The organism is Marinobacter sp., assembly GCF_041687235.1.
Lineage (GTDB): Bacteria > Pseudomonadota > Gammaproteobacteria > Pseudomonadales > Oleiphilaceae > Marinobacter.
In genome coordinates, this window is record NZ_JAWLCH010000013.1 from 1 (window position 1) to 57,671 (window position 57,671).

The window sequence follows — 57,671 nt, forward strand, 5'->3', positions numbered from 1 at the left end:
TGAAGTAGTGTCGGCCGCCACAAGGCTCTCATAATTTTTAACCAACACTCTTTTTTCGACCTTTTTATAGACCTTTTTTTAGATCTAATTTAGGGATACACTTAGTCTAGTGCCCCAAAGACGGTGAAGGTTGCCCTGAGTGACAGTCTGAGTGGAGGCTATCGATAAGAGGGCCAAGACGACAAATGAACGATGGCACTAGTGGAGAGAAGAGAGATGAAAAGCCTTTTTGCGAGGCTTGCAGCCACTATTTCAGAGCTGAAAGCCAATCCGAACGAAGTGCTCAACCAGGCCAACGGCGAACCCGTCGTAATTTTGAGCCATAACAAGCCCAGAGCTTATATGGTGCCAGTTGAGACCTTCGAAGCAATGCAAGAGCAGCTAGAGGATTACCGGCTTCTACAAGAGGCACGGAAACGCATGGACGACGAATCAGTACCGGTGAGCATCGATGAGCTACGAGCTGCAATTCAAGAAAAAAGCGCTCAAGGAGTGGAACAAGCTTAACCCTACAGTTCAGGCGGAGTTCCTGAATATCCTGGAGCGACGCCTGGAGAATCCCAGGATTCCCAAACACCAGCTAAAGGGATCTTCGGACTTCTACAAGATCAAACTCAGATCGCAAGGCTTTCGCCTGGTGTATCAGGTAGACGATGGAAAAGTGGTTGTCACAGTCGTAACTGTCGGCCGCCGGGACACAGTCTATAAGGGCTTTTAGTTGTCCGGAGAGTAGGCCTGGGATCAATCCGCTCTTCCACCAGCCGTCGTTCACATAGGGCTCTTTTCAGTTCCGAGTAATTCGTGGGGCTCGGATCCTCTTCATAGCGTTCCTGAGCCAGTCTCGCCAGGTCACATTTATCGAGCCACTTCTCGATCAGCTCTGTCGTCTTCATAGCCACCTCGTTTAGTTGAATTCACTCGGTCAGCATAAAAGCCTGGGCCCAGAGCTATCTCGGTTGTTTTTCGTATGAATTGTGGCGAATCATGGAGGGGCTTCGAGAGCCAGCAATGAAAAAGCCCGCGTGATGCGGGCTTTGGAGTGTATACCGAGCTTTGCGGTTTACTCACTTACCACCGTCACTGGACGGTGGGCGTGCCTGATGACCTTCTCACTGACACTACCAAGAGTAAGGCTTCTCAGCATTGAGTCGCCTCGCCGGCCCAGGAACATGTGGGAGCCGGGATTTTCATCGAGATACTCGACGATTTCCTTGGCTGGGTCCCCTTTAAGCAGAACTTCGTCCGCCGGCTCAACAATCCCGCTTACCGCCTGTTTCGCGGCATCGAATGCCTTGCGTCCGTATTCGTTGGCTTCTTCGTCAATGTCACTCTGCGGTATACCACTGACAATCAGTCTCTCAAGCTTGGTACCGGGGAAGACGGCAAGCAGTTTGAGTGGCTGGCTGGTCGCTTTGGCAAGCTCCGCTGCCATTTTGGCGGCATGCAACGAATGCTCTGAACCGTCGCACGCGACTACAATACTTTGAGTACCGTTAGCCATGATCATCTCTCCCTTCCTGTTGGATGTATTTTCAACATAACACTGATGCGCAAGCCGGATGATTGACCCAAGTCATACACCCGGGTGACTCCTTTAGGGCTTAAATTTCCGATGAACACCATTCATTTCCTGGAATGCTATGACTCAGTGTAGATGACAAGGCATCAAAATCTATCCAGAAGATCCCGGTGGTGGTTAATGGCCGGAATTTATACTTATTGCAGGAACCTGTGGCACCATCGATTCTTGCGCTGCCGAGACGGCAATAGACGATAAGGAGTGATTGAAATGCTGATGGCCATCGGGGCGATCATTGCAGGTCTGATTCTGTTGGTGTGGAGTGCGGATAAATTCGTGGAAGGTTCGGCCACCACGGCCAACCATTTTGGAATGCCACCACTGCTCATCGGAATGGTAGTGGTGGGTTTTGGTACGTCGGCGCCGGAGATGGCGGTCTCCGCTCTGGCAGCGTCCCAGGGCAATCCGGGGCTGGCGCTGGGTAACGCCTACGGATCAAACATCACCAACATTGCCCTGATCCTGGGTATCACAGCGCTGATGGCGCCCATCGCGGTGCACTCCCAGGTCATGCGCAAGGAGCTCCCCATCCTGATTCTGGTAACCGCCTTTGCTGGCTGGCAGCTTTGGGATGGCGACCTGAGCCGTATGGACGCGGTTGGTCTGATGCTCGTTTTCGTGGTTCTGATCGGCTGGAGCATTTATCAGGGAACCCGACAGCCCGGTGATGCCCTGGCGAAAGAGATGACGGAAGAAATCCATGCCATGCCGCTGCGCAAGGCCCTCTTGTGGCTGGTGGTTGGCCTTCTTCTTCTGATTGTCAGTTCCCGCATTCTGGTGTGGGGCGCCGTTGATCTGGCAACAGCATTCGGCATCAGCGATCTGGTTATCGGCCTGACCATTGTCGCGATCGGCACATCGCTTCCGGAACTGGCCTCATCCATCATCGCGGCCCGTAAGGGCGAGCACGATCTGGCCCTGGGCAATATTCTGGGCTCCAACCTGTTCAACACCCTGGCCGTTGTAGGTATTGCCGGGCTTATTGCGCCGATGTCCGTGGCGCCGGAAGTGCTTACCCGCGATTTCCCGGTTATGGCTGCCCTCACCCTGGTTCTGTTCGCAATGTGTTACGGCTTCCGCGGACCGGGGCGCATCAACCGGTTCGAGGGCGGCGCCCTGCTGCTTGCCTTCGTGGCCTATACGTTGTATCTCTTGGCTTTTTCAGGAGCGTAATCTATGTCACTGGCAGCCTGGCTCACATTCCTTGTTGCGGCCGTACTGATCAGCGTTTCCCCGGGCGCCGGGGCGATCAATACCATGAGCAATGGCATGCGTTACGGTGTTCGCCGTTCGCTGCCGGCCATCATGGGGCTGCAGCTTGGTTTCGGGATCCAGATTCTGCTGGTGGGTGCCGGGCTGGGCGCCATCATTGCGTCCTCCAACATCGCCCTGTCGATCATCAAGTGGCTGGGTGTTGCCTACCTGATCTGGCTGGGCATCTCCAAATGGCGCGAGCCAGTCATGGAATCCATGGACGATGACCGCCAGCCCGTTAGCGGCCACAAAAGGTTCTGGAATGCCGTGTTCGTGAACCTGACCAACCCCAAGGCCACGGTCTTTTTGGTGGCCCTGTTCCCGCAGTTTCTGGTGGCCGGGGCACCCCATGGCCCGCAGCTGATGACCATGGGCGTTACCCTGATCCTGGTCGATTGTCTGGTGATGCTGGGCTATGCCCTGCTCGCCAGCCAACTGTTCCGGTTCATAACCACCGCCCGCCGCCAGCGACAGATGAACCGGGTGTTTGGCGGGCTTTTCGTGACCGCCGCCGTCGCCCTGGCCAGCTTCAAGCGGGCCTGATATCAGGCGGAATCACCGCAGGATACATTCCCGGCTCAGCTTCTGGCTGAGCGTCCTGCGCTGCTGCCTGAGGGCATTCCCCCTATCGTTGCTGTAGCCCGCCCGTAGTTTGGACTGGATCCGCTCCAGTTTGCTTCTGTAGGTTGCACAGGTTTTCTCAAGCCTGGCGTCTTCCTTTTCCTTTGCGGACATCCCGGAGCCTCCCGGACGACCAGACGCAAGCATGCCTTCAACATCTTTACGGATGCCGGACACACGCTTCCCTTGCCTGAGGTTCTCAGACATCGGCACTGTCACAGGCGCCTGCAACTGAAGCTGTTTATGGGGAATCTCTCCCGGCGGGTAATCGGAGAAGTGTGCCACGCCCCGGCTGTCTATCCAGGTATAAACCTCGGCGTTGGCTACTGAAGCGATAAAAAAAGACAAAACGAGACCAGCCATCATCCTTGGCATACGGTTCCACTCCCTGTGGTTCGGTAATTTGGTAGAGCAGTATAACGAAAAAAGCCGCGAACTTGGGGTCAGATGAACTTTTCATCTGACCCCATTTTCTTCTGACCCCGTTTTCAGTTTTACTGGTCGAGAAGCTCAATCCAGTGCTGGACCGGCACCGGCGACCTGGTCTCCAGATGCATCTGGCACCCGATATTGGCGGTTACAATGCGGTCCGGATTATCGACGGTCAACGCCTTCAGCTTATTGCCCAGCAGCTTCTGACTCATCTCCGGCTGGGTCACTGAATAGGTGCCCGCAGAGCCACAGCAAAGATGCTTGTCTTTAGTGGCAGCGAGATTGACACCGGCGCGGCTCAGTACCTGCTCAACCACGCCGTTCTGTTTCATGGCGTGCTGCAGGGTGCAGGGGCAATGGAACGCCACCTTGCCCGGGTCCTGCCGCACTTTGAGTTTCTCCAGGTCCTGTGTCAGCAGGAAGGCGCCAAGGTCGGTACACAGCTCGCTGACCTTCTGCGCCTTGGCGGCGTAGACCGGGTCGTCTTTCAGCAGATGACCGTAATCCTGCACCATGGCGCCACAGCCGGACGCCGTCATGACGATGGCTTCCGCACCCGCTTCGATAGCGGGCCACCAGGCATCGATGTTCTGGCGCATTCTCTCCAGGCCTTTCTCATGCTCGGAAAGGTGATAGTTCACGGCGCCGCAGCAGCCGGCCTCTGGCGCTTCCACCATGGTAATGCCCAACCGGTCCAGTACCCGTGCGGCTGCCGCGTTGGTGTTGGGCGTCGCGGAGGGCTGAACACAGCCAGCCAGTGCCAACGCGATCCGGCGGTGACTGGCTGCCGGCCAGGGATTCGCCTGCTTTCTGGGCGGCACCTTGGTGCGTAGTTTCTCTGGCAGCACGGGGCGGAATATTTGCCCAAGACGCAGCAGCACGCCGAACAACTGGCGGTTCGGAATCACCCGGGCCAGGGCCCAGCGCAGCCACTTGTCTTTTGGCTCCCTTGGCATTTCCTTTTCCATCAGGCCGCGGCTGATGTCTACCAAACGGCCATACTGAACCCCGGAAGGGCAAGTAGTCTCGCAACTGCGGCAGGTCAGGCAGCGGTCCAGGTGCTCCCGGGTTTTCTCGGTGACTTCCGCCCCTTCCAGGAACATCTTCATCAGGTAGATCCGGCCCCGTGGGCCGTCTCGCTCGTCATTCAGCTCCTGATACGTCGGGCAGGTAGCGGTGCAAAAGCCACAATGCACACAGGCCCGAAGGATGGACTCGGCTTCCTGGCCTTCCTTGGTGTTGGCAAATTGTTGAACCAGATTCGTTTGCATAATTACAACCAGCTGTATAAACGTCCGGGATTGAAGATGTTGTCCGGATCAAAGGCATTCTTGATACGGCGCTGAATGCCCTTCAGGGCCTCCGGCTGATGATGCATCACCTCTCCGGTGCGATCGCCACCACGGAACAGGCTGACCTGGCCACCAGCCGCACGGGCAGCAGGTTCCAGATCCTTCAGCTCACCGGCGCCACGGAACCAGCGCTGGGAACCGGCCCAGTCAATGAACCAGTTACCTTCCAGTTCCGGCGTGGCCGCCGTCGAACCGACCGAGAAGCGCCAGAGCGGTACGTCGTTACCGGCAAAAAACTCGTGCTGCATGTCCTGCACCTGTTGCCAGAATTCGTCGCCCTGCTCCATCACTTCGCCGGACCACTTTTCAGCCGTGGCTTCCACGCCGGATTTCGCACCGGCCAGGCGCAGATAAACCTTGCCGTCCACCCAGCAGGCGGCCGTGATCGGCTTGGGCTCAGCGGCGCGGCTGTTCATGTAGTGAACCACCTCGTCCATGCCCATTTCCTGAACCAGAGTCAGCGAGGCCGCCGGTTTTGGCATCACTTTCATGCTGATTTCGGTGATTACCCCCAGGGTTCCCAGGGCACCGGCCTGAAGACGTGAAACATCATAGCCGGCCACGTTTTTCATTACCTGGCCGCCAAAGCGAAGATGTTCGCCCTTGCCATTGAGCAGCCGGATACCCAGCACCTGGTCCCGCACAGAACCGGCCCATGGGCGTCCAGGGCCGGAAAGGTTGCAGGCCAGGGTGCCGCCGATGGTGGAGGCGGCGCCAAAATGCGGTGGCTCGAAATGCAGACACTGGCCTTCTTCAGCCAGTATGGCCTCGATCTCGCTGAGCGGCGTACCCGCGCGGACAGTCAGCACCAGTTCCACCGGGTGGTAATCCACAATGCCGGCATGCTCGCCCACGTTGAGGGTTCCGGCATCGGCGTCGGCTTCCCGGCCCATGAAGGCCTTGGTGCCACCGCCGACAATATTGAGTTTGTGCCCGCTGTCCCGGGCCTGGAGCACCTGCTCCTTCAGTTGTTGGGAAATATCAGCCATGGGCGGCTTCCGTATGTTCGTGCGTGTGTTGTTTGTGCTCAAGGGAGCGGTATTCCTGGCAGAACCGCAGCGCGGGTACCCCCTTGCCCGGGTTCAGGATTCCGGCGGGATCAAACGCGGCCTTCACATCGTGGAACTGCTGGAGTTCTTCATCGTTGAACTGAACGGCCATCTGGCGAATTTTTTCAACGCCAACGCCGTGTTCTCCGGTGATGCATCCACCCACTTCCACGCACATTTCCAGAATGCGTGAGCCAAAGGCCTCGGTGCGCTCGAACTCACCGGGCACGTTGGCATCAAACAGGATCAGGGGGTGCAGGTTACCGTCGCCGGCATGGAACACGTTGGCAACACGCAACCCAAACTCCTCGGACATTTTCTCCATTTCCGTGAGAACGTAGGCGATATGACGGCGGGGAATTGTGCCGTCCATGCAGTAGTAATCCGGGGAAATCCGGCCCACGGCCGGGAAGGCAGATTTACGGCCTTTCCATAACAGCGCGCGCTCTTCTTCACTCTGGGAAGTCCGGACAGAGGTCGCCCCGAGCTTGCGGAACACTTCCTCGGCCTCGGCGATATGCTCGTGGACTTCCTCTTCGGTACCGTCCACCTCACACAACAACAGGGCCTTGGCGTCCCGCGGGTATCCGGCCTGCGCAAAATCATCCGCTGCGATGATGGCGTGGCCGTCCATCATTTCCAGGCCACCAGGGATAATGCCGTGGGAGATAATGCCGCCCACGGCGTCACCACCTTTCTGCACGTCATCAAACCCGGCCATGACAACCTGGGCCACTTCCGGTTTCGGCAGCAGTTTCACTTTGACTTCCGTTACCACACCCAGCAGGCCTTCCGAGCCGGTCATCAGCGCCAGCAGGTCCATACCGCAGCTGTCCAGGCCATCGCTGCCCACGGTCACCACATCACCCTCTGCAGTGACCATTTCCACGCTCAGGATGTTGTGAACGGTCAGGCCGTATTTCAGACAGTGGACGCCTCCGGAGTTCTCCGCCACATTGCCACCGATGGTACAGGCAATCTGGGAAGACGGATCCGGGCCGTAATACAGGCCGAACTGGGCCGCCTCTTCACTGATGGCCAGGTTGCGAACGCCGGGCTGAAGCCGTGCCGTTCGCGCCAGCGGATCAATCTCGATGATGCGATTGAACTTGGCCAGCGACAGCACCACGCCCTCCTTGTTGGGCATGGCACCGGCACTGAGCCCGGTTCCGGCGCCACGGGCCACCACCGGCACTGCGTTCTCGTTGCAAATGCGCATCACCCGCTGCACCTGTTCAACGGTCTCCGGCAGCACCACCAGCAACGGCATCTCGCAATACATCGACATGCCGTCGCATTCATAGGGCTTCATGGTTTCGTCATCGGTGATGACGTAGTCCGGGTCGATAAACGCCCGGAACTGCTCCGCCAGCTCGGCTTTGCTGACTTTCGGCTTGGTAGTCATAGCACTCTCTGGGTGTGAATTACGTCTGTGTGACAGTCATCAACCGCGTTTTGTTTCAAAATGGTCAAGACCGGCCTGGGCGCAGTCCATATCCTGCTGAGGGGTTCCGGAACTGATTCCGATACCACCCACTACTTCACCGTCCACGATCACCGGCAGACCGCCACCCACAGAACTGATACGCCCGCCCACTTCGGTATGGATGCCGAAAGCCAGACTGCCGGGCACATTCACTTTGTTGTAGTCGTGGGTGGCTTTCTTGGCCGCAGCTGCTGTAAAGGCCTTGTCTTGGGCTATGGTCACGCTGGTGATCTTGCCGCCGTCCATGCGCTCGAAGGCCACCAGATTGCCGGATTCGTCTACCACGGCGATGCACATGGGCACGCCGATTTCGCGGGCCTTTTCCGCGGCACCCTCAATGAGGATGCGCGCGTCGGCAAGGTCCAGTCGTTTGATCGTCAACATAAAGCATTACTCCTTGATTTGATTAACCGTAAACCAGCCCTGGCAGCCAGGTTACGATGCCGGGTATCAGGATACACATGAACAGCCCGAATGCCTGGATCGCCAGGAACACCAGGGACGACTTGAAGATGGTACCCATTGAGATTTCCGGAGGACAAACGCCACGAATATAAAACAGGGCGTAGCCAAACGGTGGACTGAGGAACGACATCTGCATATTCACCAGATACAGCACCCCGAACCAGAGCACCACGTCTTCGCCGGCCACCGGTGGGAAGCCAAACAGTCCCTGGAACTCCAGCGCCTTGACGATAGGAATGAAGATAGGAACCGCCAACAGCAAAATACCCACCCAGTCCAGGAACATTCCCAGAACCACCAGCAAGAACATCAGCAGGAACAGGATACCGTAAGCCGACATGCCGGTGCCCAGGATCGCATCCGTCACAAATTGCTGGCCACCCTGAAGAATGTAGAAGCCAACAAAGACCGACGCACCGAACATGATCCACAGCACCATGGCAGAGGCCTTGGCAGTGGTCACGGACGCCTCGCGCAAACCACCAATGGAGAATTTACCGTGCATCATGGCCACGATGATGGCACCAAAGGAGCCGATACCCGCCGCTTCCACAGGGGTGGCAATACCGCCGAACAGCAGACCGAGCACCAGAAATACCAGCGCCAGCGGTGCGATAAGACTTTTCAGAAGAATGAGCTTTTCCACAAATGAGATGCGCTCATCGACCGGTACAGGCGGCCCCAGCTTCGGATTAATCCAACTACGGATCAGCACATAGGCAATGTAGAAACCGGACAGCAGCAGACCGGGAATAATGGAACCGAGGTACAGCTCACCCACCGACTGCTGCGCCACAACGGCGTAGAGGATCGCGAGGATTGACGGAGGAATCAGGATCCCCAGAGTACCGCCAGCCATAATGGAGCCCAGTGCGATTTTCTGGTCGTATCCGCGTTTGAGCATGGCAGGCAGAGCGATGATCCCCATGGTGACCACGGCGGCGCCGATCACACCCACCATGGCGGCAAGAAGGGTAGATGCCAGGATGGTTGCCGTCGCCAGGCCCCCACTGAGCCCCCCCATCCACTTGTAGACCACGCTGAACATCTCTTCGATCAGGCCTGCTCGTTCCAGCATGGAAGCCATGAAGATAAACAGCGGTATCGCGGCCAGATCCGAGTTGGTCATCATCGGGAAAATGCGGCCGGGCACGATGTTCAGCATCATCGCATCGCCTACCAGATAGATGAACATCACCCCGAGACCACCGGTTACGAAGGCCAGTGGCAGCCCCATCATCAGGGCCACGGCCAGGGAACCGAACATCAGATAGGTCAAAGGCCCAATCTTGACGTCGGAAAGGCTACCGGAGAGCTTGAAGAGGAATTTCTCATCGCTCCACGGGTCGTAGAAAAGAATGTTGATCATTTCAACACAGATGACAAACGCCAGCGCCACGGTGGCGGCGATCATCAGCCAGGTACTCAGCTTACCCACCAGGTTGCTGCCGGGCGCTGTTGTTGTATTTGTAGTCATGCGGTGTGCTCCCGGCCAAGACGGACGAACAGAACAATATCCTTGATCAGTTTGGATATGCCTGCGAGTAAGAGAAGAGCAGAACCCAGCACCATCATGCCTTTCGCCGGCCAGTACTGGATGCCCCAGGTCTCAACCGTGGTTTCATTCATGGAATAGGAATCCTGGAAGAAGGTCCAGGAGGTAATCAGAAGAATCAGGGCAAAGATGAAGAAGAACATGGACGTGAAGATGTCCATGCCAATCCTTCCCCGTACCGGCAGCATGTTGTACATCACATCCACGCGCACGTGGGCGCCGTGGAGCATGGCAAACGCGCCGGCCAGCATGTACTGCATGCCCAGCAGCAGGAAGCTGGCTTCGTGGGCCCAGATAGTCGGCATGTTGAAGAGGTAGCGCATGACCACTTCAAAGAAATAGAACACAACGGCGTTGATGGTCCAGAACGACACGAACAAGCCGGATTTGTCACAGAGCCAGTCAACCGCCCTGGTAAACCGGTTGCCCTCGAACTGGAGATAGATGAGCGGATCATCCTCTTCCGCCTGCAGTTCCCCCGGTGTCAACTCCGGCTCGGCCTGCTCGCCTCCGCGGTCGCTACTCCACCTGTCCCAGGCCATCATGATCAGCGGCATGACCGCAAGCCAGCCCCAGTAAAACCAGTGCGGCATTACGAATCCGAAACCTTCAAGATCAGACATGTTGTTACTTCCTCAGCCACAAAACGGGGAAGGCGGGACTCCTCTTTCGGAGTCGTCCCTGACCTTCCCCCTGTTTCTTTTTTTATTGGTTCAGGAGAGTGTTACCGGCCCGGCACACCCTCAAGATCAGACTCGTCGATGTAACCCACGGTCTCGTTCATCATGTATTCAATCTGCAGGTCGAAAATGGCACGGGCATCATCGTCCTTGTTCGCCCACTTGTACCAGATCGGGATGGCCTTGCGACGCCATTCAGCCACATCCTCCTGACTCAGACGGCTCACGGTGTCTCCGGCATCCTTGAACTTCTTCATGGCCTCAACATTGCGCTGCTGGATGGTCAGGTAGTGCTTCTGGGAATAGATCCGCACTTCATCCTCAACCAGTTGCTGGAGTTTCGGATCCAGTGCCTTCCAGGCACGCAGGTTCACGGTCAGGTCCATCAGATCTACCGGTTGGTAAACAGACATAACGCCTGGAGGTCCGAACAGGATGTAATCGGTCACCTGGGAGAAGCCCAGTTCCCAGTTCACCGCCGGACCCACATAGTCCGCTGCGTCGATGGTGCCTTTCTCCAGCGCCGGGAAGATGTCTGAACCGGGCAGACTCACGGTGGAAGCACCGAATGCCTGGAACACCTCGGCCACCATGCCACCGGGTACCCGTAACTTCATGCCTTTGAGGTCTTCGAGGCTGTTAACCGGCTGCTTGGAATGGATGATGTTTGCATCGTGCTGGATCGGGCCAACGTAGAACAGACCGAATTTCTCGTAGATTTCGCGGGTCTTTTCCAGCATGCCCATGGAGTAGAACATGATGTCCCACTGGTGGGGCTGGTCAGGACCGGCCGGGTAAGAGGACAGGAACACGGACGCCGGAATCTTGCCAGACCAGTACAGGGTGAACGGGTTCATGCCCTGAAGAACACCACTGCGCACCGAATCGAACAGGGAATTGTTATCGGCGGCGACGGCTTTGGCAGGGAAACACTTGAAGATCAGTTCCCCGCCGGACTTCTCTTCCATACCATTACACCAGTCTTCGAAAAGGTCGTAACCGACCGTGCCGGCGTCCCATACCGACTGGATTTTCCAGGTTGTCGCAGCGTGTGCCTGGCCGGCACCCATCAGCATAGCGCCGGCAAAGGCTGCCCCTACAGCGGCGGTTTTGAGGAAACTTCTGCGAGGTGGTGTCTCGCCAGTGTCACAGTTATTTCGGGTGTTATTCTTGGAATTCATCGAAACGTCTCCGTTGGCTTTGTTGTTATGAACGTCATAGCAACGTCGGCGCGGGCCGACATTGAATCGATATTCGTAGCCAATCCGGTTTTAGTCCAGCATCAAGGCAACTGGTCTGACCAGTTTTTCAAGTATTAAAAATGGACGAAATACTCTGAATCGGCCATATTTAACGGGCTCGGACGCATATCGATTGGCAATGGAACGAACAACAAACAGAAGCAATCACTGGTCAGACCAGAGAGCGTACACAGGCACCCACATGGCAATCTCCCAGGAAATCTCATACCGGCTGGAGCGCCTCATACTCGATGGCGGGCTGGCTCCAGAGCAGAAAATACCTTCCGAGCGTCAACTGGCGACGCGGCTGGGCGTTTCCCGGGCGGTCATTAGGGAGGCCCTGCACGAACTCCAGGGCCGCGGCGTTATCGAAACCCGTCATGGCAAAGGCTCTTTTGTGGCAAGCATGGTTCCCGGGGCCAACGAACTCGGCGAACAAAGCCCTCTGATGCATCTTTTCGAGGGTCACCCCCGAACACTCTTTGATCTGCTGGAAGTGCGTGAACAGTTGGAGGGGCAAGCCGCCTACCTTGCCGCGCAGAGGGCGACCCGGCTGGACCGGCATCGGATCACCAAGGCGTTCCGTGCCCTGGAGGATACCGACCCGCTCAGCAACGCCAGGCTCGACCACGGCTTTCACCTGGCCATTGTGGAGGCGTCCCACAACCCGGTACTGGTCCATGTGCTCAACAGTCTCAAGAACATGATGCTGTTGACCGTTCAGGCCTCCGTTGCCAACCTGAATCCCAGAGAAGAAATGCGCATGAAGATTGTCCGGCAACACCGGCAGCTGTACGACGCGGTGATTTCTGGCAAACCCGCCAGCGCCCAGAAAGTGGCCATGGCGCATGTCCGCTTCGTCAGCGACGCCATGAGGGACATGGAAAAGGACGGCGGTAAGCTGATCAGGCTGCCAGTCCATCAGGAGCCTGCGACCGGATTTTCCCGGGCCAGCACCTGACAGTGGCAAAAAGCTTGCATTGATCACTCATTCGACCACAATGTCATGCAGCGAACGGCGGTGAAATTCGGTAAAACGCTCCTGTTAAGGGATTGATTTCCGCAGCCACAGTCCGTAAAACATGCGCCTTTGAATTACAGCCCCAGGAGTCACCCATGGCGGACCAAGCGCCTTTGATCTGCAGGGACATTCACAAGACCTTTGATCAGCTTGAAGTGCTCAAAGGTATTTCACTGGAGACCCGCAAAGGCGACGTGGTTTCCCTGATCGGCAGCTCCGGCTCCGGCAAGAGCACCTTCCTGCGTTGCATCAACCTGCTGGAGACACCCACCTCCGGCGACATTATCGTGCACGGCGACCCAATAAGGTTCACAACCAACCGCAAGGGCGAACGTATTCCGGAGGATAACAAGCAGGTAGAGCTGATCCGGGCAAAACTTTCCATGGTGTTCCAGAGCTTCAACCTCTGGTCTCACATGACCGTGCTGGAGAACATCATCGAAGCGCCGATCCACGTGCTCAAGGTTCCGAAAAAGGAAGCCATCGAGCGCGCGGAGGCCTACCTCAACAAGGTTGGGATCTACGAGCGCAAGGACTACTATCCGGCCCAGATGTCCGGCGGCCAGCAACAGCGGGCAGCCATTGCCCGGGCCCTGGCCATGGAACCGGAAGTCATGCTGTTTGACGAGCCCACGTCGGCCCTGGACCCTGAGCTCGTGGGCGAAGTATTGAGGGTTATGCAAAGCCTGGCCGAGGAAGGCCGAACCATGATCGTGGTCACCCACGAGATGGCATTCGCAAGGGATGTGTCGAGTCAGGTCCTGTTTTTGCATCAGGGCGTGATCGAGGAACAGGGTACCCCCGAAAAAGTGTTCGATCATCCGGACTCGGAACGCATGAAGCAGTTCCTGGCTCCCAACTTCTGACACTCGGTGCTATCTTGAACCGGTGAAGAAATAAAATGTTGGAACCAAAAACTTCCATCAAAAATAAAGCCCAAAAGGCAAACCACTGGAGAAGTGACACATGAAAAAACTGATTGTTGCAGCAAGCTGTGCCCTCGCCCTGATCGCAGGCGGCGCCAGCGCCCAGGAACGCAACCTCCGCATTGCATTCGACGTGCCTTACGAGCCGTTTGAGTACAAGGATGAGAATGGCGAACTGACCGGTTTCGAAGTGGAACTGGCCGAGGCCATGTGTGAAGAAATGAACGCCAACTGCGAATTCGTTATCCAGGCATGGGATGGCATGATCCCGGGCCTGCTGGCGCGCAAATTTGATCTGATCATGTCCTCCATGTCCATCACACCGGAGCGCGCCGAACGGGTTCTGTTCTCCGAGCCGTACTACAACACCCCGGGCGGCTGGTTCGGCCCCGAGAACTTCGACACCGATGTGACCGATATGGATGCGATGGAAGGCAAGACGGTGGGCGTTCAGCGCGGCACTACCATGGACACCTATGTTACTGAAAACATGGGCGGCATCGTAACCATCAAGCGCTACACCACCGCTGACGACATGGTTCTGGACCTTGAAGGCCAGCGCCTGGATGTGGTTTTCGTAGACTACCCGGTTGGCGAGCAGACCGTCCTCTCCAAGGAAGGCTTCAAGGAAGTCGGTGAGCCCGTCAAGCTGGGTGAAGGTGTGGGCGTTGCCATGCGCAAGCGCGATGCTGATCTGGCCGAGGAAGTGAATGCAGCCCTTCGCACCCTGAAGGAAGATGGTACTTACGACACCATCATGCAGAAGTACTTCGCTTACGACATCAAGATGTAATCTGTCTCGGGGCGGCCGTTAGGGCCGCCCCTGCTTACCGGACATTCCCATGCTCGATCTGAAAGGCTATGGCCCGGCCCTGCTGGAAGGGGCGATAGTCACCATTGAACTGGCTTTCCTCTCGCTAGCCCTCTCGGTGGCGCTGGGGCTGATTGGTGCGTCTGCCAAGCTGTCGCAAAGCCGGGTTGCCAGGGGTATTGCCACCACCTACACCACTCTGATTCGTGGCGTACCGGATCTGGTGATGATGCTGCTGTTCTACTATGGCGGCCAGGTTGCGGTGAACATGCTCTCGGACTATATCTGGGAAGCCTACCAGATCGACTTCTTCTTTCAGTTCGATCCGTTTATCTCCGGTGTGATCACCATCGGTCTTATTTTTGGCGCTTATATGGCGGAAACCTTCCGGGGGGCTTTCCTGGCGGTGGAAACCGGCCAGATTGAAGCTGCCCGTGCCTATGGTTTTACCCGTTTTCATACCTTTCGCAGGATCATGCTTCCGCAAATGCTGCGTCATGCCCTGCCCGGCCTGGGCAACAACTGGCAGGTCCTGCTCAAGACGACTGCCCTGGTCTCCATCATCGGGCTTACGGACATGGTCCGGGTTGCCGAAGAGGCCGCCAAGGCGGAACGCATGCCCTTCCATTTCTTCATTCCGGTGGCATTCGTTTATCTGGCCCTGACGGCAGGGTCTGAGCTGTTCATCAAGTGGCTCAATAAACGAGCCAACGTCGGCGTGATTCAGGAGAGTTGAGTGATGCCTGATTTCATTGCCGAATGGCTGAATCAGAACGACATCTTTACGGCCATGACGATCATGGAATACTGGGATGGACTGGTGACCACCGTCCACCTGGTGTTTTTGTCCCTGGTGATCGGTCTGTTGGTGGCCGTGCCGCTCGCCATTCTGAGAACGGTGCGGAATCCGTTCATTTCCGGCCCGGTCTGGATCTACACCTATCTGTTTCGCGGCACCCCCCTGCTGATCCAGCTGTACATCATTTACTACGGTCTGGCGCAGATTGAGGGCATCCAGGAAACCTTCTGGTGGGAGATCTTTCGGGAGCCGTTCTACCCGGCCCTGCTGGCCTTTACGCTGAACACGGCGGCCTACACCACGGAGATTATCCGCGGGGCCATTGTGTCGACGCCCCATGGTGAGATTGAGGCGGCCAAGGCCTATGGCATGAACTGGTTCATGCGCATGCGGCGTATTGTGTTGCCGAGCGCAGCCCGGCGGGCGGTGCAGGCCTACTCCAATGAGGTGATCTTTATGCTGCATGCCAGTGCCATTGCCAGTGTAGTCACCATCGTGGATCTGACGGGGGCGGCCCGTAACATTTACTCGCGGTTCTATGCGCCGTTTGATGCGTTTATCTTTGTGGCGCTTTGCTACATGGTGCTCACCTTTATTCTGGTGTTCGCGTTCCGCAAACTCGAAAATCATCTGCTGAAGCATCAGCGGCCGGTGAACAGCTGAATTCCGTGCTTTTTACCTTAGTGCCTGGGCAGGCAGGGTATTGCCTCCCGGGAACCGCTACGAGCACATCCATGTGCGCTTGACTGAAGCCATCCATGGCTTCAGACATTCCCGGGAGGCAATACCCTGCCCGCCCCCAGACCTGGTTCGGGGATTCTATGTCGGCAAAACATGACCTGTTTGGAACGCATTCAGACTGGCTCTCCCAGACGCTCGACAACGCCAACGCCTCGCTTCCGGAAACCAAAGCTTACCTCCCCGATGGCACCCGGATCAGCCGCAAGGCCGTGGGCGTTCTGGACATTGCTCCTCCTGCGGGCCGCCGCAATCCGAATGCCGAGGCAATCATTGTTTCAGCGGGTGTTCATGGCAATGAAACGGCGCCGATTGAGGTTCTGAACGCGCTGGTTTCCGAACTGATCGAGGGCGATTGGGAGCTTGCTTGTCCGGTGCTGCTGATTCTCGGCAATCCGCCCGCGATGGTATCCGGGGAGCGTTTTATGGAGGTGAACCTGAATCGGCTGTTCGATGGTGCTCACGGGCGCAGCGAGTATAAAGGGCTGGCCGAGGCTGCGCGGGCACAGGAGCTGGAAGAGGCTTGCCGACAGTTTGCCATGGCCAATCCCCAGGCGCTTTCTCACTATGATCTGCACACGGCCATTCGCCCGTCTCATCGCGAGCGGTTTGCGCTGTATCCGTTTGTTGAGGGTCGAACGGTTCCGGTAGAGCAGTGTGATTTTCTGCTGGAGGCGGAGGTGGAGACGCTTCTGCTGCAGCATAAAGCGGGTACGACGTTTTCCTCGTTTTCCTCGTCGCTGCTAAAGGCCGAGAGCTTTACCGTGGAGCTGGGTAAGGTGCGGCCGTTTGGGCAGAATGATCTGGAACGTTTCTCGGGCATCCGGGATGCGTTGCGGCGGCGGTTCCGGGGGCTTTCGGCGCCAGCCCGTAAACCACCGTATGATCACCTGACGGTGTTCGAGGTGGTACATGAGATTCTGAACACCGGGAAGAACTTCCGGTTTCATATTCCTGATGATGTCGCCAATTTCACCGAGTACCAGCCCGGCACGGTGATCTGGGAGGATGATGAAACCAGCTACCGGGTGGGGCATTCGCCGGAGGCGATTATTTTCCCCAACCCGGAGGTTCCTGTGGGGCACCGGGTTGGGTTGATGGTCAGGCCGGGGCGTTTTCAGGTTCCGGCACGCTGACTTTGATCAGTTGGGTACAGACAGCCGGGATGACCAGCAGAGTCAGTACCGTTGAGGCCAGCAGGCCGGAGATGATGGCCCAGGCCATGGGCGGCCAGAGTGTCGAACTGGAGAACGCCAGGGGCAGCAGCCCCGCTACCGTGGTCGCGGTGGTCAGCAGGATTGGCCGGGTGCGTTGCTCAACCGCGTTGCGCATGGCATCGCGGATGTCTTTTCCTTTTTCCAGTTCCCGGTCCATCACATCCAGCAGAACGATGGCGTTGTTCACCACGATTCCCACCAGGGCAATGACCCCCAACAGGGACTGGAAACCGAACGGCGAGCCGGACAGCACCAGCCCGGGGAAGATGCCGACGGTGGCCAGCGGCACCGTCAACAGGATAATCCCGACCCGGCGGAAGGAGTTGAACTGCAGCAGTAGGAAGAACAGCAGTAGCAGCATGCCGATGGGCGCTGCGGTGAGCAGTGCAGTGTTGGCATCGCCGGAACCTTCCGCATCGCCTCCCATGGCCAGGCGCGTGCCCGGCGGAAGGGGATTTTCCTCAAGACCCGCGTACAGGCCGTCCAGCGCCTGGCTGAAGCTATAGCCGGTTTCCAGATTCGCAGTGACCGTGTTCATTCTCACGCCATCTCGCAGGTAACGGGCCGCCGGCTCCCAGGTGGTGTCCACGCTGGCCACGGCCGAAAGTGGTACGGCGTCGCCACGGTCGTTGTAGATATTCACTGACAGCAATCGCGACAGCGACAGAGCCGTGCCTTCCCGGGACCGTAGCACCAGAGGAATGGGATCCTCTTCCTGGCGATATTGCTCGGCGACGATACCGAAACTCTGGCCGTAGAGACTCTGGGCCACATCGGCGCGGGTCAGGCCATATCGGGCCGCCGTTGCATCGTCGACGTTGATGGCAATGCTGGGCACACCAATATCCAGGTCGTGGCGGACATCAACCGTGCCCTCGACGCCCCGCAGGATACTGAAAATCTGTTCCACCGCTTCTATGCGGGTGTCATCGTCTGCGTGGTAAACGCGAATTTCCACCGGCGCCGCCCTTGGCGGCCCCTGCCCGAGGATACCCACGGTCACATCCAGTTCCGGCATCTGTTCTTTCACATGGGCGCGGATCCAGCGAATCATGCCGGTGGTATCTTCCAGCGTGGGCGTGGTAACCACCAGCCGGGCCCGGTTCGGCGCCTGGGGCGCGCGCTGCAGGTTGTAATAGAAGGACGGCCCGGTGAAGCCCACAAAGCGGTGCACCTCCAGGGCATCCGGCTGTGAGCGGATGATTCGTTCCAGCGTTTCTGTCGCTTCTGACGTTCGGGACTGATCGGTGCCCTCGGGCATATAGACTTCGACAATCACCCGGGGGCGATCGGCATTCGGGAAGAACTGTTGGGCCATAAAGGGGGTCATGGCGACACTGATCCCGACCAGTATGGCGCCGGCGGCAATCAGACGGCCAGGGTAACGGGACACCAGGCCGCCAAGGAATCGAGCCACGCCGATCAACCGGTCCTGCCCGGCTTTTCGACGGGGTTTCAGGAACCTGGCCGCCAGCAGGGGAACAGCGGAGATAGCAAGCAGGTAGCTGACGGACAGTGTAAGCATGATCATGACCGGCACGCCACGGGTGAAATCCGCAGCACCGCCCTTCGCCAGGAGCAGGGGTGCAAAGGCCGCCAGTGTGGTTCCGGTTGAGGCGCCCAGAGGGCCTGCCAGCTCACTGACTGCCTTGCGCAAAGCGTCCAGCCGGCGCATGCCGTCATCCAGATGACCCTGGATGTTTTCGACAATGACAATGGCGTTGTCAATCAGAATGCCCAGCGAGATCACCATGCCGATCACCGCAATCTGGTGCAGCACACCGCCGCCAAGATCGTAGAGCCCGACACTGATCAGGGCGACCATGGGCAGGATGGACGCCACCAGCAGGCCCATGCGAATGCCCATGCCGGTAAAGACCACGGCAACGATAATCAGCACCGAGAGCACGAGACTCCAGGCAAGGTTATCGAGCCGTTCCTGCACCTTGTCCGGTTGGAAGAACATTTCCCGGATCTCGTAGGGTTCAAAGTCTCCGCGAATCTGATCCATGCGTTCCCGCACCCGCTCACCAAAACGGATCGCATCGGTGGTGTCCTCTTCCATGATGATGGAGACCAGCACTACCCGTTCGCCGTCGTACCAGGTTTCCGGCTGTCGCGGTTCCGCTGGCCCACGCCAGACATCCGCCGCCGCAGCCAGGGGTACCTGGGAGCCATCCGGAAGCTCAATGGGTGTGGCGCGGATCGCATCAATATCGGCAAATTCGCTGTTGGGGAGTACCGACAGGCGGCGGCCATTAACCACCACGAAGCCGCCGGGAATGGTCTGGTTGCGCCGGGCCAGGGTGTCCAGAACCCGCGCCGGGGAGATACCCATACGGTAAAGCGCGGCATCATCCAGGGCCAGGGTAATCTGCTCGTCGGCATCACCCTCCAGCTCGATCCGCGACACGCCTGGCAGGTCCGACAGGTTCTGCTTGAGCCGCTCGGCGACGTCCGATAATTCGGTTACCGAAGGAGAACCACCTACGGCCATGACAATGGCCGGAATATCGATCAGCCGATCATCAAGCACCATGCTTCCCACATCATCCGGGAAGTCCTGCTTCGCCCGTTCCATGGCCTGGCGAACCCGGTCCCAGGCCGGATCTGTGTCGTAGATGTCTTCGTTCAGGCGCATTCGGACAAGGGCCACCCCGGTACGCGCGGTAGACTGCGAGAAGTCCACCTCCTCCACCTGGCGCAACTCATCCACCAGGGGCCGAAGCACCAGCCGTTCAACCGCCTCGGCGCTGGCCCCCGGATAATTGATGCTGATCAGGCCGGCCCGGTAGGGAAAGGAAGGATCTTCCTGGCGCGGCATGGTGCTGTAGGCAGCGACGCCAAGAAGGCAGAGCATGGTAACCACCATACCCAGGAGGCGCTGGCAGTTCAGAAGCCGGCGGGTCATCAGCGCACCTCCACGGCATCACCGTCCGCCAGCCGCGTCATGCCGGCATACACCACCTGATCACCCGGGGACAGATCACCGGAAGTAACCACTACCCGCTCGCCAACCACACGGTCCACTTCCACCGGCACTCTCTTCGCCACGTTATCCCGGACCCGGAACACACTGACACCCTGGGCGTTGCGAATCACCGACAGCAGCGGAACCGTAAGCGCCGACTGTCGAACCGGCGTAATACCCACTTCCACCGGCTCGCCCGGCTCCAGCGTGTTCACTGGAAGGCTCACCAGTACCGGATGCAGCTCACCGCGAATGGCACTGGCCTGGGCGATCTCGACCACCGAGCCGGATTGTGGCGGCCGGCTGCGATCCTGCACCGACCACACAGGCAGCGTCTGCTCCAGCTGAACATGATCCAGCAGATAGGCCGGCACCCGCACTTCCACCTCACGCCCCTCCGGTGAGGAAAGCCGCAGCACCGGCTGACCGGCCGCCACAAATTCATCCCGCTCAACCAGCAGGGCTTCTACCCGCCCGGAGAAAGGTGCCCGCAGTGTACTCTCTTCGAGCAACTGGGTTGCCTCTGCCAGGGAGGCCCGAGCCGTTGCAACGCTGGCCTCCAGGGAATCCCGCCGCGCGGCAAGCTGCTCCAGGGTCTGCTCCGACACAACACCACGCTCATGCAATCGGCTGGAGCGCTCCCACTCCCGCTGGGCCTGCTGGTATTGCGTCCTGAGTTCTTCCAGCCGGGCCCGGGCCGAATCGCGGGCCGGCTCCAGGCCGGGGTTGTAGACCCGGGCCAGCAAATCACCGGCCTGCACTTTCTGGCCCAGCTCTACCGCCCGCTCCTTGAGAGTTCCGCTGACCTGAAACGTCAGTGTTGCACGCTGGGTGGCGCGAACAATTCCGGAAAATCTCAGCGGCATATCCTGACTCTCGCCACCCGCAACATCGGACGTTCGTACTGAAACCTTCTGCTGCTCGGTCTCCGGGGCCACATCACTGGCTTTGCAACCCGATAGAAACAGCAAAAAAACCGCAAGCGAAACGATGGCGACTGGGGTACGTGGTGGCGTCATGACTCTTCCTTTCATCCCTGCTCGTGTAGTTGGCGGGGTCCAGTCCCTGGATGAACCCGACAGTTGATTCCGACATAATGTCACTCTTTGACATTTTGTCAATAATCGGGTTTTATTCGATTTCAGGTATCCTAGGGGTGCCGATGCCAACCAACCGGATGATTGAATGAGCGAACCGCTGAAAACCCGCCGTGAGCGAGAAAAACAGGCCCGTTACGACACCATTCTGGACGCCGCCGAACTGGTGTTCTCGGAGAAGGGCTACGAGCGCACGTCCATGGACGACATCGCCCGTACCGCCAGTCTCAGCCGGGCCTTGCTGTACGTGTACTTCAAAGACAAGGCGGCAATACAGCGGGGCATCATGCTTCGAGCGGGGCACGCCCTGTTCCGGCGATTCGAAGAGGCACGACAGACCGCCGATAACGGTCTGGCCCAGATACGGGCAATGGGGGAATCCTACTATCGCTTCTATCTGGAGGAGCCGGATTATTTCTCGGCGCTGACCAAGGCATCCACCGCCATGGCCGAGGCGGATGAAAGCCAGGCTGAAGAAATGCTGTGTTCCAAATCAGATCTGATGGAACTGATGGTGGGGGCAATCGAGCTGGGGCTTCAGGACGGCACCATGAACTGCGATCGCATTACCGACCCCGAACAGACCGCACTTTATCTGCGTGGCGCCCTGCATGGGGTGATCCTGCTATGCCAGTCGGAAACGGGCGAAGGCAATCCGGACTTTCCGGCAGAGCAGTTGATCCGGCACACCATGGACATGCTGACGTCGTCGATTTCCGCCTGACAGCCTTGAGCCCGCGGGGCTTCTAAAGCTGAAAATCGTAAATGGAACCGAGCCCCATGATCCCGGTTAGCTCGTCCAGGGCTTTACGGACCTCGTCCAGCAACATCGGATCGCCCAGCTCGTTCTGGCTGAGTTCATCGCGGTAGTGGGCTTCCACCCAGGTGGTCAGGCGCTCGTAGAGTTCATCGGTGAGCAGCACGCCCCGGTTAATGGCCTTGAGTTCATCATCGTTCAGCACCACTCTCAACCGCAGACAGGCCGGGCCGCCACCGTTACGCATGGACTGTTTGACATCGAAGACCTCCACCGAGGTAATCGGTCCGCCGGATTTCACCAGATCATCCAGATAACGGCTGACCGAAGCCACTTCCCGGCACTCACCGGGCACGGCCAGAAGCATGCCGTCCGGGGTATTCAGCAACTGACTGTTGAACAGGTAGGAGGCCACCGCATCTTCGAGTGGCACGTCGGCACTGCTGACCCGAACCGCTTCAAGCTCGGCACCGGTAAGACGCGCACGAATGTCCGCCAGCACCTGCTCTTCTTTCAGGAAAGCCATGTCGTGGTAGAACAGGGTATTGCCGTTACCCACGGCAATCACATCGTTGTGAAAAACGCCGCCATCAATGGCTTCCGGGTTCTGCTGGGCAAACACCGCATGCCGATCCCCGAGTCCGTGCAGCCGCGCCACCGCCTGGGAGGCCTCAAGCGTCTGTCTCGCCGGGTATTTTTGCGGCGCCGGCGCCTGCTCGTTGAACGCGATCTGGCCGTATACAAAGAGTTCCACGCCGGGCTCGCCGTACCCCGCGCACAACCGGGTGTGATTGGCGGCGCCCTCATCACCAAAGTGGCTCACCGATGGCAGCGCCGGGTGGTGGGCAAAGTAGCTCTCGTCGGCAAAAATGGATTTCAGGGAACGCCCGGTCACCGTGTGCTCAATGGAACGGTGAAACTTGGCGCTCAGATTGGCCGGAGTGAAGTGCACGCGATGGTCTGAGGTATCGGCACTGGGCGATACCGTGGCCGCATTGGCCGTCCACATGGGCGATGCAGACGAGACCGCCGCCAGTATGGACGGGCTGGATTTGGCCGCCTGTTCCAGAACCCGGGCATCTGTCCCTTCAAACCCCAGGGCCCTGAGCGTCGGGATGTGAGGCCGCTCGTGGGGCGGCAGAATGCCCTGCACATACCCCCGGTCCGACAGACGTTTCATCTTGGCCAGGCCCTGTAGTGCCGCCTCTTTCGGATTGGAAACGGAACTGACGTTGGACTTGGAGGCAACATTGCCCCAGGACAACCCCGCATAGTTGTGGGTAGGACCAACCAGGCCATCGAAGTTTGCTTCAACCGCGTGTTTCACCATGGCACTGGGTTCCGTTAATCGAAATTGAGACCGGGTGCCAGGGAGTCTGGCAGCTCACTCTTGCCCGCCTCAAGAGAGGCCATGGGCCAGGCGCAGTAGTCGGCGGCATAGTAGGCACTCGGGCGATGATTACCGCTGGCGCCAACCCCACCGAAGGGCGCCGCGCTGCTGGCGCCAGTCAGTGGCCGGTTCCAGTTCACGATACCGGCCCGGACTTCCTCCACCAGCCGATCATAGAGTTTACGGTCATCGGTCAGGATACCGGCAGAGAGCCCATACCGGGTGTCGTTGGCCAGTTCCAGGGCGTCATCAAAGCCTTTATAGCGATAAACCGTCAGCAACGGCCCGAAGAATTCCTCGTCCGTCACGTCCAGCCCGGTGGCATCAATGATACCGGGCGACAGCAGGCCGGTTCCTGACTTCAGGGATTTCATCTCCAGAAGGGATTTGCCGCCCTTGTCCAGCAGGCTGGCCTGGGCTGCCAGCAGTTTGTCGGCGGCTTCGGCAGAAATCACCGAGCCCATAAACGGCTGCGGGTCGGCGTCGAACTCGCCTACCTTGATGCGGGCAGAGACTTCCACCAACCGGTCCAGAAAAGCATCGCCCTTTTTGCCCTTGGGCACCAGCAGGCGACGCGCGCAGGTGCACCGCTGGCCGGCCGACAGGAAGGCCGACTGCAGGGCGTGGTGCACAGCACCATCCACGTCGGCCACATCCTGAACAATCAGCGGGTTGTTACCACCCATTTCCAGCGCCAGGATCTTCTCCGGCTGGCCACCGAACTGTTTGTGCAGCAAATGCCCGACGGTTGAGCTGCCGGTAAAGAACAGACCATCGATCGCAGGGTGACTGGCCAGGGATTTACCGGTGGCTGAAGCGCCCTGCACAAGGTTGATGACACCGTCCGGAATGCCCGCCTTCTCCCAGAGTTTTCCCGTCAGTTCGGCAACACCGGGGGTCAGCTCGCTCGGTTTGAAGACCACCGTGTTCCCGGCCAGCAGAGCCGGCACTATGTGGCCATTCGGCAGATGCCCCGGGAAGTTGTAGGGGCCGAACACCGCCACCACACCATGGGGCCGGTGCCTGAGCACGGCGTGCCCACCGGCCACATCGGATTCGGACGTGCCGGTACGGTCGTTGTAGGCTTTCACCGAAATGCCGATCTTGCCGATCATCGCCGCCACTTCCGTGCGGGATTCCCACAGGGGTTTGCCGGTTTCCAGACCGATCTGATGGGCCAGCTCTTCCTTGTTAGCCTCAAGCAACTCACCAAAGGCTTCGACAACGGCCTGGCGCTCGGCAAGACTCTTCCGCTGCCACTTCAGAAAGGCATTACGGGCCTCGCGAACGGCTGCATCCACATCTTCCAGATTGGCGCTCTCACCATCCCAAACCGTTTCACCGGTCACAGGCTGGACAGATTCAAATACCGGCCCGTGGCCCTGGAGCCAGAGCCCGTCGATAAACAGTTCACCTGTCAGCTTTGCCATTTCGATGCACCTCCCGGTACTGAGCTTCTATAACTATGTTTGGTCAGCATCCCCGAATCTTTCAAGGGGGCCAGGCGAACCGGATCGCCGGACTCTATCTGCAATGCCTCGGCCACGTCCGGCGGCAGGCTGACGGTATCCGGCCCGATGCAATCTATTGGCAGAGTGGTCACCCGGAAGTCCCGGAAAGAGCGGTTCGACACCATGACCCGTTCATCGGCAGGCACATCGAGGTTGACGAGTTTGCGAGTCACCATGGCGTGCCGGTTCATACCTTCCCGTACCGTGCGGATATTGTGCACAAAGGCTTCAACCACCGGGCCGCCATCAAAAATGTCCACCAGCCCGTTAAAGTTGAAACCCTCGGACTGCAGCATTCGAAGCGCCGGCGCGGTATTGTCGTGAACCCGGCCAATCACGGCCCGGGCCGAATCCGGCAGCATAGGCAGGTAGATCGGGTACTTGGGCATCAGCTCGGCGATAAAGGATTTGTTACCCAGGCCCGACAGCATGTCGGCCTCGCTGAACTCCATATCAAAGAATTTGGCGCCCAGGGCATCCCACAGCGGGCTTCGTCCCTGGCCATCGGACACACCGCGCATCTCGGCAAACACCTTTTCCGAGAAGTGCTTTCGGAAATCATCCAGGTACATGAACCGGCACCGGGAGAGCAGCAGCCCGTTGCCCCCGCCCTTGTACTCATCGGACAACAGCAGCGAGCAGATCTCACTGGTATCGGTCATGTCGTTGGACAGGTGCAGCGTGGGTGTCCGTACGTGGACACCCAACTCTTTGGACGCATTCACGGCAACGCTCAGACGGTAGTTGTAGAACACCTCGTCCAGCCCAACCCGGGCCTGGATGCCGCTGATACCGACCGTTTTTTTGCGCTGGATATCTTCGAGCGCAAACAGGTACAGCCCGGCTTCCGGCGCAATACGCTGGTTGAAAGTTTCGCGGGCGTGGTTGATCTTCCTCTCCAGCAGCTCGCGATCCGCGGGCAAGGTGGTAAGCCCCTTTCCGGCACTCTGCGCCATGGCGTACAGGTCATCCAGATCGTTTTCCTGTAACGGGCGAATTACCAGCATGGTGTCGCCTCCCTGATCTCCCCGGCTTCCGGCATCGCCATTCCGAAGCAAGTCATAATGGCGCGATCCTTACCCGGTCACCCGCGGTCCTGTTCAGCGTCTTCCACGTGGACACCGGAACCTTGAGTTTATCGTCCAGTGTCTCGGCCACCGGCGTCAGGGTGCAGCGGAACTGCTCCCGCTCACCGGCCGCAATCAGACAGGTTTCACCCACATCTTCATTGGTGCCATGAAGTTCCTTGAGGTGGCTGGTGACCAGGGTTTTGAGGGTATCGGTGCGCGCCTCAAGGACCGGGCCGGCGTCAAAAATGTCCAGGTAACTGCCCGGCAGGAACCCTTCCCTTTGAAGCAGCTCGAAGTTAGGCACGGTTATCCGGTGCGGCTGCCCCATCGCCTTCTGGGCCGCCTCACTCAGCAGAGTGACATAGATCGGATTGGGGGGCATGAGCTCGGCAATAAAGGTCTTGCTCAACTGGCCGGAGTACTGGTCCGCCGTCTCGAAATCCATATCAAAGAAATGCCGGCCCAGACTGTCCCAGAAGGGCACGCTGCCGTCCTCCAGCTGCACGCCCTGGATCTCCACCGCCATCCTCGGGGTGAACCACTCCCGGTGGTCGGCGATAAACAGGATCCGGGCCCGGGATAGCAACTCGAACGCCTCCGTATCCTGCAGTTCCGGGCGGATCGAGAATGAGCACAACAACGAGACATCGGTCAGCGAATGGGAGGGGTACAGCACCTCCTCACGGCGCGACACCCCCAGCTCATGGGACGCATGGATCAGAGCGTCCCGCCGGTAACTGTAGAAGGGCTGGCCATTACCGGCACGGGCATCGATACCGGCGGTGCCTGCAATGTCCCCGGTCTCGGTGTTTTCCAGCACGAAAAGGAATCTGGGCGGATCATCCTCCGAGCTGATTCTGCCAGCAAAAGACGCCTGGGATTGCTCGATCTTGTAAGCCAGGGCATCGACCTGCTTGGGCAGAGTGGAGGAAAGACGGGCACACTGAGTGCCCGCGATGGCGAGAATCTGGTCCAGATCATCCGGCTGAGCCGGACGTACCAGCCACATAAAGTCTCCTTAGGCCGTCAGTTTTTTCACTGCCGCTTCGAACCGCTCGAGGGCTTCGTCGATATCTGGTTCGGGGATAATCAGGGATGGCGCCAGACGAATCACGTTTGCTCCGGCCACCAGGACCATCACACCCTCATCCAGGCCGGCGTTCAGGAAGTCTTTAGCCTTGCCTTGCCATTTCTCCGTCAGCACACAACCGAGCAGCAGACCGGCGCCGCGAACCTCACTGAACACGCCATAGCGCTCGCCGATATCCATCATGCCCTTGCGGAGTTTGTCTGAACGGACCTTCACGCCCTTCAGGATCTCCGGCTGGCTGACAGTATCCACCACCTTCTGGGCCACGGCACAGGCCAGGGCATTACCACCATAGGTGCTGCCATGGGTGCCAACGCCGAGACTGGCGGCTACCTTGGCCGTAGTCAGCATGGCGGCCACAGGGAAGCCACCGCCAAGGCCCTTGGCACTGGAAAGGATATCCGGCACCACGCCGTACATCTGATAGGCGTATAGATGGCCACTCCGGCCAACGCCGGACTGAACCTCATCGAATACCAGCAGGGCATCGTTGTCGTCACACAGTTGGCGCAGGCCCTCAAGGAAGGCCTGATCGCCTGGCATCACACCACCCTCACCCTGGATGGGCTCAACCACCACGGCACAGGTCTTTTCTCTGGAAATCAGTTTTTTCACCGACTCCAGGTTATTGAACTCCGCGTGATGAATACCGCCTGGAGCAGGCTCGAAACCCTCAAGATACTTGGGCTGACCACCGACGCTTACGGTAAACAGAGTGCGGCCGTGGAACGAGTTGGTGAATGAAATAATTTCATTCTTCTCGGGGCCAAAATGTTCCCACGCATAACGACGGGCCAACTTGAACGCCGCCTCGTTGGCCTCGGCGCCGGAATTGGCGAAGAACACACGCTCGGCGAAGGTAAGGTCACACAGGGTCTTCGCCAGGCGCAGGGCCGGCTCGTTGGTCATAACGTTCGACAGGTGCCAGATTTTCTCGGCCTGATCGTGCAACGCGCCCACCAGTCCCGGATGGGAATGGCCAAGGCAGGTCACCGCAATACCGCCCTGGAGATCGATAAACTCGCGGCCTTCCTGATCCCAGATCCGGGAACCCTCCCCTCGCACCGGGATGATGGAACCGGGAGCGTAGTTGGGCACCATGACTTCATCGAACAGTTCGCGGCTGACGGGCTCTTTATTCATAGATCTCTCTCGGGAAAGCGGCTAAGCAATTAAAAATAGTAGAGTAACCGCCCCAGGCAAGTACGTAGGTATGCGGACTCTTGCCCCATAATACGCCACTCACGGCATAAGAACATCCGGTTCCCCGATGGCAGGCAATTCGATCAACCGGTGCGGCACTCTCCCACCCGTGTTTCGGTCCATCAGGGCACCGATCAACAGTTTGTAGGAATCCAGATCAAAGGTAACGGCCTGGCCCCGGAGGGAAAGATCCTCCAGCTCGTTCTCATCGTGCAGGGTGGCGACATGCATCCAGTTGTAGACCACCAGGATATCCGTGCGGCCGGACCGGACATCCTGCTCGACAATCCCCACCGGCCCTTTCCAGGGCCAGGTCTTGAGCCGCAGACTGTGAAAGGCAATCTGCACCCTCAGATTGTAACGCCCGACATCCTCCAGCTCTTCACAGGCGCCCTTGCAGCGGCCGAGGGAACGCTGGAAGCAGGGTCCATCATGCGCAGGCTCCAGCCCCAGCAACCGGTTGCACAATTCATTTTTGCCAGCGATGCCGCTCAAAGCCCGTTCGGCATCCCGTTTGCTGCGGAACAGCCCGAAATAATCCCCCAACCGGTGTGGCTCGATTTCACGAACCAGTCGCGCCTGCAGATACCCGGCGCCGTTCTTCGACAATTCGATACTCACCAGATTCTTGGCGGCCCGGGAGCGACGATTGAACAGGGGTTTCAGAGTCTTGATCTGCTTCAGCTCCAGCAGCAGCGCTCCAAGCTCACCGGCGGTCTCTGTCCATTCCACCCGGCGCAGGCTCTCGGACATCCGCACGCCCCGGGCGGAGTTGTGATCCCCGGAAAAGTGCGAAGCCACCCGCTGGGCAATGTTGGTGCTCTTGCCCACATATAAAAGCACATCGTTCTCGCCGTAGAAGCGATACACCCCCGGCCCCCGTGGCAGATCCTGAAGGGTATCCGTCGGCAGATGGGAGGGAATGCTCGGGCGCTGCAGCAGTTCACGCAGGGCACTTTCGAATTTCCCGTCCCCTTTCTCTGCCCGGGCATGCTCAAAGAAGGACAGCATGGCGGACACATCCCCCATGGCCCGATGCCGCTGAACCTGGTCAAGACCGTGACGATCAATCAGCGCATCCATGTTGTGACGCCGGAATTCCGGATACAGCCTTCTGGAAAGTTTTACAGTGCACAGCACCCTCGCCGAGAACAATCGCCCCAGCCTGCGGAACTCTGCCTTGATAAAGCCGTAATCAAAACGGGCATTGTGAGCGACAAACACCTTGCCCTTAAGCTGCGCCTCCAGCTCATCCGCCACCGCTTCAAACAAGGGCGCATCCGCCACCATCTCATTGGAAATGCCGGTAAAGTTTTCGATAAACGGGGATATCCGCGTTTCCGGGTTCAGCAGCGTCTGCCACTCACCCACCACCTCACCGGCCCGCCAGAACCGGATACCAATCTCGGTAATCCGGTCCCGGGCTGAATTGCCGCCGGTGGTTTCAATATCAAGAAACGCGAACGTGGCTGACTCAAGAACTGTACTTTCGGACGTCATGGAACAAGTTTACGCCTCGCTGGCAACTGCAGATGTCTGTATATGAACGAAAAGCTGTTATAGACATTCGTCTAATTTCTGCATGAATTTATTTGAATTGTCACGAATTCGTAACTACCTTGTTTTTGGGTCCAACAACAAAAATGTGTGGAGACAACAACGATGCAAAGCAACAAACTGAGATTGGCAATTCGTGCGACGGCAGCAACAGTAGTAATGGGGGTTGCCTCTCAAGCGAGCGCACTTACGTTGAACGTAGGTGACGATGTTGAAGCGAGCCTGTATGGCTATGCTCGACTGAACATGAGCTATGATCTGGACGGCAACCGTGCCGTATCTACCCGTGCAGGTACTTTCTCCCCAGTAGATGCCGATGGCAACAATCTGGACGCCACCGAAGGCCACTTCGGCGCTGACGTACAGCAAAGCCGCCTGGGCATCAAAGTCAACCATTCTTCTGGCGTAGCCATCACCGTGGAAGGTGACTTCCGTGGTTCAGGCAACAGCGCTGGCAGTTTACGTATTCGTCACGCATATGGTGAATACAAAGGGTTCATGGCCGGCCGTAACTGGTCTAACTCTATAAGCTTTGTAGGTGCAACTCCGGTTCTTGATTTTGACGGCCTGGCAGGCAGCATGGGCAGCTGGGATCGTACGGAGCAACTGCGTTACACAACCGGACCATTGTCCTTCTCAATTGAAGATCCGAGCAGCCAGGCAATCGTTGACGGCTCAGGTCGCACCGGTGCGCCAGCCCTCACAGCTCGCTTTGAAAACTCAGTGGACGCAGTGTCATTTGCCTTATCAGGCGTAGTTAGCCAAGTCACCTCAGACGATGGCACCAACGATGATAGCGCGATGGGTTACGCTGTGTCCGGTGCAGCCAAGTTTGCACTGAGCGACATGTTCTCCATTCAGGGCTCTGTCACTGCCACTGATGGTGCTACCGGCTATCTGTGGCGCTCGGGCAGCAACTACTACGGCAATAGCGCATATCTCGACGGCAACAGCGTTGAAACCATCTCCGCATATGGCGGTAACGTCGGTGTGAGCATGGCACTTGGCGGTGGTCGCAGCATCAACCTGGCATATGGCATGACCACACAGGATCTGGATGATGCAGTCGCCAACTCGTCGCTGACCAATGCTGCGCCCGAGACTAACCAGAACGTATTCTTGAACTACATGTGGACCCCCGTACAGAACGTCATGATGGGCGTTGAGTACGGTTACTTCGACCAGGAAACGGTTGCCGGTGACTCTTCCGACGCCAACCGTCTCCTGTTCGCAGCGCAGTACAACTTCTAATCCTTCCGTTAGAAGTTAGTTAACTCAGCAGAAACCCCGGCTCCGGCCGGGGTTTTTGTTTGGGCGGAATTTATGGCGGACGTCCCTGATTATTGTCGACCCAGAAAGCTAGTGAAAAGCAATGACTGGGAGACGATTGGCAGGCCCGAGGGAGAAAGACGAGGAAGGGTAAAGCGATCAGGAAGGAGCCAGAACGACGAAGGCCGGTGCGGCTTTTCAGAACTGTAGAGGGCCATGGATGGCCCGAAACAAGCGCACATGGATGTGCTTGTAGCGTGTTCTGAAAAGCCGCACCGGCCTTTGTCGCGCCACCCAACCCTGAGGCTGGGTGGCAACTAGCTTCATATCACAGAAGAAGGGTACGAATATCCCCAAGAAGCTGACTGAGCACCGTAGTAAACCGGGCCGCATCGGCCCCATTCACTGCCCGATGATCGTAAGACAGCGACAACGGCAGCATCAACCGGGGCTGGAACTCCTTGCCATCCCAAACCGGCTTCATCGCCGCCTTGGAAACCCCCAGAATCGCCACCTCCGGCGTATTCACAATCGGCGTAAATGCGGTGCCGCCAATACCACCCAGACTGGTGATGGTAAAACAGGCGCCCTGCATCTCTGCCGGCTTCAACTGCTTGTCCCGGGCCTTCTGGGCCAGCTCGGCGCTTTCTGCCGCCAGCTCCCACAAGCCCTTCTTGTCCACATCCCGGATCACCGGCACCATCAGCCCGTGGGGCGTATCCACCGCAATCCCGATGTGGATGTACCTCTTGCGAACCACCTCCTTGCGCTCCATGTCCAGGGACACATTGAACTGGGGCAGTTCGGCCAGCGCCGTGGCACAGGCCTTCAGCAGGAACGGCAGCGGCGTCATCTTCACGCCCTTCTTCTCGCCGGCCGCTTTCTGGGCCTTGCGAAAATCCTCCATATCGGTGATATCCGCATCCTCGAACTGGGTGACGTGGGGCACGTTCAGCCAGCTGCGCTGCATGTTGTTGGCCGTTGCAAACATCATCCGCGACATGGCCTCACGCTTCACCTCACCAAACTGGCTGAAGTCCGGCAGCTTGACACCGGGAATACCGGAGCCGGTGGCAACACCACCGCCCTGCTGGGCCTGTTTGAGCTGGCTCTTCACGTAAGCCTGAACGTCGTCTTTTACAATCCGGTTCTTCGGGCCAGAACCCTTGATGCGGGTCAGATCGGCACCCAGCTCCCGAGCCAGCTTGCGAACGGCCGGGCCAGCGTGGACCTTGGCGCCCGGACTGGGCGGCTCGTACGTCGCACCCTGGGGCTCAGGGGCGGATTCAGCGGCTGCCTTGGGCTTCTCTTCAGACTTCGGCTCGGACTTCTCTTCCTTCGCCGGTTCTTCAGACGCCGACTCAGAGGCTTCTTCCTCTTCGCCACCGTCTTCCTGAACGGTCATCTCCAGCAGTTCATCGCCTTCGGAGAGCTTGTCACCCTCGGAGACCAGGATCTTGCCCACCTTACCGGCGTAGGGCGAAGGGATCTCCATGGTGGCCTTGTCGGATTCCACCGTTACCAGCGGATCGTCGGCTTCAATGGTATCGCCTTCCGAGACGTTGATTTCGATAATCGGAACATTGTCAAAGCCATCCAGCGCGGGAACCTTGACGGTCTCCTTGCGGGAGCCACCGGAAGCCTTCTTCGGTGCCGGCTTACTCTCTTCGGATTTCTCTTCCTGCTTGGCGTGGCTCTTTTCCTCGGCTTTCTCTTCCGGTTTTTCTTCGGTGTCATCACTGCCGGCATCGTCAGAGCCACCGCCGTCGGCGCTGGCTTCCATCATCCCGACAACATCGCCTTCCTTGACCTTGTCACCCACCTTTACGGTGATCTTTGTGATCTTGCCGGCACCGGGTGACGGCAGCTCAACCGAGGCTTTGTCTGACTCTACGGTCAGGATCGGATCTTCCGCTTCAACGGAATCTCCGGCGCTAACGGTGATTTCGATAACCTCGACCTCATCCGCACCGCCGAGATCCGGAACCTTGATTTCCTGTTCACTCATGGCGGTCTCCTTAGCTCAGCACCGGGTTCGTTTTGTTGCGATCGATTCCGTACTTGCGCATGGCTTCGAGAACCACATCGTTCTTCACCTCACCATCCTGGGCCAGGGCAGACAGCGCGGTGACGGTTACGTAGTAACGGTCCACCTCAAAAAAGCTGCGCAGCTTTTCCCGGGTATCACTGCGGCCGAAACCGTCGGTACCCAGGGTCAGGTAGGTTTTGGGAATGAACGCCCGGAGCTGCTCGGAGTGCAGCTTGATGTAATCGGTGGAAGACACCACCGGCCCGGTCTGTTTTTCCAGACACTGGGTTACGTAGGCCTTCTTGGGCTTGTCGTCCGGGTGCAGGCGATTCCAGCGCTCGACGTGCTGGCCTTCACGGGCAAGCTCATTGAAGCTGGTAACACTCCACACATCGGAGGCAACACCCCAATCGTCTTTCAGCATCTGAGCTGCTGCCCGCACCTCGTTGAGGATCGCGCCAGCACCCAGCAGCTGAACCCGGGGCGTCTTCTTGTTGCCCTTGGTTTCAACAGACTCGAACTTGTACATGCCCTTGATGATGCCCTCTTCGCAATCCTTGGGCATGGCAGGCTGTTCGTAGTTCTCGTTTTCGATGGTCAGGTAGTAGAAAACGTTCTGATTGTCTTCGAACATCTCCTTCATACCCTTGCGAAGCACCACGGCCATTTCGTAACCGTAGGCCGGATCGTAGGCCTTGCAGTTCGGAATGGTGTTGGCCAGCACATGGCTGTGGCCGTCCTGATGCTGCAGGCCTTCGCCGTTCAGGGTGGTCCGTCCGGCGGTACCGCCGATCAGGAAGCCACGGGCCTGGATGTCGCCGGAGGCCCACGCCAGATCGCCCACCCGCTGGAAACCGAACATCGAGTAGAAGATGTAGAACGGAATCAACGGGAAGTTGTTGGTGCTGTAGGACGTTGCCGCCGCCATCCAGGCTGCCATGGAGCCATCTTCGTTGATACCTTCCTCGAGAATCTGGCCCTTCTTGTCTTCCCGGTAGTACATGATCTGGTCACGGTCTTCCGGGATGTATTTCTGACCTTCCGCGGTGTAGATGCCGAGCTGACGGAACATGCCTTCCATACCGAAGGTACGGGCTTCATCGGGTACGATCGGTACCACGCGCTTGCCAATGCGCTTGTCCTTGGTGAGCGCGGTCAGGATGCGCACGAACGCCATGGTGGTAGAGATCTTACGATCGCCGGAACCATCCAGTACCGCCTTGAAGATGTCCAGATCGGGAATCTGCAGCGGCTGGCAATCCTTGCGACGCTTGGGATAGAAACCACCCAGCTCCTGACGTCGCTTCTTCATATAGACGATTTCCGGGCTATCCGGCGCTGGCCGATAGTAGGGAACGTCCTTGAGCTCATCGTCTTTCAGCGGCACCGCAAAGCGGTCACGGAAAGATTTCAACTGCTCAATATCCAGCTTCTTCAGGGAGTGAGCGGTGTTCTGCGCCTCACCGGCTTCACCAAAGCCATAACCCTTGATGGTGTGAGCCAGGATAACGGTCGGGCGGCCACCGTTTTTATGAATGGCGTGGTGATAAGCCGCATAGATCTTGTACGGATCGTGACCGCCGCGGTTGAGCTTGTTGATTTCCTCGTCGGAGAGGCCCTCAACCAGCTTGGCCGTTTCCGGATACTTGCCGAAGAAGTGCTTGCGGGTGTACGCAGGCCCGTTGCTCTTGAAGTTCTGCAACTCGCCATCGCAGACCTCATCCATGGCCCGCTGCATCTTGCCGTCCTTGTCCTGCTCGAACAGGGGATCCCAGTGGCGACCCCAGACGACTTTCAGCACGTTCCAGCCGGCGCCCCGGAAGACACCCTCCAGTTCCTGCATGATCTTGCCATTACCACGAACAGGACCATCAAGGCGCTGAAGGTTGCAGTTAACAACGAAAATAAGGTTGCTGAGGTTTTCCCGGCCGGCCATGGAAATGGAACCCAGGGTTTCCGGCTCGTCACACTCGCCATCACCAACAAAGCACCACACCTTGCGGTCACCCATCTCGATGAGCTCGCGGCTGTCCAGATACTTCATCACGTGGGCCTGGTAAATGGCCTGAATCGGCCCCAGACCCATGGACACCGTTGGGAACTGCCAGTAATCGGGCATCAACCAGGGATGTGGATAGGAAGAGAGACCAGTGCCATCCACTTCCTCGCGGTATTTATCCAGATCCTTCTCATCGAATCGGCCTTCAAGGAAGGAGCGTGCATAAATGCCCGGGGAAGAATGACCCTGAAAATAAACCAGATCGGACTCACGCTTTTCGTCGCCGCCGTGGAAGAAGTAGTTGAAGCCAACATCATAGAGCGTCGCTGCCGACGAGAACGATGACACATGCCCGCCGAGATCTCCGGGGCGCTGGTTGGCTCTCATGACCATCGCCATGGCATTCCAGCGGATCAGGGAGCGAATACGACGCTCCATAAAGAGATCGCCAGGCATCGGCGCCTGCTGGGACACCGGAATGCTGTTCCGGAATGGCGTGGTAATGGAATAAGGTAGCTCGGTTCCATCGCGGCTCGCCCGTTCGGAGAGCCTCTCAAGAATGTATTTGGCCCGGTCTACGCCTTCGTTCTCGATCAGAGATTCCAGCGCGTCCAGCCATTCACTGGTTTCAATGGGATCATCGTCCTGGTACATCAAACCCTCCCCTTGGCATCAAAAAGTGCAGCGCGGCCACGATCAGCAGCCTGGCGCGTTGCGGTGTCGATAAGCTGCGATGGAATGCAGTTGTTTTGTTGTGGGTATTTCAAGGAGCCCCTGGCAAAGCCTGACAGGTGTACCAGCTCCCGGTACAAAGAACCTGTACAAAGCATAGAACAGCTCTCACACTTTTCCTGCCTGATCGCCCCCGGATTACGGGCTTTTGGCCCCGGGGAATGACCGGCCTGCCGGTGAAGCACGCAGATCAGCTCACCCATTTGCGTAGTATTTTTACTACATTTTGACCATCAAATTCAATTAGAGCCCTACGGAATTCCGTTTCGGAGGGACTTCTTGCGGTTACTTACGGAAGAATGACCGTTTTCAGACCATCAGACAACCAGATTGCGACCAATGTCGTAGCATTCTTATCAACCAGCAAATTGATTACCACGCTAAACGATCCTCTTTCCGAAATTCACCTGATTTTCGGCGCTTTTTGCGCTTTTTATCGAATTTTCAACTATATCTTTACTTCCACCTGCCTGTTTTTCTGGAACTTTTTAATTAGACCTGAAAATAATTGCCGATTTATGTATACTCGCCTGCCTGATTTTTAACCACCGAAAAAGTGGTCGGACCACTTTTTCTGTCATTGGCACCAACAGAGGGCGATCTATGAACTCCATCGTCACCTTTCCTAACCGGATTCCCACTACGGAGTTCGAGGAACGGCGTTTCAAGGTCTACACGGACCGCCAGCTCGACAAGATTGAAGTCATTCAGAATCTCCCTGAAGAGACCCTGTTTGAAATGAAGGTGGTGGCCAGCGTGCTACCGTTCCGGGTCAACGAATACGTAATCAATGAACTGATCAACTGGGACAAGGTGCCCAACGACCCGATCTACCAGCTTGTCTTCCCACAGAAAGGCATGTTGAAAGATGAGCATTACGAGCGCATGGCAGCGCTGCACCGGGAAGGTGCCGACAAGAAAGAGATCCAGGCTGTTGCCAAGGAAATCCGGGACGAGCTCAACCCGCACCCGGCCGGCCAGATGGAAATGAACATGCCAGAGCTGGACGGCGAAGTACTGGACGGCGTTCAGCACAAGTACCGCGAGACGGTGCTGTTTTTCCCGGCCCAGGGCCAGACCTGTCACTCCTACTGCACTTTCTGTTTCCGGTGGGCACAGTTTGTCGGTGACAAAGACCTGAAAATGGCCAGCACCGAAGCCGAGAAGCTTCATGGCTACCTGCAGGAGCACACCGAGGTAACCGATCTGCTGGTGACCGGCGGTGACCCGATGGTGATGAAGACCAAGAACCTGGTGCAGTATCTGGAACCGCTGCTGCAGCCGGAGTTCGATCACATCCAGACCATCCGCATCGGCACCAAGGCCCTGACCTTCTGGCCCTACCGTTTCGTGACCGACAAGGATGCCGATGAACTGATTGACCTTTTCGCCCGCCTTGTAGACGCCGGCAAGCACGTAGCCATCATGGCTCACTACAACCACTGGCAGGAAATCACCACCGACATTGCCGAAGAGGCTATCCGCCGCATTCGTGCTACTGGTGCCGAGATCCGCGCCCAGGGCCCGCTGATCAAGCACGTTAACGACGATGCCGAAGCCTGGGCCAAGCTGTGGAAGAAAGAAGTGCAGCTGGGCATCATCCCCTACTACATGTTTGTGGAACGGGACACCGGCGCCAAGAACTACTTCGAAGTACCATTGGCCGAGGCTTACCACATTTACCGGGAAGCCATGAAGAAGGTCAGCGGCCTGGCCCGCACCGCCCGAGGCCCGAGCATGAGCGCCGGTCCCGGCAAAGTGGAGATTCAGGGCATTACCGAAATCCACGGTGAGAAAGTCTTTGTGCTGCGCTTCCTGCAGGGCCGCAACCCGGACTGGGTACAGCGTCCGTTCTTCGCCAAGTACAGCGAAACCGCCACCTGGCTGCATGAGCTCGAACCGGCCTTCGGAGAAGAGAAGTTCTTCTTTGAGGATGAGTATGAAGCCATGAAAAAGGGTAACGGTTAAAGGTTCATACACCATATGGGTGATGCCTGGTTTTTGGGGTTCTTCTAGCTTTGGTTTGTCGGAAACCGATAAAACCAAAGAGGAATCATCCAATGATCAGGCAACACTCCCTTCGTTTATGGCTGTTGCTGTGCACCATGGCAGCAGCACTCATTATCAGTGGTTGCGGAGGCGGCAGCTCCGGCTCAGGAACCACGCCCACCACCGATGACTCTGCAACCATCTCAGGCACAGCGGCTGCCGGTGCACCTGTTTCAGGCGTTGTCGGCGCCCGTGACGCCAGCGGCGAAACGCTGACCACGGCCATCGAAGCAGACGGGGCTTTCGAGCTGGATCTTTCCGGCCTGGACACACCCGTTCTGCTCTATGCCAGCGGCATCGCCGGCGGCAATGCCTATCAGATGCTTTCCGTGGCATTTTCCGATGACCTGAACGGCACCGCAAACATTACGCCACTGACCGACCTGATCGTTGGTAACGCCGTGGGCCGAAGCCCCCAGGAGTTTTTCAATAATCCGGACTTCGACCTGATTCAGCAAGCGGCCATCGAAGGTCAGGAAGAAGCGTTGAAAACCCGGCTGAAGCCCTTGCTCGACGCTCTCGGTGTGGACGATGACTTTGATCTGCGCAACTCGCCGTTTACCGCCAACCGTTCAGGATTCGATGCTGCCCTTGACGTGATTGAGGTACAGATTGATCCGGGCACAAACACCGCAACCATTACCAATCGCGTTAATCCGACCCAGACCATTACCAACAACTTTGTCCAGCCCGAGAGCGAAGAAACCACGCTTGAGGTAGACGAAACTGAAATCAACGAGGGCGTAACCACGCTGCAGGCGTTGAACGCCCTCGCCACGTCGTTTGCCAACGCTCTGGAAGACCAGGATGAAACGGCCCTCCAAGCCCTGGCCGCCAACGACTTCCTGAACAACGGCGAGACGGCCGGCGGCCTTGCAAATCGCCTTTTCGGTTCGGCCGCCGGGATTGAAGATGCCGGCGAACTGGCGGAAGACATCCGCAACTGGTCCCTGACCGAACTGGGTGAAAACACGGCCAAGCTGAACTTTGGCTCTGCCCAGGGCCCTTGGAACGCTATCAATGACAATGGTGACTGGAAGCTTCAGGGCAACCAGTTGGAGTTCTTCGTTTTCGTTGAGCCCACCCACCAGTATGAAAATGGCGCTGAGAACCCCACGATCGAGGGGATCGGCACCATGATCTATGCAGGCTTCCCTGCTCCGAGTCTTGGAGATATCGCAGACTCCGAGGTCACGGTTTCGGGTGACCTCACCGTCTTCAACGGGCCACTCCCCTTCATTGCCGAAGAAAACCGTTTCGCTGCTTTCGAGACGCTCTCGGCAGGCGACATTAACGCCGGCGACACCGTAACCTTCACCTGGAACAATGCCGTTGCAGGCGTGATTGACTCCGAGGCTTCCTACACTGTTCGTCGGGGCAGCCCTGACTTCAGCAACGGTGCACCCGAGATCACTGGTGCTACCGCCGACCTGGCCGCTGATGAGTACAGCTTCCAGTGGACTCTGCCACTCGGATACGACGCCGTATCTGTGCGCAACAACTTTACCGGCCAGACCTCAGGCGGCCAGGGCGGTGGCTTCACTGGCAACCCACTGGACAATGATGCGAGCTCGTTTACCGGCAGCCTGCCGGAAAACTACGTTCCCGGAGAGACAGACCAGCTTCGACTGATTGCCCGGGATCCTTTTGGCGTGTTCGTCTCTGCCAGGCTCAACAACCCCTTTGCTGACCAGGTTACACCGCCTTCAGAGGCCGGCGCCCTGGTCGGCAGCTTCATCAAGCGCAATACCGACCGCGCTGACAACGCTCCTTACATTCACTTCACCTTCTTCGAGACCGGCCAATACATTCATCTGGAACTTGGCGGCGACTTCCGCCCTGATACGTCCGAGGGTGGCAACACCGGTATGGAAATGGGCACCTACACCTGGGACAACCAGACCGGTGATTTCGAGTTCACCAGCATCCTCATTGATCAGAACGGAGAATGGGGTGCCAGCGATCTCGCTACAGAAGAAACACCTCTGCGTGTTGATGCCGACAGTGACGGCTTTACACTGAGCTTTGCCAACGGCGGGTCCGAGCGGTTTGAACGGGTCCCTGCCAACAGCGCCACCGGTGGTGTGGCCGGCACCTGGGCAACGCAGATTCCTTCAAGCCCGGATGAAGTCGCAGTTCTCACCCTGCTTGAGGATGGCTTCTACTTCATTGGCGACGCCTACAGAGCATCCGGTGACGAAACTCCGGGTATCGAATTCGGCGAGTGGGCCTGGGACAGTGAATCACTGATTCTGGACTACATCACCGAGTACGATCAGAACGGCGTGGGCGGCTTGGCGGATAACGGCGCATTTAATGGCGAATACCTTTTCTCCGTTGTCGATGGCCAGTTGGTGGTCGATCAGGATGGTACTACTCAGCTCAGCGAGTTGGCCTCCGGCATTCCGGTGAGCAATGGCGATCTTACTGTGGACTATACACCGCCAGACAACGACAGCGGCTCACCAGGCGCTTCCGGCCCTGCCGTCACGGGTGACTTCCACTACCTGCGAACCGCCATTGGCCTTGAAAGTTCAAGGTTGAGCAACCCGCCGTCCGTGTTTCAGGCTCATTGGGCCCACCCGGGTGCAAACCTGGGGGACAACTCCGACGGAACAGGAACGCTCAGCTGGGCGGACCTGTGTGTGGGTGACCTGTATGTTGAATCCGGCGCCGACGAGGACAACAGGGACGCACTCTTCGATGCAGTCAGCGAATGCCTTGGCATTGCCGGGGGCTTTGACGTCAGCTACACCGAAACCGGCCTGTTCGCTGCCATCCCCGAGAACAGCATTGTGGACCCTGAGGACGGCTCGCAGATCGTTACCGGTGCCACCGAGATCGATTTCCGCGCTCTGGATTCCGAACGGAGCCTGTTCATCGCCAATGAAGCGAACGACTTCCAGTACGAAGAAAGCGATGGGAGCTTCACTGATGGCCGGGAACTGAATACCCATATACTCAGCAAGAAGACCCCGTCGCCTTCGATCGACGCGCTTGCGGGTGACTGGGGTTTCGTAAGCTTCCGGATCTCGGACATCTCCGACGACAGTGACATTCCGGTGCCCAACGAGATGGAATACTCGGCAGGGGCCCTTAATGTCAATGTCGATGCAGCAGGGAATGCGACGCTCACGAACGAAGTGTCACTCGAAATCCTCCAGGGCCTGAAGCCGTTCGAAAGAACGGGTGTGACGATTGAGCCAAAGTCCGATGAGGCGCTCAACGAGAGCCTCGGCGCTTTCAGTCTCGCAGCCGACGGCACTTTGCGACTGCTGGACGATGAACTCGGAGGCTTTGCCTCCCAGGGTGCGGACGTCATGACGTTGGCACTGCCCAACCCGTTCACGCCATATACGGTTGAGTTCAACGAGTCGTCACTTCTTGTGGGAGTCAGGCTTGATCCGAACTTCCAGGCCAGCGATCTTGAAGGCAAGTCATACGATGTGCTGTTGAAGGACTTCTATACTGACGAGGGCTACTTCGAGGCGGACATCTACCTGCCCGGTTCCACTCTGGAGTTTGGCCTGAATGGCACAGCCACCTCGCAAAGAGGTCTGAGCATTTTCTATTCCCTGTTCGGTCTGGACACGGACGTATTCGATATTACCCGTGAATCCTCTGGCCTTGCCCCGAACAGCTGGACCTACGGAGTTGATGGAGCGACCGGTCGGATCGAAATGGAATCACCCGACTTCACCTACTCCAATGGTGACAGCGCATTTGTCGAGCAGTTCGGTTATTCATCAGCAGATAACAAGCTTCTGGTACTGGTGTCGCGCTCCTATGACACCAGCGGTGGAACGCCCATGGGTCCGGGCTCCGTTTCTGTTGCTTTCGCCATCTGCAATAACTGCGACTGACGCGCGCCCTGATTGTTGTCTTCAGCCCCGCCCCGCGCGGGGCTTTTTTATGGATTGCTGGCGCATCCTCCAGCCCTATGCTTTACTTGAGTAACGCAATTAATATGTACAATAAAGCAACAGGAGCCGTTGGTTTGAAAGACCTGATGTCGGCAGCTCCGAAGCTGCTGGACGATCTCTACGAAAACACAACCCGACCTGAACACTGGCCGGTATTCCTCGAAAAGATCGCCAACCTCTTCCACGCCGACACCGCGACGCTTCGCCTGACCGACCTGAACGATCCGGTGGTTCATCACTCGTACTCCACCGGATTCAACCAGACCATCAACGAGTTTTACGAGTCCGAGGGGGTGGAGCGCGATACCTTTCGGGAAGCCATGGCATCCAGCCCACTCGGCAAGGCCGTGGAAAGCACGGCTGTTATCTCCGACCGGGAATTCGAGAATTCGGCCCATTACCAGACTGTTTTCCGTCCTAACGGAAACTTCTACGCCATGGGCACCCAGTTTGAGCGCCAGAACGGTCAGGCCATGCACATCGGAATCCACCGCCCACGACGACGGGGCCATTTCTGCCGTCAGGAGCAGAACATACTTGAGCTGTTCAGCCCCCATCTCCGCAGGGTCACCCGGCTTTCCCACCTGTTTGCGGATCTGAACCAGGCCCTCGGCCAGGCGCATCATGCGCTGGACCAACTTCCGTTCGGGGTCTGGCACATGGACGCAAACCTGCACATACGATGGATGAACAGCACCGCAGAGGAGGCACTGGCAGGCCACACTTACGGATTGGGCGTAAGGAACAACCGACTCAGAGCATTCTCCGGATCTGGTTCCGGGGCCCTGCGGGCAATGACTCGCAGTCTTATTGAAAACCTGTCTCTGATTGAGACGCTAAAGCTCGGAGAAACGGGCGCTTGCCTCGTTATGATGCAGTCTCGCAGGTCCGGAACCGAACTCCACATTGGCCGCTCCGCTGCCCAGGGCTTTCTCTGCTTCCTTCTGGATGCCGGCCGACCGGCCCATCTGAATCACAGCCAATTGACGATCATGTTCCAGCTCACCCCGGCCGAATGCCGCCTGGCGAGCCTTCTCGTGAGCGGTCTTGACGTCAACGAGGCAAGTGCGCTCTTACAGATTTCCCGGCACACAGGCAGAACACAGCTCAAATCCATCATGCGTAAAACCGGCGTTCATCATCAGGCCGGCCTGCAGCGAACACTGCTACTTTGCGCGGACACACTAAGATCTCCCGATGACTGATACCGCAAGACACCTGAATCTGCGACTTCCAGACGGCAGAAACCTGAGCTTTTCAGATATTGGTACCGGGGAGAACGGTACCTGGATCCATTGCCATGGCATTCCGGGTTCCCGAAACGAACTGGCCCACCTGCAGAGCACGCTGCTCAGTGCCGGGATAAGGGTCATTGTTCCGGATCGTCCCGGATACGGGCAGTCCACCTCCTGCCCTGACTATGGGTTCTCTCATCATACGGATGATCTGAAACAACTGGCCGACCACCTGCAACTGGACACCTTCGGGATTTCCGGGTTTTCAGGCGGCGGAGTGTTCGCCATGGCCGCCGCCCATGATCTGGGCCAACGGATTGAGCAGCTGGTTATCGCTGCGACGCCGGCGATTCCTTTGATGGATAATCCCTACGATTTTGCCTCAGAACTCACCGCCAGCACCTGGCAGGCGGCGCTGGAAGATCGGGAGGCGCTGGCCGGGGAGCTGGAAGCTCTGACGGGTTCTTTGGACATGTTATCAGGGGCGCTCATGGGTGCTGCGGGCGATCAGGAACAACGCTATCTGTCATCAGATTCTGTTTACCCGGGCTTTATGCAGAGCCTGGGAGCCACACTGGAACAGGGCTCGATACCAGCAGCTGATGCGCTTGCCAGGGATTCGTTTCTGATCGCTCATTCGTGGCCTTTTTCGCCAGAGGACATAAGTATTCCGGTGCGGGTCATTCATGGTTCCGGGGACAGGCTGGTTTATAGAGATCACCAGACCACGTTGTCCTGCAAATTTCCGGACAGCACTTCCGAGATAATCAGCGGCGCTCACTACGGTGCTCTCTCAGCTATCTGGAGCTAACTTCAACTGGTGGCCACCAGCAAAAGTTTGGCTCAATAATTGTAAGAAAGCCCCAGACTGATCGCGCGAACGCTGGACCATTCGATATCGTCTGCGGATACTGTCGCCTGCCATTTTCCTCGGGTCAGCTCCAACTGTATTGACTCGAGTTCCGGCCAATAGCTAGCCAGTACACGGGTTCCATCTGCCACCGCCCGCCCGAAGCCGACGCCATAGAGCCCATAGCCGAACTGATATTGAGCATGCACCACTGTCAGCCAGGAGCCCTCTTGCCACTGGGCCGTACCGTAAAACCTGGGATCCAGATCCTGATAAAACGTATCCCTATAACCCTCCTTGCCAGATATTGTTGGGGCAAACACAGCGTAGCCGTCGTCATCGTAGGACTTGTTGTCAGTATTTGCCTGGGCCAGCGTGAAAGGCGCGTCCTTCCATCGAATACGTGAGAAAAGATCCTCGGCACGGAAGTTCAGATCGAGCTTTTCCATGGGCTGCCAGCTGGCGGAGATATCAAAAGCCCAGCCGATGCCACTGGCCTCCTCGATATTCGGCCTGTCGAAAATCACATCTCGATAGTAGAGATAGTCAACGTCTGCATTGAAGTCATAATCGTTCTCGGATGCGGCCAGAAATTCGCCCTCGAGCCCACCGGTCATCAAATGGCGGGTTTTGAACACGGATATGCCGCCCGAAATCGTCCAGGATTCATCGCTATGTCGATAGCCAGATCGAACACCGGACCCTGAAAAACCGTTAACGCGCAGAGCAACGGGAATCTGTTCGCCTTCGTTTAGCGGCTCCTTGCGAGCGATCCGCCCATAAAAGCTCACGGCCTCCGAATTCATCCTCAGATCCGCCAGCGCACGGGTAAAAACCGAAACCTCGATTCCTTGCTCCCGAAAACCGGCCTCCGCATGGCTGATCGCCCATTGCCGGCTACCTGAATCGAATTCACTGCCCCAATCGCCCAATGTAGTTTTGATTGGTTCCGGCTCGCTCACCAGTCGGGTCTCGAACCTGCCAAACATCTCCACGGCCAGCACTGTATTGGCATTAACACTCGCTATAACGAAAAAAAAGGCGGGGCCGAAGCCCCACCTTTCTTTCCGGTTTCCCGGTACTTTCATCAGAACAATGTCTCGAACACGGTTTCTTCGCCGTTCGGGTAGGTGATTACAGGAACGCCGTTTCTCAGTTCCACATCACCGATGTCCTCGCCGTTGACGAAGACATTCCCTGTGAGGCTCTGAACGCCGCTCGCTGTTTCCGAGCCAACCGCTTCGAGGCGGAATCCCTGGGGGTTCCAGAAAGCCAGGCTAACTTCCGGATTCTCCGCATTCAGCTCATCAGTGCTGACCTTCAGGCTGTAGCTGCCGCCGTCCCAACCAACATTTGCGAGTACGCTGCCACCGTTCAGAGTAGAACGTGTCAGGGTAACCACAGCCGTTGCTTTTGGCATGTCAACGAGAGAAACACCTGCTGCGATGTTGAAAGACAGGTTCACGAAGTTATCCGCGGTTTCCAGGTCAGGAAAGGCAATATCAGCGTTCACCTCTGCCAGATCAGAAGCACTGTCACCGTATACCCAGACATTGTCGATACTGGACTGCCCGGCAACTTCAGCGCCAACGGCGGTTTCGAGTTTGCCCAGGATCAGTTGATCAAGTGCGGCGTTTTCAGCTTCATCCAGAATATTGCAGTTATCGCCATAAGTATCGAGCTCGCTGTTATACCAACCAGAGAAAGCTATCCGCTCGCCAAATGTTTCTGTATCAGTCTCATAGTCGTAGCAGGACCAGTCGGACACAATATCGAACCAGAAGTCTTGAGCGGTTTCGTCATACTCAACAAACTGCGCCACCTCAGCACGATCCACCTCAAAATCAAATGCAGCCGTTGTGTCGTTGTAATCAAGGTAGGTGAACAGGTTAAAGCGCTGGGCGCTGCTGCTGTTCAGGGACGTAGCGAGATTGAAAGTACGTCCGGAAGTGGCCGTAAAATCACCTGAGAGCGCAAAGGATTCCGGAGAGAACGGCTCATCCAGAGCGCTGAAGCTGGAGCCTGTCATGTTGACAGCCTTCACCGAAATCTCGCCGTCGAAGCTGGCAGCCTCGGGGTTGGCAAGAGCAATGGAACCGTTCAGGGCAATGGCACTGAATTTTTCCAGAACGACATCGGCCGTAACCTCGCCTGCAATCGTTTCGGACAGCTCAAGCGTGGCAACCAGATCCAGTACTGCGCGGTCAAAGCCTGTGCCATCACCGATCGTACCGCTGACATTGACGCTGTTTTGTGCGAGCAGTGACAGCACCTTCTCGGCACCGTAGGTCAGGTCCAGATCGTCCTGACTAAGGCTTGTACCAATGACCAGTTCAAACTCGCGGGTCTCTCCGTCAGCCCGGGAAACGCTGCCGGTGGCCGTAGCCTGAAGGCCTGACTCTGTATCTTCAAACACCAGAGTGGCGTCCATGTCACCGGTCACTGTTGGATCTTCTTCATCGATCCAGTTCTGTTGAGCGGTAAAAGGAGTGTCGTTGTTCAGGGCGTCCAGCAGCTCTGCCCGGCCATCAGTGCCTGCCAACTGCAGTGAGAAGGCATCCAGCACTTTACTGACCAGATCGCCGGTAACACCGGCCTGGGAAAATACGTCACTGACGGTTTCCACATCCGCGTCCAGCGCGATAGAAACGGCTGATGTTTCGTCCTGCAAAGCGGCAGCAGTCTGATCAATGGAGCCGGCCCAACTGCGGAACTGGGTCACGAACGACTGGAAGGCGGCGATCTTGTCTGCCTGGGTGGCGCCTTCATCGAGGTCCAGGTCTTCATCGTAGCTGGTATCCAGACTGTCACCGGCCGCATCAAGCTTAGCAGCCTGGTTATTCAGGGATTCCCGGGTTTCATCATCAAGACCGCCCGTTGTCTCAACTACCGCTTTTACTGCTGTTGACAAGGTCGCAGGAGTGACAGTGTCTTCGCTATTGATTGAGCCATCATTGAGGGCGTCGGAGAAGTTGTTCAGTGAGGCAGCGACACCCTCGCTACCACCGGAGAAGACCAGCTCGGCAACGGCCGCGTTCATCACGGCGGCCTGCGCTTCGGCGGCACTGGCGCCTGCCAGATCGTTCACATCGCGAGCCACCGTGTTTTCAATATCGTAGCCTGCGACCTGACTGACTTCAGCTTTTGCTTGCCGGGCAGCGTCAGAAACATTCTTGCCTCCGGCAACGAGAGTTTTGGCACGTTTAGCGGCCATAGTTGACCATGCGGTCACCGGAACACTCACCGTGCTACCTGGTGCACTGGCTTTGCCAATGGCATTCAACTTGAAATCATCAGGCAACGTCACATCCGCGCCCTTTGTTCCGCAGGCGGACGCATCACATACCATGCGGGTTTCAGAGCTCACGGTGATTTCGATCTCAACGAGTCCACCCTCGTAGTTATCGTTAAGCTCAATACGGTATTGGCCCTTGCTGTCTGTTGTAGTTGTGCCAACTGGTGCTTCCAACCGCTCACCGGAGTCATCCAGTTCATAAGCAGTGACAACAGCATTTTTCATCACGCCTTTAACTGCAGAACCAGATACAACAGAGGTATCACCTCCAGGAGGGGAGCCAGCTGAAGGTGACGAGGAACCGCCTCCACCGCAGCCGGTTACAACCAGGCCTGAGGAAACTGCAACAGCAAGCGCTAACCTTTTGAACTTATCCAAAGCGTCTCTCCTTGAGATCGTTATTTTATGACAGTTGGCTCCGACAAAATTAACATCCAGCAATGTCGGGAACCGTCAAAGAGGCTAATCCAAGGAAGAATCATTCGATAGGCAAGGTTCTGGTCATAAAACAGACAAAACCCTGAACCAACCAGAAGGCAATTGTTTTTATTGCACTTTTAACTGACAGCTGCAATGTAAAACATTATAAAAGATCATCGCAAATATGCCTTTACGAACTAATCGGGACACTATGTGACCAGTTTCCCTATTTCTTCGGCACAAACCCCTCCGGTTTATCCTTCAGCCACTCAACAAAGGTCCGCAACTCCTCCAGCTCCAACAACTTTTCCCGGGTATTGAAATACAACCCCAGCTCGTGCTCGGGGCGGGCTTTGTGTATGGCGTTATGGCAGGGCCGGCACACCCAGAGCGTTCGGGTGATCAGGTCTTCTTTGCTAAACAGTTTCTGGAAGCGTTTTTTGCGGTGCAGGTGTTTGGGGATCAGGTGATGCCGGGTGAGCCTGGCAACCGGGCGTTCGCAGAGTTCACAGTTGTCAGGCTGGGGTGGAAGTTTGAGCATTGCGGAAATACCAGTCGGGTTTCGCCTTTGGCTCCACCCGACCTACGATATGTTTGGATAACGCCAAACAATCAGTGCATCAGGGTATAGAGCTTCCGGCGATAGGTCCGAACGTCCGGGTTGTTGTTACCCAGCTTGTCGAACAGCTCGATCAGCGTTGTCTTGGCCACTTCGTCCTTATATTTGCTGTCTACCTGCATCAGGCGGATCAGCAGGTCCATCGCCTCGGCGTTGTTTTCCTGTAATACGTGATGAAGCGCCAACTGGTGCAGTGCGTTCGGGTCTTTCGGGTCCTGTTCCAGGGCCATTTCAAGATCCTTGACCGGTGGCAGTTCGGCGGACTGCCTGAGAAACTTGATCCGGGCCGCCAGCTGCCTGGCCTGGTGCTGCATCTTCTCTTCCGGCGGCAGGCTTTCCAGCACCTGTTCAGCGGTCTCCAGATCCCCCATTTCCGCCTTCAGCTGGGCCAGATCGATCAGGACCTTCAGGTTTTCCGGATCTTCCTGATTCATCTGGGACAGGATGGCCAGGGCACCTTCAACATCACCCTCTTCCCAGATCCGGTGCGCCTTGTCGTAGGGATCTTCCTTCGGCGCTTCCACGTGCTTGTCGAGAACCTTGCGGATTTCACTTTCCGGCAAAGCGCCGTTAAAGCCATCCACCGCCTGGCCATTCTTGACCAGGATGACCGTGGGAAGGCTGCGAACACCCAGGCTGGAGGTAAGCTGTTCCTGTTCATCAGCGTTAACCTTGGCCAGCATGAACGCGCCCTGGTATTCATCGGCCAGCTTTTCCAACAGCGGCATCAACTGCTTGCAGGGAGCACACCACTCGGCCCAGACATCCACCAGAACAGGGGTGGAGGCAGAGGCTTCCATGACCTTCTGCTGGAAGTTTTCCATGGTGGCTTCAAAGATGTAGGGGGAGTTGCTCATGCGGGGCACCTGAAAAAGTCGAATGAATCGTTGCGAACTGTCAGTGGACATGGGGCCGATTCCCGGAAAATCAAGCACCAAGGAACCAGAGCCAACTCCTTGAAATCACCGTAAGTGCCGTTACATAGCAAGTAAGCAACGCTCCGGGGGAAGAATATCCAGCAACCAGCCCCGGACTGACTCACAACCTTTCCGGATGGATACTCGCGGCATGAATGACGACACGCAAAAAGATTCACTTGAGGAGTTCGAAGAGGACGTGACCGAATACATCGGCAAGGACGAGCACAGTAAAAGCCTCGCTCTGCCCCAGCAGATGATGCCCCGGCGTATGTATGTGCTGCCGGTTTCTAACCGTCCGTTCTTTCCCGCCCAGGTGCAACCGGTGGTCGTGAACCAGAACCCATGGCAGGAAACCCTGAAGCGGGTCGGTGAGACTGACCACAAGGTTATGGGCATCTGTTTCGTGGAAGAACAGGAAGCGGAAGACGGCATCCCGGCCAGTGAACAACTGGAGACCGTGGGCTGTGCCGTCCGGGTGCATCATGCCCAGAATGACAGCGGTAAGGTCCAGTTTATCGCGCAGGGCCTGCAGCGCTTCCGGATCGTCCAGTGGCTACGCCGCAAGCCTCCTTACCTGGTGGAGGTTGAATACCCGGCAGAGCCGGAAGAAGACGCGGACGAGCTAAAGGCCTATACCCTGGCCATTATCAGCGCAATCAAGGAACTGCTGCGCACCAACCCGCTCTACGGCGAAGAGGTAAAGCAGTATCTTTCGCGCTTCGGGCCGGACGACAGCTCCCCCCTGGCCGATTTCGGCGCGTCCATGACCAGTGCCCCCGGAAGAGAACTACAGGATGTGCTCGACACCGTTCCCCTGCTCCGTCGCATGGAGAAAGTCCTGCTGCTGATGCGCAAGGAACAGGAAGTGGCGCGGCTGCAGTCGGAAATCAGCGAAGAGGTGAATGCCAAGGTTCAGAAGCATCAGCGGGAGTTCTTCCTGAAGGAACAGCTCAAGGTCATTCAGCGCGAGCTGGGCATGGCCAAGGACGACAAGACTGCGGATGTGGAGCGTTTCCAGCAGCGCATGACGGAGCTCAAACCGCCCGAAGCGGTGAAGGAGCGCTTCGACGATGAAGTGGAAAAACTGCAGGTGCTGGAACAGGGCTCGCCGGAATACGGCGTCACCCGCAATTATCTGGACTGGCTGACCCAGGTTCCCTGGGGTATCCACTCCGAAGACCACTTCGATCTGGCCGAAGCCCGCCGGATTCTCGACCGGGACCACGATGGCCTGGACGATGTAAAAGACCGCATTATCGAATTCCTCGCCGAAGGCACCTTCAAAGGCGAGGTCAGCGGCTCAATCCTGTTGCTGGTGGGCCCGCCCGGGGTTGGCAAGACCTCCATCGGCCATTCCGTGGCGGATGCACTGGGGCGGAAATTCTACCGCTTCAGCGTGGGCGGCATGCGGGATGAGGCCGAAATCAAGGGCCATCGCCGCACCTACATCGGCGCCATGCCAGGTAAATTCGTCCAGGCGCTGAAAGATTCCAAAGTGGCCAACCCGGTCATCATGCTGGATGAAATCGACAAGATCGGTGCATCCTTCCAGGGCGATCCTGCTTCAGCCCTGCTGGAGACACTGGACCCTGAACAGAACCGTGACTTCCTGGACCACTACCTGGACGTCCGCATGGACCTCTCCAAGGTGCTGTTCATCTGCACCGCCAACCAGCTCGACACGATTCCGCGGCCACTGCTCGACCGCATGGATGTGATTCGCCTGTCCGGGTACATCGCGGAAGAAAAGCTGGCCATCGCCAAGCACTTCCTGCTGCCCAGACTGCTGAAGCGGGCCGGGCTGCTGAAAAAGCAGTTCAACATCACCGACGCCGTAATCAAACAGGTCATCGAGGGCTATGCCCGCGAGGCTGGCGTGCGGAGCCTGGAGAAGCTGCTGCACAAGATTCTCCGCAAGGGCATCGTGAAACTGTTAGAGAATCCGGACCAGCCGGTGAAGGTGGGTGTCTCCGACCTTCAGAGCTACCTGGGGCAGCCTTCGTTCAAGAAAGAGAAATCGCTTAAAGGGACTGGCGTGGTCACCGGCCTGGCCTGGACCGCCATGGGTGGCGCCACCCTGAGCATCGAGGCCTCCAGGATTCACAGCACCCAGCGCGGTTTCAAACTGACTGGCCAGTTGGGTGAAGTAATGAAGGAGTCCGCGGAAATCGCCTACAGCTACGTGTCCTCAAATCTCAAACGCTATAAAGGGGACCCGACCTTCTTCGACAAATCCTTCGTGCACCTGCATGTGCCCGAGGGCGCTACGCCCAAGGACGGCCCCAGCGCCGGTGTCACCATGGCCACCGCCCTGCTGTCGATCGCACGCAGAGAAGCGCCACAACAGAACATTGCCATGACTGGAGAGCTCACCCTGACCGGACAGGTTCTGCCCGTGGGTGGTATTCGCGAGAAAGTGATTGCGGCGCGGAGGCAGAAGATCAGTAACCTGATCCTGCCGGAGGCGAATCGGGGCGACTATGAGGAGCTGCCGGAATATCTCAAGGAAGGGCTGTCGGTGAATTTCGCCAAGCACTACAACGATGTGTTTCAGGTGTGTTTTGGCAATAAGCCCAAGAGCGGGTCTTCGGTGCATTGATGGAAGCGGGTTTGTCGGATTACGCTTAAAGCCGGGGTCAGAAGAACGCTTTCTTCTGACCCCTTATTCGCAGATTTGTAGGTCGGATTAGACCCAACGGGTCGTAATCCGACACCGTTGTTCAGGCTTTCTCTTTCCACCCGTCGTCCTTCAGAACCGACCCCACGGTCAGCACCGGTGAGGCATCAATATCATCGGCGTCCATCATGTTGGCCACCCGCTGCAAAGACGCCAGAATCATGGTCTGTTCCCATTCCGCGAGGCTCTGGAATTTCTGGATAAAATCCTCCTGCAGTGGGTTCGGCGCCCGGGCCAGAAGGTCTGCGCCTTCATCAGTCAGATGCGCATGCACCTTGCGCTTGTCCTGGGTGCTGCGTACCCGGTACACCAGGTTGCGGTGTTCCAGGCGATCCAGAATCGTCGTTACCGTTGCCTGGCTTAGGCTCACCTTGTCGGCAATCGTGCCAATGGTCACTTCACCAAGATCCCGAATCGTTCTCATGATCAACAACTGCGGCCCAGTCAGACCCGCGTGCTTGCTCAGACGCTTCGAGTGAAGGTCCGTTGCCCGGATTACACGCCTGAGAGCCACCAGTACGTCTTCATAACTGTTCACAGCAATACTCCGATTCGGTATTGGGAATTTGTTTATACCCCTAACTATTAGAGGTCTTTGTACTGCGGATTGCAAGTCGGGGAGATTCCCTGCATTTTTTCAGCCACCCACTATGCTAAGGTCACCACCTTGTTTCATTTCTGACAGACAGACGGACGGATTGCGCCCGATGATCAAGTATTTACTGCCTTTTCTTTTGATGACGACATTCGCCAGCACCCTCTTTGGCCAGGACGAGCTGGGGCCTGAGAAAGAACTCACCGCGGAGGACCTGGAAGAAAGCATCAAGACTCTCGAAGAACCCATGTACACACCCTTTGTCGAGCTTTATCTGCTCGAAGAGAGCAAGGCGCTTCGCAAAGAGATGCAGAATACCCGGGCAGAACTGATTGAAAAGGTGGTGGACAAGGAGCTGTCGGTTGCCGACAAGACCATGTCCTACGCCACTGACACCGTTACCTACTTCTTTTATCTTATTGCTGGCGCAACCTCTATTCTCGTGGTTATCGGATGGAATTCCATCAGGGATATGCGCAACCAGCTCACCAGCCTGGCCGAGAAACGGGTTAACGAATTGGTCATTGAATACGAGAAGCGGCTCGAATTCATCGAGGAACAGCTGAAGCAGAAGTCCGACATCATTCACCAGAACCAGGCAGAGATTGAGCGCACCAATGAGGTGCATTCACTGTGGCTAAAAGCCAGCCAGGAAACCTCACAGCAAAATAAAATTTCCGCCTACGATCAGATTCTGGATCTCCGCCCCGATGATGTGGAAGCCCTGAGTTACAAGGCCGATGCCGTGCTGGAAATGCAGGAACCGCTCTGGGCGATCAGTCTCTGCCAGAGAGCATTGAAACTTGCACCGGATAATGGCCATGCGCACTATCAGTTGGCATGCGCCTACGCGGAAATCGGCCGCTGGGAGGACGCGGTCAGCACCTTGAAGAAAGCTATTGAAATTTCGGAGGCATACCGCGACGATGCTTCCGTAGACGTTAGTTTCGACCAGTTGCGCGAACACGAGAGCTTCCGCGCACTGGTCTCCCAGGATGAGGAAGACAGCACGGATGCGTGACACCCCTCAGAGCGGCACGGGATTTGCCTTTGCAATCAACCCAGTGTTCCGGAGCAAACGCCAGGCTCATCTGCTTGACAACCAGCCAGGTGTGGTGTTTGTTTAACTCTCTGAGAACATAAGAATAACCCTGAAATAAAACAGGACTGACTCAATGAGAACTTCAGTAAAAAAACTCGTAACCGCTGTTAGCACTTCCGTAGCCCTGATGGGCGCAGGCCACGCCGCTGCCGAAATCCAGATCGGTATCGCCGGCCCCATGACAGGTCCCGTTGCCCAGTATGGTGACATGCAATTCTCCGGCGCCCGCATGGCGATCGAACAGATCAACGCCAACGGCGGCGTGATGGGCGAAGAACTCGTTGCCGTTGAATACGACGACGTTTGTGACCCTAAGCAGGCCGTTACCGTGGCCAACAGCCTGGTTAACGACGGTGTTCGCTTCGTAATTGGCCACCTGTGTTCCAGCTCCACCCAGCCGGCGTCTGACATCTATGAAGACGAAGGCATCCTGATGGTGACTCCGGCTTCAACCAGCCCGGAAATCACCGAGCGTGGCTACGAACTGGTATTCCGTACCATCGGCCTGGACAGCATGCAGGGCCCGGTTGCAGGCAACTACATTGCCTCACAAAACCCGGAACGTGTGGCGATTGTTCATGACAAGCAGCAGTACGGTGAAGGTATTGCCACTGCCGTCCGCGATACCCTGAAAGATGCCGGCGTTGAAATTGCCATGTTCGAGGGCATTACCGCCGGCGACAAGGACTTCTCCTCGCTGGTAACCAAGCTCAAGCAAGCCGATGTGGATTACGTCTACTATGGCGGTTACCACCCGGAATTGGGCCTGATCCTGCGGCAGGCTCGATCTGCTGACCTGGGTGCCCGCTTTATGGGTCCCGAGGGCGTTGGCAACAAGGACATCAACACCATTGCCGGCGAAGCTGCCGAAGGCCTTCTGGTGACCTTGCCGCCGGCATTCGACCAGAAAGCCGAGAACCAGGCGCTGGTGAAAGCGTTCGAAGAGAAGGGCGAAGATCCGTCTGGCCCGTTCGTTTTGACATCCTACACCGCGGTACAACTGATTGCGGACGGCATCGAAGCAGCCGACTCCACCGATCCGTTCGACGTTGCTGCAGCCCTGCGCGAAGGCAGCTTCCAGACTCCGATCGGCACCGTTGAATACGACAAGGCCGGCGACATGAAGTCATTCGAGTTTGTTGTGTACGAATGGCATTCAGATGGAAGTAAAACTCCGGTAAACTGAGCCAAAATCGTTAACAAACGGTAATCATGAGAGCACCTTCTCACCGCGATCCGGGAGAAGGTGTTTTTCTAGGCTCCTGTTGATCCTCCTCCACTTCCTGCCCGGATATCCCGGGCGGGCCGTGTGGTAGCGGAGGGAGCAGGCTTTCGGAGTCCCCTGACAATGCAAGATCTCCTGTATTTTTTTCAGCAGCTCATTAACGGGCTGACGATTGGGAGCACCTACGCCCTGATCGCCATCGGCTACACGATGGTTTACGGCATCATCGGCATGATCAATTTTGCCCATGGTGAAATCTACATGATCGGTGCCTACACGGCGCTGATTGCCATTACCGGCCTTGCCGCACTTGGCATTGCCTGGCTTCCGCTGATACTGATCGTCGCACTGCTCTGCGCCATGATCGTCTCCAGCTCCATGGGCTGGGCGGTGGAACGGGTGGCCTACCGGCCCGTGCGGGGGCGTCACCGCCTGATCCCGCTGATCTCCGCCATTGGCATGTCCATCTTCCTTCAGAACTACGTGCACCTGGCACAAGGGTCCCGCAACGTCGGCTTCCCCGATCTGATTGCTGGCGGTTTCAACTTCGGTTCCGGTGATGGCTTCCAGATGTCCCTGTCCTATATGCAGATCACCATCTTCATCACCACGCTGATCTGCATGACCGCGTTATCGCTGTTCATTTCGAAATCCCGAACCGGCCGGGCGTGCCGGGCCGTCTCCCAGGATCTGGGCATGGCCAACCTGTTGGGCATTGATACCAACCGGATCATCTCGGCCACTTTCGTGATTGGTGCTGCGCTGGCAGCCGTTGCGGGCCTGCTTCTGGGCATGTACTACGGCTCGGTTGACCCCCTGTTCGGCTTCATCGCCGGCCTGAAAGCCTTTACCGCTGCAGTACTTGGAGGCATCGGGAGCATCCCCGGCGCGATGCTGGGCGGACTGATTCTTGGCGTGGCAGAGAGCATGACCTCTGGCTACCTCAGCGGTGAATACAAGGATGTGATCTCGTTCAGCCTGCTGATTCTGATTCTGCTGTTCAAACCCACCGGCCTGCTTGGCAAACCGGAGGTTGAGAAGATCTGATGGCTGCTTACAATTTCAGACACGCGCTCTTCTGCGCGATCATTACACTGATCATTTCCTACCCGATTATCGGCTTCAATCTGGAGGCTCAGGGCATCAGCGTGACCCTGACCGGGGCAGATGCCAGCACCATTGCCATGGTGTTCCTGGCCGCTGTGATTGTGTTCCTGTTCCAGTTGTTCAGAGAGAACATCATGGGAGCGCTGAGAAGTATTCCAAGCCCGCTTCCGGATACGAAAAAAGAGCCTATGGCGGAAAACCGCCGGGCGAAAATCGAATCCTGGGTACTGACCGGGATCGTCGTTCTCGCTCTTTTCTGGCCGTTTTTCGTATCCCGCGGGTCGGTGGACCTGGCTACCCTCGTGCTGATCTACATCATGCTGGCCCTCGGACTGAACGTTGTGGTTGGTCTGGCGGGGCTTCTGGATCTGGGTTACGTGGCGTTCTATGCCGTTGGCGCGTATACCTTTGCGCTGCTTTCCCAGTACACAGGTATCTCGTTCTGGCTGGCACTGCCCATCGGCGCATTGCTTGCCGCCCTGTTCGGACTTGTGCTCGGCTTTCCGGTTCTCAGGCTACGTGGAGACTACCTGGCGATCGTCACCCTCGGGTTTGGTGAGATCATCCGTATCTTGCTGAATAACTGGACAACACTCACCGGCGGCCCCAATGGCATTGGCGGCATTCCGGATCCGACCCTGTTCGGCATGGAGTTTGGTCGGCGGGTGAAGGAAGAGGGCAACACCTCATTCCACGAAACCTTCGGCATTGCCTACAGCGGTGAACACAAGGTGATTTTCCTGTACCTGATCGCCCTGGTTCTGGCGGTATTTACAGCCCTGGTTATCCGTCGCTTCATGCGTATGCCGGTCGGCCGGGCCTGGGAAGCGCTGCGGGAAGATGAAATCGCTGCCCGTTCGCTGGGCCTGAGCCGGACCGCGGTAAAGCTGTCCGCCTTCACCATTGGCGCCTTCTTTGCCGGTTTCGCCGGTACCGTGTTCGCTTCCAAGCAGGGCTTTATCAGCCCCGAATCGTTTGTCTTCCTGGAATCCGCCATCATCCTCGCCATCGTGGTACTCGGCGGCATGGGCTCCCAGATCGGTGTGGTGCTGGCGGCAATTGCCGTGACCATCCTGCCCGAACTGGCCCGTGAGTTCTCCGAGTACCGGATGCTGATCTTTGGTGCCGCCATGGTACTGATGATGGTCTGGCGTCCGCAGGGCCTGATGCCCATGCGCCGCATTCACATTGAACTGAAAAGGCAGGAGTGACAGACGATGCTTGAAGTACAGAATCTGTCCATGCGCTTTGGCGGCCTGCTGGCGGTAGACGAAGTGTCTCTGGACGTTCAGGAACACGAGATTGTGTCCATCATCGGTCCCAACGGGGCCGGGAAAACCACTGTATTCAACTGCATGAGCGGCTTTTACAAGCCCACTGGCGGCAAGATCCTGTTCGAGGGGAAGGAAGTACAGGGCAAACCTGACTACAAAATATCCCGCCTCGGGATGGTGCGCACGTTCCAGCATGTCCGGCTGTTCAGCCAGATGACAGTGGTGGAGAACCTGCTGGTGGCACAGCACCGGCACCTGAACACCAACCTGATTTCCGGGCTACTGAAAACCCCGAACTATCGGGAGCGGGAGCAGAAATCCCTGGACCGTGCCGCCTACTGGCTGGACCGGGTCGGCCTGCTGGATCTGGCCAACCGGGAGGCCGGTAACCTGGCCTACGGCCAGCAACGGCGCCTCGAGATTGCCCGTTGCATGGTGACCGAGCCCAAGCTTCTGATGCTGGACGAGCCGGCAGCCGG

General features: G+C 57.4%; 46 protein-coding genes (1 of these 46 running past the window's edge). 22 read left to right on the top strand and 24 right to left on the bottom strand.

Annotated elements, in window-relative coordinates:
• Positions 1-216 precede the first annotated feature (216 nt).
• Positions 217-507 (top strand): type II toxin-antitoxin system Phd/YefM family antitoxin, encoded by a 291-nt coding sequence (locus ACESMK_RS15625; protein WP_108017955.1) that lies wholly within the window; start codon positions 217-219, stop codon positions 505-507.
• A complete protein-coding gene (locus ACESMK_RS15630; RefSeq protein WP_373000813.1) occupies positions 452-718 on the top strand; it encodes a type II toxin-antitoxin system RelE family toxin in 267 nt (88 codons plus the stop codon). Before ACESMK_RS15625 ends, ACESMK_RS15630 begins: the two co-directional genes overlap by 56 nt.
• 342 nt (positions 719-1,060) lie before the next feature.
• On the opposite strand, the gene ACESMK_RS15635 is transcribed toward ACESMK_RS15630, so the two are convergent.
• Complete coding sequence (locus ACESMK_RS15635; protein WP_373000817.1) at positions 1,061-1,501, bottom strand: universal stress protein; 441 nt, start codon at positions 1,499-1,501, stop codon at positions 1,061-1,063.
• A gap of 288 nt (positions 1,502-1,789) precedes the next feature.
• Between ACESMK_RS15635 and ACESMK_RS15640 the strand changes: the two genes are divergently transcribed.
• Both ACESMK_RS15640 and rhtB read left to right on the top strand, forming a co-directional pair.
• A complete protein-coding gene (locus ACESMK_RS15640) occupies positions 1,790-2,752 on the top strand; it encodes a calcium/sodium antiporter (protein WP_373000819.1) in 963 nt (320 codons plus the stop codon).
• 3 nt (positions 2,753-2,755) lie between these two features.
• Positions 2,756-3,376, top strand: coding sequence for a homoserine/homoserine lactone efflux protein (gene rhtB / locus ACESMK_RS15645; protein WP_373000821.1), 621 nt, complete (start codon positions 2,756-2,758; stop codon positions 3,374-3,376).
• A gap of 12 nt (positions 3,377-3,388) precedes the next feature.
• On the opposite strand, the gene ACESMK_RS15650 is transcribed toward rhtB, so the two are convergent.
• The 8 genes from ACESMK_RS15650 to dctP all read right to left on the bottom strand — a co-directional run bounded on the left by ACESMK_RS15650 (position 3,389) and on the right by dctP (position 11,654).
• Positions 3,389-3,829: a DUF4124 domain-containing protein gene (locus ACESMK_RS15650; RefSeq protein ID WP_373000823.1), complete on the bottom strand. Its 441-nt coding sequence runs from the start codon at positions 3,827-3,829 to the stop codon at positions 3,389-3,391.
• Between the two features lie 119 nt (positions 3,830-3,948).
• Positions 3,949-5,157, bottom strand: a complete 1,209-nt coding sequence (glcF, locus tag ACESMK_RS15655; protein WP_373000825.1) for a glycolate oxidase subunit GlcF — start codon at positions 5,155-5,157, stop codon at positions 3,949-3,951.
• A gap of 2 nt (positions 5,158-5,159) precedes the next feature.
• On the bottom strand, positions 5,160-6,227 hold the full coding sequence (glcE, locus tag ACESMK_RS15660; protein WP_373000827.1) for a glycolate oxidase subunit GlcE: 1,068 nt from the start codon (positions 6,225-6,227) through the stop codon (positions 5,160-5,162).
• Positions 6,220-7,692 carry an FAD-linked oxidase C-terminal domain-containing protein gene (locus ACESMK_RS15665; RefSeq protein ID WP_373000829.1) on the bottom strand — a complete coding sequence of 491 codons (1,473 nt, stop codon included), beginning with the start codon at positions 7,690-7,692 and terminating at the stop codon, positions 6,220-6,222. Before ACESMK_RS15665 ends, glcE begins: the two co-directional genes overlap by 8 nt.
• Positions 7,693-7,731: 39 nt before the next feature.
• A complete protein-coding gene (locus ACESMK_RS15670) occupies positions 7,732-8,157 on the bottom strand; it encodes a GlcG/HbpS family heme-binding protein (protein WP_373000831.1) in 426 nt (141 codons plus the stop codon).
• Positions 8,158-8,179: 22 nt separating this feature from the next.
• Positions 8,180-9,715 carry a TRAP transporter large permease subunit gene (locus ACESMK_RS15675; RefSeq protein ID WP_373000833.1) on the bottom strand — a complete coding sequence of 512 codons (1,536 nt, stop codon included), beginning with the start codon at positions 9,713-9,715 and terminating at the stop codon, positions 8,180-8,182.
• Positions 9,712-10,416, bottom strand: a complete 705-nt coding sequence (locus tag ACESMK_RS15680; protein ID WP_373000835.1) for a TRAP transporter small permease subunit — start codon at positions 10,414-10,416, stop codon at positions 9,712-9,714. The genes ACESMK_RS15675 and ACESMK_RS15680 overlap by 4 nt, the downstream gene beginning before the upstream one ends.
• 101 nt (positions 10,417-10,517) lie before the next feature.
• A complete protein-coding gene (dctP, locus tag ACESMK_RS15685) occupies positions 10,518-11,654 on the bottom strand; it encodes a TRAP transporter substrate-binding protein DctP (RefSeq protein ID WP_373000837.1) in 1,137 nt (378 codons plus the stop codon).
• Positions 11,655-11,916: 262 nt separating this feature from the next.
• On the opposite strand from dctP, the gene ACESMK_RS15690 reads away from it, so the two are divergent.
• From ACESMK_RS15690 to astE, 6 genes are all read left to right on the top strand, one after another.
• Entirely contained in the window at positions 11,917-12,675 is a 759-nt protein-coding gene (locus tag ACESMK_RS15690) for an FCD domain-containing protein (protein ID WP_373000839.1), read from the top strand.
• 155 nt (positions 12,676-12,830) lie between these two features.
• Positions 12,831-13,601, top strand: a complete 771-nt coding sequence (locus ACESMK_RS15695) for an ABC transporter ATP-binding protein (RefSeq protein WP_373000841.1) — start codon at positions 12,831-12,833, stop codon at positions 13,599-13,601.
• A 100-nt stretch (positions 13,602-13,701) separates the two neighbouring features.
• On the top strand, positions 13,702-14,454 hold the full coding sequence (locus ACESMK_RS15700; protein WP_373000843.1) for a transporter substrate-binding domain-containing protein: 753 nt from the start codon (positions 13,702-13,704) through the stop codon (positions 14,452-14,454).
• Between the two features lie 49 nt (positions 14,455-14,503).
• Positions 14,504-15,208, top strand: coding sequence for an ABC transporter permease (locus tag ACESMK_RS15705; protein ID WP_373000845.1), 705 nt, complete (start codon positions 14,504-14,506; stop codon positions 15,206-15,208).
• 3 nt (positions 15,209-15,211) lie between these two features.
• A complete protein-coding gene (locus ACESMK_RS15710) occupies positions 15,212-15,934 on the top strand; it encodes an ABC transporter permease (protein ID WP_373000847.1) in 723 nt (240 codons plus the stop codon).
• A 158-nt stretch (positions 15,935-16,092) separates the two neighbouring features.
• Positions 16,093-17,145 (top strand): succinylglutamate desuccinylase, encoded by a 1,053-nt coding sequence (gene astE / locus ACESMK_RS15715; protein WP_373000849.1) that lies wholly within the window; start codon positions 16,093-16,095, stop codon positions 17,143-17,145.
• Here astE and ACESMK_RS15720 read toward each other — a convergent pair.
• Entirely contained in the window at positions 17,111-20,137 is a 3,027-nt protein-coding gene (locus tag ACESMK_RS15720) for an efflux RND transporter permease subunit (protein ID WP_373000851.1), read from the bottom strand. The two genes, astE and ACESMK_RS15720, sit on opposite strands and share 35 nt — an antisense overlap.
• Positions 20,137-21,216: an efflux RND transporter periplasmic adaptor subunit gene (locus tag ACESMK_RS15725; RefSeq protein ID WP_373000853.1), complete on the bottom strand. Its 1,080-nt coding sequence runs from the start codon at positions 21,214-21,216 to the stop codon at positions 20,137-20,139. The genes ACESMK_RS15720 and ACESMK_RS15725 overlap by 1 nt, the downstream gene beginning before the upstream one ends.
• A gap of 166 nt (positions 21,217-21,382) precedes the next feature.
• On the opposite strand from ACESMK_RS15725, the gene ACESMK_RS15730 reads away from it, so the two are divergent.
• Positions 21,383-22,018, top strand: a complete 636-nt coding sequence (locus tag ACESMK_RS15730) for a TetR/AcrR family transcriptional regulator (RefSeq protein ID WP_373000855.1) — start codon at positions 21,383-21,385, stop codon at positions 22,016-22,018.
• 22 nt (positions 22,019-22,040) lie between these two features.
• On the opposite strand, the gene astB is transcribed toward ACESMK_RS15730, so the two are convergent.
• From astB to ACESMK_RS15760, 6 genes are all read right to left on the bottom strand, one after another.
• Entirely contained in the window at positions 22,041-23,381 is a 1,341-nt protein-coding gene (astB, locus tag ACESMK_RS15735) for an N-succinylarginine dihydrolase (RefSeq protein WP_373000857.1), read from the bottom strand.
• A gap of 14 nt (positions 23,382-23,395) precedes the next feature.
• Positions 23,396-24,871, bottom strand: coding sequence for a succinylglutamate-semialdehyde dehydrogenase (astD, locus tag ACESMK_RS15740; protein ID WP_373000859.1), 1,476 nt, complete (start codon positions 24,869-24,871; stop codon positions 23,396-23,398).
• The gene (gene astA / locus ACESMK_RS15745; protein ID WP_373000861.1) at positions 24,859-25,959 is read right to left on the bottom strand and encodes an arginine N-succinyltransferase; all 1,101 of its coding nucleotides are present in this window, start codon (positions 25,957-25,959) and stop codon (positions 24,859-24,861) included. The genes astD and astA overlap by 13 nt, the downstream gene beginning before the upstream one ends.
• A gap of 52 nt (positions 25,960-26,011) precedes the next feature.
• Positions 26,012-27,031 (bottom strand): arginine N-succinyltransferase, encoded by a 1,020-nt coding sequence (locus tag ACESMK_RS15750; RefSeq protein ID WP_373000863.1) that lies wholly within the window; start codon positions 27,029-27,031, stop codon positions 26,012-26,014.
• A 9-nt stretch (positions 27,032-27,040) separates the two neighbouring features.
• The gene (locus tag ACESMK_RS15755; RefSeq protein ID WP_373000865.1) at positions 27,041-28,255 is read right to left on the bottom strand and encodes an aspartate aminotransferase family protein; all 1,215 of its coding nucleotides are present in this window, start codon (positions 28,253-28,255) and stop codon (positions 27,041-27,043) included.
• Positions 28,256-28,354: 99 nt separating this feature from the next.
• The gene (locus ACESMK_RS15760) at positions 28,355-29,815 is read right to left on the bottom strand and encodes an exonuclease domain-containing protein (RefSeq protein ID WP_373000867.1); all 1,461 of its coding nucleotides are present in this window, start codon (positions 29,813-29,815) and stop codon (positions 28,355-28,357) included.
• Between the two features lie 162 nt (positions 29,816-29,977).
• Between ACESMK_RS15760 and ACESMK_RS15765 the strand changes: the two genes are divergently transcribed.
• On the top strand, positions 29,978-31,123 hold the full coding sequence (locus ACESMK_RS15765) for a DcaP family trimeric outer membrane transporter (RefSeq protein ID WP_373000869.1): 1,146 nt from the start codon (positions 29,978-29,980) through the stop codon (positions 31,121-31,123).
• A gap of 346 nt (positions 31,124-31,469) precedes the next feature.
• Here ACESMK_RS15765 and aceF read toward each other — a convergent pair whose 3' ends face one another.
• A complete protein-coding gene (aceF, locus tag ACESMK_RS15770; RefSeq protein ID WP_373000871.1) occupies positions 31,470-33,149 on the bottom strand; it encodes a dihydrolipoyllysine-residue acetyltransferase in 1,680 nt (559 codons plus the stop codon).
• 10 nt (positions 33,150-33,159) lie between these two features.
• Positions 33,160-35,823, bottom strand: coding sequence for a pyruvate dehydrogenase (acetyl-transferring), homodimeric type (gene aceE / locus ACESMK_RS15775; protein WP_373000873.1), 2,664 nt, complete (start codon positions 35,821-35,823; stop codon positions 33,160-33,162).
• A gap of 681 nt (positions 35,824-36,504) precedes the next feature.
• Here aceE and ACESMK_RS15780 point away from each other — a divergent pair.
• The 4 genes from ACESMK_RS15780 to ACESMK_RS15795 all read left to right on the top strand — a co-directional run bounded on the left by ACESMK_RS15780 (position 36,505) and on the right by ACESMK_RS15795 (position 43,919).
• The gene (locus ACESMK_RS15780; RefSeq protein ID WP_373000875.1) at positions 36,505-37,869 is read left to right on the top strand and encodes a KamA family radical SAM protein; all 1,365 of its coding nucleotides are present in this window, start codon (positions 36,505-36,507) and stop codon (positions 37,867-37,869) included.
• A gap of 92 nt (positions 37,870-37,961) precedes the next feature.
• Positions 37,962-41,813 carry a hypothetical protein gene (locus tag ACESMK_RS15785; RefSeq protein WP_373000877.1) on the top strand — a complete coding sequence of 1,284 codons (3,852 nt, stop codon included), beginning with the start codon at positions 37,962-37,964 and terminating at the stop codon, positions 41,811-41,813.
• A 134-nt stretch (positions 41,814-41,947) separates the two neighbouring features.
• Positions 41,948-43,078 (top strand): helix-turn-helix transcriptional regulator, encoded by a 1,131-nt coding sequence (locus ACESMK_RS15790; RefSeq protein ID WP_373000879.1) that lies wholly within the window; start codon positions 41,948-41,950, stop codon positions 43,076-43,078.
• Complete coding sequence (locus ACESMK_RS15795) at positions 43,071-43,919, top strand: alpha/beta fold hydrolase (RefSeq protein ID WP_373000881.1); 849 nt, start codon at positions 43,071-43,073, stop codon at positions 43,917-43,919. Before ACESMK_RS15790 ends, ACESMK_RS15795 begins: the two co-directional genes overlap by 8 nt.
• A gap of 32 nt (positions 43,920-43,951) precedes the next feature.
• Here the strand turns inward: ACESMK_RS15795 and ACESMK_RS15800 are convergent, their stop codons facing one another.
• The 4 genes from ACESMK_RS15800 to trxA all read right to left on the bottom strand — a co-directional run bounded on the left by ACESMK_RS15800 (position 43,952) and on the right by trxA (position 49,149).
• Positions 43,952-45,046: a hypothetical protein gene (locus ACESMK_RS15800; RefSeq protein ID WP_373000883.1), complete on the bottom strand. Its 1,095-nt coding sequence runs from the start codon at positions 45,044-45,046 to the stop codon at positions 43,952-43,954.
• On the bottom strand, positions 45,046-47,478 hold the full coding sequence (locus ACESMK_RS15805) for a hypothetical protein (RefSeq protein WP_373000885.1): 2,433 nt from the start codon (positions 47,476-47,478) through the stop codon (positions 45,046-45,048). The genes ACESMK_RS15800 and ACESMK_RS15805 overlap by 1 nt, the downstream gene beginning before the upstream one ends.
• Positions 47,479-47,899: 421 nt before the next feature.
• Complete coding sequence (locus ACESMK_RS15810; protein ID WP_373000887.1) at positions 47,900-48,214, bottom strand: hypothetical protein; 315 nt, start codon at positions 48,212-48,214, stop codon at positions 47,900-47,902.
• Positions 48,215-48,285: 71 nt separating this feature from the next.
• A complete protein-coding gene (gene trxA / locus ACESMK_RS15815; RefSeq protein WP_373000888.1) occupies positions 48,286-49,149 on the bottom strand; it encodes a thioredoxin in 864 nt (287 codons plus the stop codon).
• Positions 49,150-49,360: 211 nt separating this feature from the next.
• Between trxA and lon the strand changes: the two genes are divergently transcribed.
• Positions 49,361-51,811 (top strand): endopeptidase La, encoded by a 2,451-nt coding sequence (lon, locus tag ACESMK_RS15820; RefSeq protein WP_373000890.1) that lies wholly within the window; start codon positions 49,361-49,363, stop codon positions 51,809-51,811.
• 121 nt (positions 51,812-51,932) lie between these two features.
• Here lon and ACESMK_RS15825 read toward each other — a convergent pair whose 3' ends face one another.
• Positions 51,933-52,427, bottom strand: coding sequence for a MarR family winged helix-turn-helix transcriptional regulator (locus ACESMK_RS15825; protein ID WP_373000892.1), 495 nt, complete (start codon positions 52,425-52,427; stop codon positions 51,933-51,935).
• Positions 52,428-52,596: 169 nt separating this feature from the next.
• On the opposite strand from ACESMK_RS15825, the gene ACESMK_RS15830 reads away from it, so the two are divergent.
• The 5 genes from ACESMK_RS15830 to livG all read left to right on the top strand — a co-directional run.
• On the top strand, positions 52,597-53,505 hold the full coding sequence (locus tag ACESMK_RS15830) for a TPR end-of-group domain-containing protein (protein WP_373000894.1): 909 nt from the start codon (positions 52,597-52,599) through the stop codon (positions 53,503-53,505).
• 154 nt (positions 53,506-53,659) lie between these two features.
• On the top strand, positions 53,660-54,772 hold the full coding sequence (locus ACESMK_RS15835; protein WP_373000896.1) for a branched-chain amino acid ABC transporter substrate-binding protein: 1,113 nt from the start codon (positions 53,660-53,662) through the stop codon (positions 54,770-54,772).
• Between the two features lie 162 nt (positions 54,773-54,934).
• Entirely contained in the window at positions 54,935-55,858 is a 924-nt protein-coding gene (livH, locus tag ACESMK_RS15840; RefSeq protein ID WP_373000898.1) for a high-affinity branched-chain amino acid ABC transporter permease LivH, read from the top strand.
• Entirely contained in the window at positions 55,858-57,129 is a 1,272-nt protein-coding gene (locus ACESMK_RS15845; RefSeq protein WP_373000900.1) for a high-affinity branched-chain amino acid ABC transporter permease LivM, read from the top strand. Before livH ends, ACESMK_RS15845 begins: the two co-directional genes overlap by 1 nt.
• 6 nt (positions 57,130-57,135) lie before the next feature.
• Positions 57,136-57,671 carry the 5' portion of a high-affinity branched-chain amino acid ABC transporter ATP-binding protein LivG gene (livG, locus tag ACESMK_RS15850; RefSeq protein WP_373000901.1) on the top strand. 220 nt of this gene lie beyond the right edge of the window, so the window shows 536 of its 756 coding nt (coding positions 1-536); it begins with the start codon at positions 57,136-57,138; the stop codon falls past the right edge of the window.

Excerpts from the sequence above, each read along its gene's own strand:
- ACESMK_RS15625 (WP_108017955.1), top strand. The coding sequence starts at position 217 with ATGAAAAGCCTTTTTGCGAGGCTTGCAGCCACTATTTCAGAGCTGAAA.
- ACESMK_RS15630 (WP_373000813.1), top strand. The coding sequence starts at position 452 with ATGAGCTACGAGCTGCAATTCAAGAAAAAAGCGCTCAAGGAGTGGAAC.
- ACESMK_RS15635 (WP_373000817.1), bottom strand. The coding sequence starts at position 1,501 with ATGGCTAACGGTACTCAAAGTATTGTAGTCGCGTGCGACGGTTCAGAG.
- ACESMK_RS15640 (WP_373000819.1), top strand. The coding sequence starts at position 1,790 with ATGCTGATGGCCATCGGGGCGATCATTGCAGGTCTGATTCTGTTGGTG.
- rhtB (WP_373000821.1), top strand. The coding sequence starts at position 2,756 with ATGTCACTGGCAGCCTGGCTCACATTCCTTGTTGCGGCCGTACTGATC.
- ACESMK_RS15650 (WP_373000823.1), bottom strand. The coding sequence starts at position 3,829 with ATGCCAAGGATGATGGCTGGTCTCGTTTTGTCTTTTTTTATCGCTTCA.
- glcF (WP_373000825.1), bottom strand. The coding sequence starts at position 5,157 with ATGCAAACGAATCTGGTTCAACAATTTGCCAACACCAAGGAAGGCCAG.
- glcE (WP_373000827.1), bottom strand. The coding sequence starts at position 6,227 with ATGGCTGATATTTCCCAACAACTGAAGGAGCAGGTGCTCCAGGCCCGG.
- ACESMK_RS15665 (WP_373000829.1), bottom strand. The coding sequence starts at position 7,692 with ATGACTACCAAGCCGAAAGTCAGCAAAGCCGAGCTGGCGGAGCAGTTC.
- ACESMK_RS15670 (WP_373000831.1), bottom strand. The coding sequence starts at position 8,157 with ATGTTGACGATCAAACGACTGGACCTTGCCGACGCGCGCATCCTCATT.
- ACESMK_RS15675 (WP_373000833.1), bottom strand. The coding sequence starts at position 9,715 with ATGACTACAAATACAACAACAGCGCCCGGCAGCAACCTGGTGGGTAAG.
- ACESMK_RS15680 (WP_373000835.1), bottom strand. The coding sequence starts at position 10,416 with ATGTCTGATCTTGAAGGTTTCGGATTCGTAATGCCGCACTGGTTTTAC.
- dctP (WP_373000837.1), bottom strand. The coding sequence starts at position 11,654 with ATGAATTCCAAGAATAACACCCGAAATAACTGTGACACTGGCGAGACA.
- ACESMK_RS15690 (WP_373000839.1), top strand. The coding sequence starts at position 11,917 with ATGGCAATCTCCCAGGAAATCTCATACCGGCTGGAGCGCCTCATACTC.
- ACESMK_RS15695 (WP_373000841.1), top strand. The coding sequence starts at position 12,831 with ATGGCGGACCAAGCGCCTTTGATCTGCAGGGACATTCACAAGACCTTT.
- ACESMK_RS15700 (WP_373000843.1), top strand. The coding sequence starts at position 13,702 with ATGAAAAAACTGATTGTTGCAGCAAGCTGTGCCCTCGCCCTGATCGCA.
- ACESMK_RS15705 (WP_373000845.1), top strand. The coding sequence starts at position 14,504 with ATGCTCGATCTGAAAGGCTATGGCCCGGCCCTGCTGGAAGGGGCGATA.
- ACESMK_RS15710 (WP_373000847.1), top strand. The coding sequence starts at position 15,212 with ATGCCTGATTTCATTGCCGAATGGCTGAATCAGAACGACATCTTTACG.
- astE (WP_373000849.1), top strand. The coding sequence starts at position 16,093 with ATGTCGGCAAAACATGACCTGTTTGGAACGCATTCAGACTGGCTCTCC.
- ACESMK_RS15720 (WP_373000851.1), bottom strand. The coding sequence starts at position 20,137 with ATGACCCGCCGGCTTCTGAACTGCCAGCGCCTCCTGGGTATGGTGGTT.
- ACESMK_RS15725 (WP_373000853.1), bottom strand. The coding sequence starts at position 21,216 with ATGACGCCACCACGTACCCCAGTCGCCATCGTTTCGCTTGCGGTTTTT.
- ACESMK_RS15730 (WP_373000855.1), top strand. The coding sequence starts at position 21,383 with ATGAGCGAACCGCTGAAAACCCGCCGTGAGCGAGAAAAACAGGCCCGT.
- astB (WP_373000857.1), bottom strand. The coding sequence starts at position 23,381 with ATGGTGAAACACGCGGTTGAAGCAAACTTCGATGGCCTGGTTGGTCCT.
- astD (WP_373000859.1), bottom strand. The coding sequence starts at position 24,871 with ATGGCAAAGCTGACAGGTGAACTGTTTATCGACGGGCTCTGGCTCCAG.
- astA (WP_373000861.1), bottom strand. The coding sequence starts at position 25,959 with ATGCTGGTAATTCGCCCGTTACAGGAAAACGATCTGGATGACCTGTAC.
- ACESMK_RS15750 (WP_373000863.1), bottom strand. The coding sequence starts at position 27,031 with ATGTGGCTGGTACGTCCGGCTCAGCCGGATGATCTGGACCAGATTCTC.
- ACESMK_RS15755 (WP_373000865.1), bottom strand. The coding sequence starts at position 28,255 with ATGAATAAAGAGCCCGTCAGCCGCGAACTGTTCGATGAAGTCATGGTG.
- ACESMK_RS15760 (WP_373000867.1), bottom strand. The coding sequence starts at position 29,815 with ATGACGTCCGAAAGTACAGTTCTTGAGTCAGCCACGTTCGCGTTTCTT.
- ACESMK_RS15765 (WP_373000869.1), top strand. The coding sequence starts at position 29,978 with ATGCAAAGCAACAAACTGAGATTGGCAATTCGTGCGACGGCAGCAACA.
- aceF (WP_373000871.1), bottom strand. The coding sequence starts at position 33,149 with ATGAGTGAACAGGAAATCAAGGTTCCGGATCTCGGCGGTGCGGATGAG.
- aceE (WP_373000873.1), bottom strand. The coding sequence starts at position 35,823 with ATGTACCAGGACGATGATCCCATTGAAACCAGTGAATGGCTGGACGCG.
- ACESMK_RS15780 (WP_373000875.1), top strand. The coding sequence starts at position 36,505 with ATGAACTCCATCGTCACCTTTCCTAACCGGATTCCCACTACGGAGTTC.
- ACESMK_RS15785 (WP_373000877.1), top strand. The coding sequence starts at position 37,962 with ATGATCAGGCAACACTCCCTTCGTTTATGGCTGTTGCTGTGCACCATG.
- ACESMK_RS15795 (WP_373000881.1), top strand. The coding sequence starts at position 43,071 with ATGACTGATACCGCAAGACACCTGAATCTGCGACTTCCAGACGGCAGA.
- ACESMK_RS15800 (WP_373000883.1), bottom strand. The coding sequence starts at position 45,046 with ATGAAAGTACCGGGAAACCGGAAAGAAAGGTGGGGCTTCGGCCCCGCC.
- ACESMK_RS15805 (WP_373000885.1), bottom strand. The coding sequence starts at position 47,478 with ATGAAAAATGCTGTTGTCACTGCTTATGAACTGGATGACTCCGGTGAG.
- ACESMK_RS15810 (WP_373000887.1), bottom strand. The coding sequence starts at position 48,214 with ATGCTCAAACTTCCACCCCAGCCTGACAACTGTGAACTCTGCGAACGC.
- trxA (WP_373000888.1), bottom strand. The coding sequence starts at position 49,149 with ATGAGCAACTCCCCCTACATCTTTGAAGCCACCATGGAAAACTTCCAG.
- lon (WP_373000890.1), top strand. The coding sequence starts at position 49,361 with ATGAATGACGACACGCAAAAAGATTCACTTGAGGAGTTCGAAGAGGAC.
- ACESMK_RS15830 (WP_373000894.1), top strand. The coding sequence starts at position 52,597 with ATGATCAAGTATTTACTGCCTTTTCTTTTGATGACGACATTCGCCAGC.
- ACESMK_RS15835 (WP_373000896.1), top strand. The coding sequence starts at position 53,660 with ATGAGAACTTCAGTAAAAAAACTCGTAACCGCTGTTAGCACTTCCGTA.
- livH (WP_373000898.1), top strand. The coding sequence starts at position 54,935 with ATGCAAGATCTCCTGTATTTTTTTCAGCAGCTCATTAACGGGCTGACG.
- ACESMK_RS15845 (WP_373000900.1), top strand. The coding sequence starts at position 55,858 with ATGGCTGCTTACAATTTCAGACACGCGCTCTTCTGCGCGATCATTACA.